This is a genomic window from Kitasatospora sp. NPDC093102, from assembly GCF_040683915.1.
Classification (GTDB): domain Bacteria; phylum Actinomycetota; class Actinomycetes; order Streptomycetales; family Streptomycetaceae; genus Kitasatospora.
On record NZ_JBFBFA010000049.1, the window covers coordinates 1 to 46,904 of the forward strand.

At 74.6% G+C, this 46,904-nt stretch carries 30 protein-coding genes; 20 read left to right on the forward strand and 10 right to left on the reverse strand.

All coding sequences use genetic code 11. From position 1 onward, the window contains the following. Positions 1–134: 134 nt before the first annotated feature. Both htpG and AB0O11_RS34205 read right to left on the reverse strand, forming a co-directional pair. Entirely contained in the window at positions 135–2,051 is a 1,917-nt protein-coding gene (gene htpG / locus AB0O11_RS34200) for a molecular chaperone HtpG (RefSeq protein WP_363394821.1), read from the reverse strand. Next, positions 2,044–4,266, reverse strand: coding sequence for a BTAD domain-containing putative transcriptional regulator (locus tag AB0O11_RS34205; RefSeq protein WP_363394823.1), 2,223 nt, complete (start codon positions 4,264–4,266; stop codon positions 2,044–2,046). The genes htpG and AB0O11_RS34205 overlap by 8 nt, the downstream gene beginning before the upstream one ends. Before the next feature lie 180 nt (positions 4,267–4,446). Between AB0O11_RS34205 and AB0O11_RS34210 the strand changes: the two genes are divergently transcribed. Both AB0O11_RS34210 and AB0O11_RS34215 read left to right on the forward strand, forming a co-directional pair. Beyond that, complete coding sequence (locus AB0O11_RS34210; RefSeq protein WP_363394825.1) at positions 4,447–4,989, forward strand: hypothetical protein; 543 nt, start codon at positions 4,447–4,449, stop codon at positions 4,987–4,989. A 144-nt stretch (positions 4,990–5,133) separates the two neighbouring features. Next, positions 5,134–5,853: a hypothetical protein gene (locus AB0O11_RS34215; protein WP_363394827.1), complete on the forward strand. Its 720-nt coding sequence runs from the start codon at positions 5,134–5,136 to the stop codon at positions 5,851–5,853. A 31-nt stretch (positions 5,854–5,884) separates the two neighbouring features. Here AB0O11_RS34215 and pflA read toward each other — a convergent pair whose 3' ends face one another. The 4 genes from pflA to AB0O11_RS34235 form a co-directional block, all read right to left on the reverse strand. Beyond that, positions 5,885–6,634, reverse strand: coding sequence for a pyruvate formate-lyase-activating protein (gene pflA, locus AB0O11_RS34220; RefSeq protein WP_363394829.1), 750 nt, complete (start codon positions 6,632–6,634; stop codon positions 5,885–5,887). Between the two features lie 76 nt (positions 6,635–6,710). Then, positions 6,711–8,975: a formate C-acetyltransferase gene (gene pflB, locus AB0O11_RS34225; RefSeq protein WP_363394831.1), complete on the reverse strand. Its 2,265-nt coding sequence runs from the start codon at positions 8,973–8,975 to the stop codon at positions 6,711–6,713. Between the two features lie 15 nt (positions 8,976–8,990). Further along, positions 8,991–11,645 (reverse strand): bifunctional acetaldehyde-CoA/alcohol dehydrogenase, encoded by a 2,655-nt coding sequence (gene adhE, locus AB0O11_RS34230; protein ID WP_363394833.1) that lies wholly within the window; start codon positions 11,643–11,645, stop codon positions 8,991–8,993. A 184-nt stretch (positions 11,646–11,829) separates the two neighbouring features. Beyond that, positions 11,830–12,699, reverse strand: coding sequence for a universal stress protein (locus tag AB0O11_RS34235; protein WP_363394835.1), 870 nt, complete (start codon positions 12,697–12,699; stop codon positions 11,830–11,832). Between the two features lie 261 nt (positions 12,700–12,960). Here AB0O11_RS34235 and AB0O11_RS34240 point away from each other — a divergent pair, with 261 nt between their 5' ends. Next, entirely contained in the window at positions 12,961–14,646 is a 1,686-nt protein-coding gene (locus AB0O11_RS34240; RefSeq protein ID WP_363394882.1) for a GAF domain-containing protein, read from the forward strand. 11 nt (positions 14,647–14,657) lie between these two features. On the opposite strand, the gene AB0O11_RS34245 is transcribed toward AB0O11_RS34240, so the two are convergent. The 4 genes from AB0O11_RS34245 to AB0O11_RS34260 all read right to left on the reverse strand — a co-directional run bounded on the left by AB0O11_RS34245 (position 14,658) and on the right by AB0O11_RS34260 (position 18,089). Continuing rightward, positions 14,658–15,134, reverse strand: a complete 477-nt coding sequence (locus tag AB0O11_RS34245) for a pyridoxamine 5'-phosphate oxidase family protein (protein WP_363394837.1) — start codon at positions 15,132–15,134, stop codon at positions 14,658–14,660. A gap of 265 nt (positions 15,135–15,399) precedes the next feature. Beyond that, entirely contained in the window at positions 15,400–16,404 is a 1,005-nt protein-coding gene (locus tag AB0O11_RS34250) for a MerR family transcriptional regulator (protein ID WP_363394839.1), read from the reverse strand. Between the two features lie 3 nt (positions 16,405–16,407). After that, on the reverse strand, positions 16,408–17,079 hold the full coding sequence (locus tag AB0O11_RS34255) for a HEAT repeat domain-containing protein (RefSeq protein WP_363394841.1): 672 nt from the start codon (positions 17,077–17,079) through the stop codon (positions 16,408–16,410). A 119-nt stretch (positions 17,080–17,198) separates the two neighbouring features. Next, on the reverse strand, positions 17,199–18,089 hold the full coding sequence (locus AB0O11_RS34260) for a YhjD/YihY/BrkB family envelope integrity protein (protein WP_363394843.1): 891 nt from the start codon (positions 18,087–18,089) through the stop codon (positions 17,199–17,201). A gap of 365 nt (positions 18,090–18,454) precedes the next feature. On the opposite strand from AB0O11_RS34260, the gene AB0O11_RS34265 reads away from it, so the two are divergent. From AB0O11_RS34265 to AB0O11_RS34345, 17 genes are all read left to right on the forward strand, one after another. Continuing rightward, positions 18,455–18,970 carry a hypothetical protein gene (locus tag AB0O11_RS34265; protein WP_363394845.1) on the forward strand — a complete coding sequence of 172 codons (516 nt, stop codon included), beginning with the start codon at positions 18,455–18,457 and terminating at the stop codon, positions 18,968–18,970. Positions 18,971–19,242: 272 nt separating this feature from the next. Beyond that, positions 19,243–19,686 carry an STAS domain-containing protein gene (locus tag AB0O11_RS34270; protein WP_363394847.1) on the forward strand — a complete coding sequence of 148 codons (444 nt, stop codon included), beginning with the start codon at positions 19,243–19,245 and terminating at the stop codon, positions 19,684–19,686. Beyond that, entirely contained in the window at positions 19,683–20,117 is a 435-nt protein-coding gene (locus AB0O11_RS34275; RefSeq protein ID WP_363394849.1) for a hypothetical protein, read from the forward strand. Before AB0O11_RS34270 ends, AB0O11_RS34275 begins: the two co-directional genes overlap by 4 nt. 73 nt (positions 20,118–20,190) lie before the next feature. Then, positions 20,191–20,337, forward strand: coding sequence for a hypothetical protein (locus tag AB0O11_RS34280; protein WP_363394851.1), 147 nt, complete (start codon positions 20,191–20,193; stop codon positions 20,335–20,337). A gap of 246 nt (positions 20,338–20,583) precedes the next feature. Next, complete coding sequence (locus AB0O11_RS34285; RefSeq protein WP_363394853.1) at positions 20,584–21,849, forward strand: helix-turn-helix domain-containing protein; 1,266 nt, start codon at positions 20,584–20,586, stop codon at positions 21,847–21,849. 239 nt (positions 21,850–22,088) lie between these two features. Continuing rightward, the gene (locus AB0O11_RS34290; protein ID WP_363394855.1) at positions 22,089–22,532 is read left to right on the forward strand and encodes a cobalamin-dependent protein; all 444 of its coding nucleotides are present in this window, start codon (positions 22,089–22,091) and stop codon (positions 22,530–22,532) included. Next, positions 22,529–23,860, forward strand: a complete 1,332-nt coding sequence (locus AB0O11_RS34295) for a methylaspartate mutase (RefSeq protein ID WP_363394857.1) — start codon at positions 22,529–22,531, stop codon at positions 23,858–23,860. The genes AB0O11_RS34290 and AB0O11_RS34295 overlap by 4 nt, the downstream gene beginning before the upstream one ends. Before the next feature lie 127 nt (positions 23,861–23,987). After that, positions 23,988–24,980 (forward strand): asparagine synthetase A, encoded by a 993-nt coding sequence (locus tag AB0O11_RS34300; RefSeq protein WP_363394859.1) that lies wholly within the window; start codon positions 23,988–23,990, stop codon positions 24,978–24,980. A 74-nt stretch (positions 24,981–25,054) separates the two neighbouring features. Beyond that, complete coding sequence (locus tag AB0O11_RS34305) at positions 25,055–26,317, forward strand: glutamate synthase-related protein (RefSeq protein ID WP_363394861.1); 1,263 nt, start codon at positions 25,055–25,057, stop codon at positions 26,315–26,317. A gap of 127 nt (positions 26,318–26,444) precedes the next feature. Further along, positions 26,445–31,169, forward strand: coding sequence for an amino acid adenylation domain-containing protein (locus tag AB0O11_RS34310; protein WP_363394863.1), 4,725 nt, complete (start codon positions 26,445–26,447; stop codon positions 31,167–31,169). Between the two features lie 32 nt (positions 31,170–31,201). Continuing rightward, positions 31,202–35,665, forward strand: a complete 4,464-nt coding sequence (locus AB0O11_RS34315) for an amino acid adenylation domain-containing protein (protein ID WP_363394865.1) — start codon at positions 31,202–31,204, stop codon at positions 35,663–35,665. A gap of 9 nt (positions 35,666–35,674) precedes the next feature. Beyond that, a complete protein-coding gene (locus tag AB0O11_RS34320; RefSeq protein ID WP_363394867.1) occupies positions 35,675–37,417 on the forward strand; it encodes a non-ribosomal peptide synthetase in 1,743 nt (580 codons plus the stop codon). After that, positions 37,414–38,193, forward strand: a complete 780-nt coding sequence (locus tag AB0O11_RS34325) for a thioesterase domain-containing protein (RefSeq protein WP_363394869.1) — start codon at positions 37,414–37,416, stop codon at positions 38,191–38,193. The genes AB0O11_RS34320 and AB0O11_RS34325 overlap by 4 nt, the downstream gene beginning before the upstream one ends. Further along, on the forward strand, positions 38,193–39,377 hold the full coding sequence (locus AB0O11_RS34330) for a cytochrome P450 (protein ID WP_363394871.1): 1,185 nt from the start codon (positions 38,193–38,195) through the stop codon (positions 39,375–39,377). The genes AB0O11_RS34325 and AB0O11_RS34330 overlap by 1 nt, the downstream gene beginning before the upstream one ends. A 105-nt stretch (positions 39,378–39,482) precedes the next feature. Then, entirely contained in the window at positions 39,483–39,695 is a 213-nt protein-coding gene (locus tag AB0O11_RS34335) for an MbtH family protein (RefSeq protein ID WP_363394876.1), read from the forward strand. Between the two features lie 8 nt (positions 39,696–39,703). Next, on the forward strand, positions 39,704–40,699 hold the full coding sequence (locus AB0O11_RS34340) for a TauD/TfdA family dioxygenase (protein WP_363394878.1): 996 nt from the start codon (positions 39,704–39,706) through the stop codon (positions 40,697–40,699). A 53-nt stretch (positions 40,700–40,752) separates the two neighbouring features. Next, a partial coding sequence (locus AB0O11_RS34345; protein WP_363394880.1) for an amino acid adenylation domain-containing protein occupies positions 40,753–46,904 on the forward strand: 6,152 nt, incomplete at its 3' end.

Consider the following 46,904-nt stretch of genomic DNA (forward strand, 5'->3'; position numbering starts at 1 on the left):
GGGGGACACCCCCCGGTGTAGACAACAACTTTGCGGACCTGGGGGGGGGGGTGGGGGGCGGGTTGGTCCGCGACCACGTAGTTGTCTCCCGCACCGGGGGGGCCCGGGGCGGGGGGCCCCCCCCACCCCACGCGTCACAGCGCCCGGGTCAGCCGCTCGGTGAGCAGCCGGGTGAAGCGGGCCGGATCGGTCAGCTCGCCGCCCTCGGCGAGCAGCGCGCCGCCGTGGACCAGCTCGGCGATCTCCGTCAGCGCGGGGTCGGCCGGGTCGGCCTCGTGCGCCGTCCGCAGCGCGGTGACCAGGGGGTGCGCCGGGTTGAGTTCGAGGATCCGCTTGACCGGGGGCACCTGCTGGCCCATCGCCCGGTACATCTTCTCCAGGGTCGGGGTCATGTCGTGGGCGTCGCCGACGAGGCACGCCGCGGAGGTCGTCAGCCGCGACGACAGGCGGACCTGCTTGACCTGCTCGGACAGGGCCGTGGTCAGCCAGGTCAGCAGCGCGGCGAAGTCCTGGTCGCGCTTGGCCTTCTCGGCATCGGCCGCCTCGTCCCCGTCGGCCGGCTCGTCGAGGTCGACCTGGCCCTTGGCGATGGACCGGAGACGGTGGCCGTCGAAGCCCGGGACCCGCTCCACCCAGACCTCGTCGACGGGGTCGGTGAGGATCAGCACCTCGTACCCCTTGGCGCGGAAGGCCTCCAGGTGCGGGGAGTTCTCCACCGTGGCCCGGGTCTCGCCGGTCAGGTAGTAGATCGCTTCCTGGCCGTCCTTCATGCGCTCGACGTACTCGCGCAGGGTGGTGGTCCGGTCCGGGTCGTGGGTGGAGGCGGCCGACACCAGTTCCAGCAGGGCCTCGGTGTTGTCGGTGTCCTCGATCAGGCCCTCCTTCAGCACGCGGCCGAACTGGGACCAGAAGGACGCGTAGGCCTCGGCGTCGCCGGCCTGCATCTCCTTGACCGCGCCGAGGACCTTCTTGACCAGGCGCCGGCGCACCGCGCGGATCTGCCGGTCGTGCTGGAGGATCTCGCGGGAGATGTTCAGCGACAGGTCGTGGGTGTCCACCACGCCCTTGACGAAGCGCAGGTAGTCGGGCATCAGCGCTTCGCAGTCGTCCATGATGAACACCCGCTTGACGTACAGCTGCACGCCGCGCCGGGGTTCGCGGGAGAACAGGTCGAACGGTGCCTGCGCGGGGAGGAAGAGCAGCGCCTCGTACTCGAAGGTGCCCTCGGCACGCATGTGGACGGTCTTGGCCGGGGCCTGCCAGTCGTGGCTGATCTGCTGGTAGAACTCGTGGTACTCGGCCTCGGTCACCTCGTTGCGCGGACGGGCCCAGAGGGCCTTCATCGAGTTGAGCGTGTCGACCTCGGTGGTGGTGGCGCCCTCGGCACCGGTCCGCTCGGTGGCCATCCGGATGGGCCAGCGGATGAAGTCCGAGTACTGCTTGACGATCTGACGGATCTTCCGCTCGGACAGGTAGTCGGCCAGGCCGTCCTCGCCGTCGGCGGGCTTGAGGTGCAGGGTGACGGAGGTTCCCACCGGCAGCCCGTCGACGTCACGGAGCTCGTAGGTGCCCTCGCCGGCGGATTCCCACTGGGTGCCGGCGTCGGTGCCGGCCCGGCGGGTGCGCAGGGTGACCTTGTCGGCGACCATGAACGCCGAGTAGAAACCGACGCCGAACTGCCCGATCAGGCTCTGTGCCGCCGCGGCGTCCTCGGCGCCCTTGAGCTTCTCCAGCAGACCCGCGGTGCCGGACTTGGCGATCGTGCCGATCAGCTCCACGATCTCGTCCCGGCTCATGCCGACCCCGTTGTCGCGGACGGTCAGCGTCCGGGCGTCGTGGTCGGCGTCCAGTGCGATGTGCAGGTCCGAGGTGTCGGCCGCGAGGTCGGGGTCGGTCAGCGATTCCAGCCGGATCTTGTCCAGTGCGTCGGAGGCGTTCGAGATCAGCTCGCGCAGGAAGATGTCCTTGTTCGAGTAGATCGAGTGGATCACCAACCGGAGCAACTGACGGGTCTCGGCTTGGAATTCCATCGTCTCGACAGTGCTACCCACTCTGGGGCTTCCTTTCTGCCCGAAGGGAACGGAGGGTACGGACGGGCCTGGGCCCGGGCGGCTCGCCGCCGGTACCGCATGGTAGATCGTCGACGGGCGGGGGAGCGCCGTGGGCCGGTCGGGTGGGCGTGGGCGCCCCGGTCGGCCGGTGCCGTCGGCCGGGGCCGGGCTCGGGGGCGTCCGGCGCTGCCACCGCGTCGGCGGCCGCGGCTGCCAGGCGGTCGACCTCGACCCATGCGTCGAGGTGGTGGCCCGGGTGCCGGGGGTGGCCGGCGGCGGGCGGGGCGGGCAGGAAGGCGGGGGAGCGGCCGCGGTGGAGGTACCAGGAGCCGAGGCGTTCCAGGGCGGCGCGGCGCTCGGCGGCGCTGGTCTCGACGGAGCAGCGCTCGGCGGCGTAGAGGCGCAGGAGGTCGTTGAGCCGGTAGCGGTCGCGCTCTTCGAGGGTGAGAAGGTGGGCGGCGGCCAGCCGGTCGAGGACGGGCCGGACGGCGGCGGCGGGGGCGCCGGCCAGGGCGGCGGCCGCGTCGGAGCCGATGCCGACGGCCGGGACCAGGGTGAGCAGCCGGAGCAGGGCTCGGGCCTCGGCGGGGAGCGAGCGGTAGGAGAGGCCGAAGGCGGCGCGGACCGCCGAGGTGTCGTCGCCCTCGATCTGGAGGGCACTCAACCGGGTTTCCGCGTCGAGGAGTTCGGCGGCGTGGTCAGTGAGGCTGCGGTCCGGGCAGGCGGCGAGGCGGCTCGCGGTCACGGCCAGGGCGAGGGGCAGCCGGCCGCAGGCGGCGGTGAGCTCGGCCGCAGCGCGCGGCTCGGCGCGGGTGCGGTGCTCGCCGATGATGCGGGCCAGCAGTTCGAGGGCCTGGTGGGCGGGCAGGACGTCGAGCACCAGGGGCCGGGCGCCGTTGCGCACGGCCAGTCCGTCGAGCCGGGTGCGGCTGGTGACCACCGTGCGGCAGTCCGGGGCGCCCGGCAGCAGCGGGCGGACCTGCTCGGCGTCGCGGGCGTTGTCGAGGACCACGAGCAGCCGGCGGTCGGCCAGCAGGGAGCGGTAGAGCGCGGCCGCCTCGTCCGGCGCCGTGGGGATCCGGTCGCCGGGCACGCCCAGGGCGCGCAGGAAGCGGGCCAGGACGGTGTGCGGGGCGAGCGGTGCGTCGACGGAGTAGCCGTGCAGGTCGGCGTAGAGCTGACCGTCCGGGAACCGGTCCCGGACGCGGTGGGCCCAGGCGACGGCGAGGGTGGTCTTGCCGACCCCGGCCGGTCCCGAGACCGCGCACACGGCGGCGGCCGGACCGGTCTCCCGGGGCGCCGGGGTGGTGAGCAGCGAGTCCAGGACGCGCAGTTCCGTGCTCCGTCCGACGAAGGTGGCCAGGGCGGGCGGGAGTTGAGCGGGTGGTGGTGGCGCCTGTGCCGGGGGAAGCGCCGCTGGGGCCGCTGGGGCCGGTGCTTCCCCGGCCCGGGGCGAGGCGGCGGTGACCGGCTCGGTGGCCAGCAGTTCCAGGTGCAGCGCCCGTAACTCGGGCCCGGGGTCGAGCCCGAGTTCGTCGGCGAGGTGCTCGGCGAACCGGCGGTAGGCGGCGAGCCCTTCGGGCGTGCGTCCGGAGCCGTGCAGGGCCCGCATCAGCTGTCCGGTGAAGCGTTCCCGCAGCGGCTGGTCGGCGACCAGCGCGGTCAGTTCGGGGACGGCCGCGCGGTGCCGGCCGAGGGCGAGCTCCAGGTCGAGGCACTCCTCCCAGGCGGTCAGTCGCAGTTCGTCCAGCGCGACGGCGCCCGGGGCGTCCGCGTCCACGGCGAGCCCGTCCAGCGCCGGTCCGCGCCACAGGGCGAGCGCCGCGCGGAGCCCGTCGACCGCGTCCGCGGTCCGTCCGGCGGCGGCTTCGCCGCGGGCGCGGGCCAGCCGGTCGGTGAAGTCGCGGGCGTCCAGGCGGTGGCCGGTGAGGGTGATGCGGTAGCCGCGGCCGTCGGTCAGCAGGACGGGCGGCGCCTCCGGGTCGGCCTCGGCGAAGCGGCGCCGCAGCAGCCCGGCGAGGTTGCGGACCTGGCGGGTGGCGGTGGCCGGCGGCCGCTCGTCCCAGACGGCGTCCACCAGGCGGGCGACCGGGACGGAGCTGTCCGCGTTGAGCAGCAGGGCGGCGAGCAGCCGTTCCTGTCGGGAGCCTTCGGAGGGGATGCGTCGGCCGTCGCCGGTCCACACCTCCAGCGAGCCGAGGATCCTGAACTCCACACGTCCCTCCCTGGGGCCCGCGCGGCCGGTCGGGACGGCCGCTGTGGTGGATGGGCGCGAGTCGTGACGAATCGATGATCAGATCATGCCAGTTGTGTGCGTTCGGTTGAGAACTTTGTCAGGCACCGGCCGAAACGAGCCGGTGGTCCGACGAGACACCCCGACCCACAGGAGCAGTTGATGAACCGTCTGAAGAAGGCCGTCGCCACCGCGACCGCCGTCGCCGCGGCCGCCCTGATCCCGCTCACCGCCGCCCCGGCCTCCGCCGCCACCGGGCCGGCCACCCACCTGGGGATGACCTGGTCCGTCGTCTCCTACGGCCCGGAGGGCACCGTCCAGGTCGGCGGCCCCGGCGGCAGCCCGAGCAACGCCTACAGCGGCGACACCGCGCCGTCCGTCTCGCTGCCCGTGCTCTGCCTCAACGTCGACGGCAGCCCGGCCCCGGACGGGCTCACGATCGCCTTCCACAACGGCTGGGCGCAGGGCACCGTCGCCCTCAGCCAGCCGGTCAAGGGCTCCCGCCTCAACAGCCGGGCCGCGGCGGACAGCGTCTGCCAGGCCGCCTTCGGCGCCGCCTGGCGCGAGGCCGAGTTCCACGACGGCCACTACGGGCCCGACCTGTCGCTGACCGGTGGCTGGACCTTCTGGGCCTACGGCAACATCCCGAACAACACCCGGTTCTGGACGGCCATCAACGACCAGCCGGCCAACCCCTGGAACTGACCGGACGGAAGCCGCCGACGCGCCCGCCCACCCGGCGGGCGCGCCGCGGCGGCCACTTCCGGGATTCGCCGACGGGTCGCCCGGGTGCGCCGTACGCTCGGGCGCAGACGGCCGGCCGCCGGCCGGGACCCGGAGGAGGACGGCGTGGACACGGCTTCCGCACGGCAGGACACGGCTGCGGGGCGCCGCCCCGGCGGGCCCCGGATCGACCCGCTGCTCGCCGACCGCGTCACCGAGGCGCTCCTCCTGGCCGGCCTGCCCGTCGGGTACGGCGGGCACGGGCCCGGCGTCCAGCTGCGCCCGGCCGAGCCGCACGACGGCTCCGACGACTGTGCCGGCCTGATCGCCCTGCACTGGGAGCCCGGCCCCCGGCTGGCGGCCGCCGCGGCGATGGAACAGCCCCACCAGCCCGCGTCCTGCGCCCGACGGGTCGTCAGCAGCAGCATGCGGAACGCGCTGGCGGAGTTCCTGCCGGCCTTCGGCATCGAGGTCGTGGCCGGCCGGCTCGACGGGGAGACCAGGATCGGCCGGGCCGTCGGCCCCGCTCCGGCCACCGGCCAGGACGCCTCCGCCCCGGCCCCGGCCGGGTCCCGCCCGCAGGACCTCGGCATCGGCGCGGACGTCGTCGACGCGGTGCGCCGTACCGCCGCGCTCGCCGGCCTGCCCGTCGCAGGCCACCTGCACGCGCCCGGCATCACCCTCGCGCCGTGCCGGACAGGCACCGCCGTCCAGGACGCGATGCGCCACGCCTTCGGCGCCGTCCTCGGCGCCTGCGGCCTCGACCTCCAGTGGCGGCGGCCGGCCGCGCTCCCGTACCAGCTGCGCGCCTACGGGCCCGTCGAGCAGCCGCCGGTACGGCGCTGACCCCCGCCCGGCGCGAGCTCTCCGGCCGGGCTCAGACGGCGTACAGCCCGTGCGCGGCGAACACCGACCTGGCCTCGGCGGTCTGTTCAGGAGTGGGCACGGGTGTGTCGGCGAGGGTGAAGTCCAGGCCGAGCGCGCGCCACTTGGGGGCGCCGAGCTTGTGGAAGGGCAGCACGTCGACGCGGGTGACGTTGCCGAGCGAGGCGGCGAACTCGGCGACGCCCTCGACGTTCGCGGCGGGGTCGGTCAGGTGCGGGACGAGGACGAAGCGGATCCAGACCTCGGTGCCGAGGTCGGCCAGGCGGCGGGCGAAGTCCAGGGTGGGGGCGAGCCGCTGCCCGGTCACCCGGCGGTAGAGGGCGCGGTCCCAGGACTTGACGTCCAGCAGCACGAGGTCGGTGTCGGCGAGCAGTGCGTCGGTGGCCCGGGCACCGAGGAAGCCGGAGGTGTCCAGTGCCGTGTGCAGGCCGAGGTCGTGCTTGAAGCGGTGCAGCAGCTCGCCGGTGAGGGCGGGCTGGAGCAGCGGCTCGCCGCCGCTGATGGTGGCGCCGCCGCCGGCGGCGTGGATGAATCCGGTGTACTTGGCGGCCTCCCGGACGATCTCCTCGGCCGTGCAGGGGCGTCCGTGGCGCATCGACCGGGTGTCCGGGTTGTGGCAGTACAGGCAGCGCAGCGGGCAGCCGGCCAGGAAGGCGACGAAGCGGGTGCCGGGGCCGTCGACACCGGTGGACAGGTCCCAGGAGTGCAGCGTGCCGGTGGCCGGGGGCGGATCGGCGGCCATGAGGGCTCCTTCGATGGGGGCGGTGCCGGCGCCCCCCTGGTCGGGGAGGCGCCGGCACCGCGAGCGGGCGGCAGGACTACAGCGCGTCGTGGAAGGTGCGGCCGATCACGTCGAGTTGCTGCTCCCGGGTGAGCCGTACGAAGTTGACCGCGTAGCCGCTGACCCGGATGGTGAGCTGCGGGTACTTCTCCGGGTGGTCCATGGCGTCCAGCAGGGTGTCCCGGTCGAGGACGTTGACGTTCATGTGGAAGCCGTGGCAGGTGACGTAGCCGTCCAGCACACCGACCAGGTTGCGCACCCGTTCCTCGGGGGTGCGTCCGAGCGCGTCCGGGGTGACGGTGTTGGTGAGCGAGATGCCGTCCTCGGCGTGCCGGTAGGGCAGTTTGGCGACGGACAGCGCGCTCGCCACGTAGCCGTGGGCGTCACGCCCGTTCATCGGGTTGGCGCCGGGGGAGAAGGGCTCGCCGGCCCGCCGCCCGTCCGGGGTGTTGCCGGTCTTCCTGCCGTAGACGACGTTGGACGTGATGGTCAGGACCGACTGGGTGTGCTCGGCGCCCCGGTAGGTGGGGTGCCGGCGGACCTTCGCCATGAACTGCTCGACCAGCCGGACCGCGATCTCGTCCGCCCGGTCGTCGTTGTTGCCGTACGCGGGGTAGTCGCCGTCGACCAGGTAGTCGGTGACCAGGCCGGTCTCGTCGCGGACCGGCCTGACCTTGGCGTACCTGATCGCGGACAGCGAGTCGGCGGCGACCGCCAGTCCGGCGATGCCGCAGGCCATGGTGCGCCGCACCGCCCGGTCGTGCAGCGCCATCTCGATGCGCTCGTAGGCGTACTTGTCGTGCATGTAGTGGATGACGTCGAGTGCGTGGACGTACGTCGCGGCGAGCCAGTCCATCTGCTCGTCGAAGCGGGCCAGTACCTCGTCGTAGTCGAGCACCACTCCGCCGACCGGCTCCGTGGCCGGGCCGACCTGGGCGCCGGTCAGCTCGTCCCGGCCGCCGTTGATCGCGTAGAGGAGGGTCTTCGCGAGATTGACCCGGGCGCCGAAGAACTGCATCTGCCGGCCGACCTCCATGGCGGAGACGCAGCAGGCGATCGCGGTGTCGTCACCGAAGCGCGGCCGCATCAGTTCGTCGGACTCGTACTGCACCGAGGAGGTGTCGACGGACACCTTCGCGCAGAACTCCTTGAACCCCGGCGGAAGGTGCGGCGACCAGAAGACCGTCATGTTGGGCTCGGGGGCCGGGCCCAGGTTGTAGAGGGTCTGCAGGTAGCGGAAGGAGGTCCGGGTGACCAGGGTCCGTCCGTCCGAGCCCATGCCGCCGATGGACTCGGTGACCCAGGTCGGGTCCCCGGAGAACAGCTCGTCGTACTCGGGGGTGCGCAGGAAGCGGACGATCCGCAGCTTGATGACGAAGTCGTCGACGAGTTCCTGTGCCTGACTTTCCGTCAGAACACCACCGTCGAGGTCGCGCTGGAGATAGACGTCGAGGAAGGTCGAGGTGCGGCCGAGCGACATCGCCGCGCCGTTCTGCTCCTTGACCGCCGCCAGATAGCCGAAGTAGAGCCACTGGATCGCCTCGCGGGCGGTCGTGGCCGGGCCGGAGACGTCGTACCCGTACGCCGACGCCATCTCCTTGAGCTCGCCCAACGCGCGGATCTGCTCGGCGAGTTCCTCGCGCTCGCGGATGGTCTCCTCCAGCCGCGCCGGGTCGGTGGGCGGCGCGTCCAGGCCGGCCTTCTCGGCGAGCTTGACCTCGACCAGCCGGTCCACGCCGTACAGCGCGACGCGGCGGTAGTCGCCGATGATCCGGCCGCGGCCGTAGGCGTCCGGCAGGCCGGTGATCACGCCGGCCTTGCGGGCGGCGAGGATCTCGGGGGTGTACGCGTCGAACACCCCGTCGTTGTGGGTCTTGCGGTACCGGGTGAAGACCTTCTCCAGCTCCGGGTCGACAGGGTAGCCGTAGGAGCGCAGCGCGCCGGCGACCATCCGCCAGCCGCCGTTCGGCATGATCGCGCGCCTGAGCGGGGCGTCGGTCTGCAGGCCGACGATCAACTCCCGTTCCCGGTCGATGTATCCGGGCGCGTGCGCGGTGATGCCGGACGGGATGTCGTACGCGATGTCGTACACGCCCCTGGCGCGCTCCGTCGGGAAGAGGTCGGTGATCCGCCGCCACACCGCGGTGGTCCGCTCGGTCGGACCGGCGAGGAAGGCCGCGTCGCCCTCGTACGGGGTGTAGTTGCGCTGGATGAAGTCGCGGACGTCGATCGCGTCCCGCCACAGGCCGCCCTGGAAGCCCTCCCAGGCGCTCGTGGTCCGCCTCCGCTGCGAGGTGATCATCTCGGTTTTCCTCTCTCAGGCCTGGTCGCCGTAGTAGGCCCGGCGCATCAGCTGCTGCATGTCGGCGACCATCGGCATCCGGGGGTTGGCCGGGGCGCACTGGTCCTCGTAGGCGTTCATCGCCTGCTGGGGCAGGGCCGCCAGGAAGGCCGCCTCGTCCACGCCGGCCGCCTTGAAGGAGCGCGGGATGCCGACCTTGTCGCGCAGGTCCTCGACCGCCGCGGCGAGGGACTCGACGCCCTGCTCGGGGGTGGCAGCGGGCAGGCCGAGCATCCGGGCGATGTCCCGGTAACGCTCGGGGGCGGTGTAGCTCCGGTACTTCGGCCAGCCGGTGACCTTGCCCGGGGCGGAGCCGTTCCAGCGGATCACGTGCGGCAGCAGCAGGGCGTTGGTGCGGCCGTGGGCGACGTGGAAGGTCCCGCCGAGGGTGTGGGCCATGGCGTGCACCACGCCGAGGAAGGCCGAGCCGAAGGCCATCCCGGCGATCGTCCCGGCGTTGTGCATCCTCTCGCGGGCCACCGGGTCGTGCGGGCCGTCCAGGACGGCGCGCTCCAGGTTCTCGAAGATCAGCTTGATGCCCTGCAGGGCCAGTCCGTCGGTGAAGTCGTTGGCGTAGACGGACACGTAGGTCTCGATGCAGTGGGTGAGCGCGTCGAAGCCGGTGTCCGCGGTGACGTGTTTCGGCAGCCCGGTGGTCAGGGCCGGGTCCACGATGGCCACGCTCGGGGTGAGCGCGTAGTCCGCGAGCGGGTACTTCTGGCCGGTGGCGGTGTCGGTGATGACCGCGAACGGGGTGACCTCGCTGCCGGTGCCCGAGGTGGTGGGAACGCACACCAGCTTCGCCTTCTCACCCAGGTCGGGGAAGGTGAAGGCGCGCTTGCGGATGTCGAAGAACTTCTCCTTCAGGTCCGCGAACTCCACCTCCGGGTGCTCGTACATCAGCCACATCACCTTGGCGGCGTCCATCGGGGAGCCGCCGCCCAGGGCGATGATCGTGTCCGGCTCGAACTCCCGCATCAGGGCGGCACCCTTGCGGACGGTGTCGATGCTCGGGTTCGGCTCGACGTCGTCCACCACCCGCACCTCGACCGGGTCGCGGCGGCGGCCGAGCACGTCCCGGATCCGCTCCAGGTGGCCGATCTCCACCATGGTGCGGTCCGTGACGACGACGATCCGGTGCGCGTTCGGCATGCTCGCCAGGTACTTGACGGAGTTGCGCTCGAAGTAGATCTTCGGCGGGACCTTGAACCACTGCATGTTGGTGTTGCGCCGCCCGATCCGCTTGATGTTGAGGAGGTTCGGCGCCGAGACGTTGCCGGACACCGAGTTGTGTCCGTAGCTGCCGCAGCCCAGGGTCAGCGAGGGCGTGAAGGCGTTGTAGACGTCGCCGATGCCGCCGTGCGAGCTGGGCGCATTCCAGATGATCCGGCAGGCCTTGACCGCGTGCCCGAACTCCTCGACGAACGCCGCGTCCTCGGTGTGCACCGCCGCCGAGTGCCCGAGCCCGTCGAACTCCACCATCGCGGCGGACAGTTCGACGCCCTCCCGGCGTGAGCGCGCGGTCAGGACGGCCAGCACCGGGCACAGCTTCTCCCGGGTCAGCGGCTCGGCCGGCCCCACCCGCTCGCAGTCGGCGAGGATCACCGAGGTGTCGGCCGGTACCTCGAAGCCCGCGGCCCGGGCGACCTGTGCCGCCGAGCGGCCCACCGCGGCCGCGTTCAGCCGGCCGCCCGCACAGGCCGTTCCGTCGCCGGTGCCGAACAGGTACCGCTCCAGCAGCAGCTTCTCCTCCGCGCTCGCGTGGTGCGCCTTGAGCCGGCGGAACTCGGCGAGCGCGGCGTCCCGGATCTCCGCGTCCAGGACGACGGCCTGCTCGGAGGCGCAGATCATGCCGTTGTCGAAGGACTTGGACAGCACGACGTCGTTCACCGCCCGCTTCAGGTCCGCGCTCCTGTCGATGTACGCGGGGACGTTGCCCGCGCCCACCCCCAGCGCCGGTTTGCCGCACGAGTACGCCGCCCGCACCATCGCGTTGCCGCCGGTGGCCAGGATCGTGGCGACGTCCGGGTGCTTCATCAGCGCGCCGGTCGCCTCCATCGAGGGCTGGTCGATCCACTGGACGCAGTGGGCCGGCGCGCCGGCCGCCACCGCGGCGTCCCGGACGATCCGGGCGGCCTCGGCGGAACAGCGCTGGGCCGAGGGGTGGAAGGCGAAGACGATCGGGTTGCGGGTCTTCAGCGCCAGCAGGCACTTGAAGATCACGGTCGACGTCGGGTTGGTCACCGGGGTGATGCCCGCGACCACACCGACCGGCTCGGCGATCTCCACGATGCCGTCGATCTCGTCCCGGTGCACCACCCCGACCGTCCTGGTCCGGGCCATCACGTGGGTGACGTTCTCGCAGGCGAAGACGTTCTTCACCGCCTTGTCCTCGAAGACCCCGCGGCCGGTCTCCTCGACGGCCAGCACCGCGAGGGCGGTGTGCCGTTCCAGCGCGGCCAGCGAGGCCTTCTTGACGATGTGGTCGACCTGTTCCTGGGTGAAGGGGGCGTACGCGGCCAGCGCTTCGAGCGCGTTGCGCACCAGGTGGTCGACGGCGGCCGGCTCGGGGGCGGGAAGGCTGTTGCTCGCGGGAGCCGCCTTCGACTCGTTGTGCGGGCGACGGGCCATGCTGGACTGCCTTTCCGGAACATCGTCCGATGTCGGGGCGCCGGGGCGGGTGCCGTTCGCGCCGTCCCCTCCAGGCTTCCTCGCGCGGGGCGCCGGGGGATCGGACCAATGGGACCCGCTCCCGGCCGAAGGTCCCGGGCCCGCCGCGCGGTTGGTCCCGCGTCCGGGGCCCGGGGCGGCCGGGTCAGGGGTGCGGTACGACGGCGACCGGGCCGTGGGCGTGGTGGAGCACCGACTGGGCGACCGCGCCCAGCCGGGGCCCGGCCAGCGGGTGGGCGGGCGCGCGCCGTCCGAGCACGACCAGCGAGGCGGTGCGGGAGGCCTCCACGAGCATCCGGCTCGGGCTCCAGGGGCACACCTCCACCTCGGTGCGGACCCCGGGGAACTTGTCCTGCCAGCGCGACAGCGCGTCCTGGAGCCGCACCTGCTCGGCGGCCGCCAGCGACTCCCCGATCTCCCGCTGGTCCACCGGCGCCTCGGTGGTGTACGGCCCGTGGAAGGTGTCGCGGCTCTCCAGCACCCGCAGGGGGACGCCGCCGGCCGCCGCGTGCTGGAAGGCGAAGGCGAGCACGGCCTCGCACGGCCGGTCGCCCTGCACGCCCACGACCACCTCGCCGGGCCCCGCGGCGGGCTCCACGGGGCCGGCCTGGCCGGCGGGAACCAGCACCACCGGGCACTCGGCCCGGGCGGCGGCCCGCAGCCCGACGGATCCGACCAGCAGTCCGGCGAAGCCGCCCAGGCCGCGCGACCCGAGGACCAGCAGAGCGGCCCGGCGGGAGGCGGCGGCCAGCGCGTGGGCAGGGTTCCCGGGGACGATGTCGCAGGAGACCGTCAGCTCCGGCAGCGCGGCCGTGATCCGGTCCCGGATCGAGGCCACCGGCTGGGGCAGCGGGCTCCCGCCGCCGAGGTCGCGCTCCAGGGCGTCCACCTCGCCTCCCGCGACGTGGACCATCCGCAGCGCGCGCCCGTTGCGGTGGGCCTCGTGGGCGGCCCACTCGGCCGCTGCCGCGCTCTGCACCGATCCGTCGATCCCCACCAGCACGTCGTGCGACATGTCAGCGACCTCCCTGGTCAGCGGACGGCCCCGGCGTCGGCAGCCGCGGTCCCGTCCGGTGACCAGACTCCCGCCGGACAGGTGGTCCGCCCCAGGGGCCGACCAGCCCCCGTCGCGCACCGAAGGTCCCGGCCCGCGGGGCCGCCAGGAGGGCCCTAAGCCGCACGGTTGCCGCCCGCGGTTCGCCCCCGTCTGCGACAATCGGCCGCGACCGCGGCGACGAGGAGGGTGCCCGTGAGCGGCGAGACGGTACGGTCACGGATGCCGCAACTGCGGCTGGACGAACTGCTGGAGGAACTCCAGGCACGGATCGACGTGGCCCGGGGCACCAGGGACCGGGTGCACAGCCTGCTGGAGGCGGTGCTGTCGGTCGGCCGGGAGCTGGACCTGACGCAGGTGCTGCGGAGGATCGTGGAGGCCGCGGCCGTCCTGGTGGACGCCCGCTACGCCGCGCTCGGGGTGATCGGGCCGGACGGGGAGACCCTCTCGCAGTTCCACACGGTCGGACTGCCGGACGAGGAGATGGCACGGATCGGGCCCTACCCGACCGGCAGGGGCCTGCTGGGCGAGCTGATCCACCACCCGGCGCCGCTGCGCCTGGGCGACCTCACCGAGCACTCCTCGTCGGTGGGCTGCCCGGCGCACCACCCCGTGATGCGGACCTTCCTCGGGGTTCCGGTGCGCGTGCGCGACGAGGTGTTCGGCAACCTCTACCTGACCGACAAGCAGGGCGGGGAGGAGTTCGACGCCGACGACGAGGCGGTGATCTCCACGCTGGCCGTGGCGGCCGGGGTGGCGGTCGACAACGCCCGGCTGTACGAGGAGGCCCAGCGCCAGCAGCGGTGGCTGAGCGCGAGTGCGGAGATCACCCGCGCGCTGCTGTCCGGCGGCTCCCGCTCCGAGGTGCTGGAGCTGATCGCCCAGCGGGCCCGGGAGATCACCGGTGCGGACCTGGCGGACGTCTCCGTACCGGTGGCCGGGACGGGGACGGTCCGGGTGGAGCTGGCACTGGGCGGCGACGCGGCCGGCCGGTCGGGCCTGGTGGTGCCTCTGGAGGGCTCCCTGTCGGGCGCGGCCTGCGCCTCGGGGGTGCCGGTGACCACGGTGGACCTGGCGGGCGACCCCCGGCTCTCGGCGGGGCCGAACCGCTTCGGCGGGCTCGGACCGGCGGTCGCGGTGCCGCTGGGCCGGGCCGAGGGGCAGATCGACGGCGTGCTGCTGCTGGCCAGGGAGGCGGGCCGGCCCGAGTTCTCCGACCGGGAGACCGGGCCGCTGCTGGGCTTCGCCGATCAGGCCGCGCTGGCCCTGGAACTGGCGGAGCGCCGCAGGGACGCCGAACAGCTGGCGATGCTGGAGGACCGCGACCGGATCGCCCGCGACCTGCACGACCTGGCCATCCAGCGGCTGTTCGCCACCGGGATGACGCTGCAGAGCGCCGCCCGGTTCATCGACCACGCCACCGCCTCGGACCGGGTGCTGCGTGCGGTGGGGGACCTGGACGAGACCATCAAGATCATCAGGTCGACCATCTTCGGTCTCCGGGCTCGGGAGGAGGCCGCCGGCCACGGCCTGCGCGCCAGGGCCGTCCGTACGGTGGAACAGGCACAGACGGTGCTCGGCTTCGCACCGCGGCTGAGCATGGAGGGCCTGCTGGACACCGATGTCCCGGCGGAGGTGGCCGAGCAGGTCCTCGCCGTCCTGGCCGAGGCGCTGAGCAACGCGGCCCGGCACGCGCGGGCGGGCCGGGTCGAGGTCGTGCTCCAGGCCTCCGGCGGGCGGGTGCTGGTGTCCGTGCAGGACGACGGCGTCGGCGTCCCCGAACAGGGGCGGCGCAGCGGGCTGTCGAACCTGGCGGAGCGGGCGCGGACGCTGGGCGGGTCGTTCGAGCTGGTCCGCCCGGCGGAGGGCGGAACCCGGGTGGTCTGGTCGGCCCCGCTGCCGGTCTGAGCGGGGCGGTCCTAGGACCGGGTGTCCGGCAGCAGGAGCCCGGTGACCAGTTCGGGCCGGATCCGGATGGAGACCTGGCGGGGCGGCCGGACCGCGGGGACGGACGGGTCCTGCCCGGCGGACCGGTCCTCCCGGGCTGGCGGGACCTCCTCGGCGGGGACCTCTTTGGCGGGGACCTCCTCGGTGGGGAGATCCGAGACGTCGGCGCGTCCCAGTACGGTCACGCTCCAGCCGGTTCCGTCCGCCTCGTCGATCTCGCCCGCCTCGAACGCCACCAGGGCGCCGGCGACCGCGCGGACCAGTTCCGAGTGTGCGGCGGCGCGCACCAGCACGCTGCCGTCGCCGCCGATCCGGTAGGGGACCGGTCGGACGGCCGGCAGCGCGCCGACCGTGTACACCACGCGGCCGACCGAGCTGCCGGCCAGCAGGCGGAAGCAGTGCTGCTCGTCCAGGGCCGGGAGCGCGGCGGGGATGCGGTCGGGTTCCATGCCTTCGATTGTTCGCATCGCGCGGGGAACGGGGGAGGGTCGTTCGGTCCCTGCCTACCGCCGAGTGGACCCGGATCGGGGCCGACGGCCGGCACTGCGCGGGGGGCGAGGACCCGGTCGGCGGTGAGGGCGGCCTGGACGCGCCGCTCCTCGCCGAGCTCGGCGAGCAGCCGGGAGATGGCCGCCCCTGCCGCCCCTGCCGACGTAACCGCCTGGCCCCTGTCACGCCGTCCCCACCTTCGAACCCGCCCCCGGAGCCGACCCGCTACCGCGTGTTGCGCAGCTTGAGAATGTACGTCGCGGTCAGCGCGACCGCACGGTCCTCGTCCTGGGACAGTTCCTCCAGGGCGCGGGACGTCGTGCCTCCCGGGACGTCCGCGAGCGCCTGGGTCAGCCGCCGGCGAGCGTCCGGCCCGACGGTGTCGGGGGCGAGGCGGTCGACGAGCCCGGTGGCGATCCGGTCCGTCAGCGCGGGGTCGCTCGCCAGCGCGCCCAGCGCGTCGGCCGCGTCGGCATCGTTCACCGCCTCGACGATCATGTCGATGAGCGTCGGGACCGCGTCGGCCACGCCGCGGGCTCCGAGCGCCAGGGCCGCGTACCTGCGGACCACGGCGTCGGCATTCCCGAGGGCGTCCCGCAGCAGGGCGGTCGCCGTGCCGTCCGGCAGCTCGGCGAGGGACCGGACGGCACGTTCGCGCACCTCGGCCGCGGGTGAGTGGAGGCCCTCCGCGAGCAGCGCCGTCCCTTCCCCGCCCGCCTGCGCCAGAGCCCAGCGGAGGGCTCCGGCGACGTTCGGGTCCGATTCGCCCAGTACGGCCTCGACCAGTGCCTCCACCGGCGCCGGAGTGTCCTCGCCCGCGGACAGGGCCGCGCGCTGGCGCGCCCCCGGGCTCTTCGACTCCAGGGCCTGGAGCAGCGCGACGACCCGGAGGACCTCCTCCCAGCCGGCGGGTTCCGCGGCGTCGATCCGCCGGAGCCGGGTGAGCAGCTCCGTCTCCGCCGCGATGCGCTCGCGGGTCCGGCGGATGAGGTCGTCCACGAGCTCCGCGGGCGCGAAGCCGGGGTCGTCGAGCGCCCGCCCGACGTCGCGCAGCGACAGGCCCAGCGACCGCAGGCTCTCGATGTGGAAGATCCGCCGGATGTCCTCGTCCGAGTACCGGCGGTAGCCGGAGCCGGTGCGCCCCGTCGGCCGCACCAGCCCGAGCGATTCGTAGTGCCTGAGCATGCGGGCGCTGACCCCGGACCGCCGCGCGACGTCGCCGATCAACACTGCCTACCGTCCCTCCCGGCCGCCCCCGCCGAGGGCCACCGTGCGTTTCGCCTCCTCGATCGCGGACTCGAATCCGGCATCCGGGTCGCGCCACAGCCGTTCGGTGGCGAGCGCGTGCGCGCGCACCCGGGGGTCGAGGTCCGTCGTCGCGGCGCCCAGCGCCGGCAGCATCACCTCACCGAGCGCGATCAGCGCCCGACTGAGGCTCAGCTGCGTCTCGTGCCCGCCGCGCCCGAGCTGAGCCGCCAACACTACGGCCAACGCGCGCCCGCCACCCTCGGGTACGAGCACGACCGCGGCCCGCCAGGCGCTGCGGGCCACCTCCTCGTCGGCGTCGGCCAGCAGCGCGGGCGTGATCGCCGGCCACGCCCGCCGGTCCCCGATCTTGGACAGTGTGTGCAGGGCCTGGCTCCGTGCCTGCGCACGCTCCGAGCGGACCTCGCCGAGCAGCAGCGGGACCGTCAGCGCCGCCGCGTGCCGGGTGCGTGCCCAGGTGAGCATCTCGCGCACGGAGAACTCGGGCTCGACCGCGCACCGTTCGACGAGCCCGCCGACGTACCCCGGGTCGGGGGCCGTGCCGACGGCCATCGCCGCCCTCAGACGGACCGACGAGTCGTCGTGCTCCAGTGCCCGCAGCGCCCGCATCGTGTCCGTGTCCTCTTCCGGTCTGGTCATCCGGACCACCTCCTCGGCAGCAGTGAAGGCCTTGTCACCGTGTCAAGGTCAAGCGGTCGGGCTGGGCCGGGCCGAGGGGCGTCGTCCCACCGGTCGGCGGCCGTACGCCCCTTCGGCCCTCAGTCCTCGTCGTCCGGGGCCGGCTCCGGAGTCGCCAGCAGCTGGGCCAGCCGCCCCTGGCCCGCCACCACGTACCCGACGCCGATCCCGAGCGTGATGACCGTGAACAGCACGATGAGCCAGCTGAGCAGGGTGAAGACCATGCCGAGCGGGCCGAACTGCGTCACGCTGCGGTTCAGCGAGCGGGGGATGTAGAGCTGCGACACCCAGGTGAACGCCGTCAACCCGGCACCGGCCAGCACGGCCCCCGGCAGCAGCGGTGGCCAGGGAACGCGGCCGCCGAGGAGCAGGTGCTGGGTCCACCACCAGAGCAGAGCGGCCGTGATGAGGTAGAGCACGGCCCCGAGGCCCTCGCCCGCCCCGAACCCGGTCCGCACCTGACCCTGGAGGACCAGGGCGGTGAGCCACACCAGGAGCCAGGCCAGCCACCGCCAAGCGGCCAACCGTCCCGCCAGATGGGGCAGGTGCCAGCTCCGCTCGCACAGGCGTTGCAGGATGCGGCTGCAACTCGTGGCCGAGAGCAGGGTCACCAGGATTCCGATGCCGCCGTAGGTGTCGGTGGTGGAGTCCGGCCCGCTGGGCTGGAGCACTCCCTTGACCTCGTCGAGTGAGGCGCCGTGGAGCCCCAGGACGGTGCGCAGGGACTCGGAGATGCCGCTGCGCACCTCCTGGGGCATGAAGGCGGCCAGGGCGAACAGCACCGGGATGGCGGTCAGGAACGTCTGGGCCGCGAGGCGGGTGGCCATGTCCAGGACGTGGATGTGGAACAGCTGGGCGGCGAGTCGCCGCAGGAACGGGACCTCGCTCAGGGTGGCCGTCCGCCCCCGCAGCCAGGCGGACCTGGTGCGGATCCAGTCGGCGCGGCTGGTGTGACCACGCCGTGCCGCCACTCCGCGCTCCCTCCGGCCGATGCCTGCACTCCGGTCCGCTGCGGCTCGCCGTCGGCCCGAGCGCTCCGGATTCCGTCCAAGACTGGGCGACGGGACGGGGTGCCGCACCTCGGACGGCCCGCCGTTCGGCGCAACGCACCGGCCCACGACGGGCGACCGGGCCCGGTTCCTCCTTCGACCGAGGTGCGGCCGGGGCACCGCGGCCCGCCGAACGGGGCACCGACCGCGAGCCATCGGTGCGGGGCGGCCGGCCGCGCCCGGATCCGCCTGCGGAGGCGAGGCCGGAACCCGGGGAAGCGGCGATGATGGCCGCGACGGACCCATCGGCCGTCTCCGACGCGGGGACGGGAGGAGGCGTCGCGACCATGTCCCGCAGTCGTACCCCCGCCCCGCCCGGACGGGCCCCGGGCGGACCCGGGAACCGGACGGACTACGCCGGCGCGGTGTACGGCTCGATGCTCGCCGCCTCCGTGATCGCGGCCTCCAGCGTCCACGAACCGCACCCGCGGCTGTCGCTGATCCTGCTGCTGGTGATCACCGGGATCGTCTTCTGGATCGCCCACGTCTACGCGCACGTGGCAGGACAGCGCGAGGCCGGCCGCCCTGTCACCTGGAGCCAGGTGCGCGAGGTCGGCCGGCACGAGTGGCCGCTCGTCGAGGCGTCGGCGCTGCCGGCCCTGGCGGTGCTGGTCAGTCCCTGGCTCGGGACGGGTGAGAACGCCTGGCTGGCGCTCGGTGTCGCCGTGGCACAGCAGGTGGCCTGGGCGACGCTGGGCGCCCGCCGGGCCGGTGCGTCGGTGGGGCAGGCCGTCGTCGAGGGCGCGGTCAACCTGCTCCTGGGCCTGGTCATCGTGGCGGCCAAGGTGGCCGTCGGGCACTGAACGGCCCCGAGCCCTCAGCTGCCACCCGACGGTGCTCACCGTGCTGCTCGGCCTGGTGCTCCTCGCCGTCCTCGACGTCCTGGCGCTGCTCGCCGCGTCCGGGCGGGTCAGCGCCGAGAACCCGCGGGAGGACAGCTGAACGGGCTCCGTGCGGTCGCACGGGCCACCGCCGCGGTCCGTCCGTGCCACGACAGGACGGGGATCCGGTTCTACCGTGAACGTAGGACGCCGTTCCGGGTCCTTCCGTCAGCCGAGCTTCCCAGGCGGTGGCCATGAGAGCCGACGACCTACTGCGCACCGAGACCGGGCCGTACCAGGACACCGTGCTGGTGTCGCTGGAGGGCGAACTCGACATCGCCACCGGGCCGCTCGTGACCGATGCCGTCTTCCGGGCCCTGGCGGCCGGTCCGTCCCGGCTGGACCTCGACGTCTCCGCCCTCACCTTCTGCGACGCCTCCGGGCTGCGCGCGCTCCTCCAGGCCCGGCGGGCGTCAGGCCTCCGACACGTCGAGTTCCGTCTCGTCGGCGTCCGGCCAGGGCTCCGCCGAGTCCTCGCACTCCTGCACGCCACTGATCTCCTCCTCCCCGAACCCGTACCCGCACCGGTCGGGAACCGGACGGGTGCCGCGTCCCCGGAGCACCTGCGACCAGTTGCTCCACCGTCCCGCCTCCCGCTGCCCGTGAGGCGGTTCCCACCGAAGGAGTCACTGTCATGACCAGCAGCGTTTCCGGAGTCGGCAGCAGCCAGATCCCCCAGCCCCAACGGCATCCCTATGCGACCGGGTGGACCATCTTCGCGGGAGTCATGCTGATCACCGGCGGCCTGATGGCGATCTTCGAGGGGATCTCCGCCGTCGCCAAGGACGACCTGGTTTTCGTCACCCGCAACTACGTGTACTCGCTGAACTCCGCGGGGTGGGGGTGGATCCACGTCATCCTCGGGGTCGTCATCGTCGTGACGGGCATCGCGATCTTCAGCGGCGCGGTCTGGGCCCGTGTCCTCGGTATCGTCGTCGCCGGGCTGGGGATGATCGCCAACTTCCTGTGGCTGCCCTACTACCCGGCCTGGGCCCTCGTCCTGATCGCGATCGACGTCCTCGTCATCTGGGCGCTGTGCGTCGGCCGCATCGAGAAGGGGACCGTGTGACCTCCGAGAACGCCTGTCCCTGACAGCGCGACCGGCCCGGATCCCGGCAACCGTCCAGGATCCGGGCCGGTCCGTGCCCACCGGGCGGGGCGCCGCCGGCCTGCCCGCGGAACAGGACCACCGCGACCGGCCGGGACGGGACGGCGCCGCCCGTACACCGGTGTCCGACCGCCTGGCCGGGCCGGGAGCGGGCTCCGACCGGGTGGCGGACGGGCTGTGAGGCCTGGGTGAAGTTCATGGGTAGGGCCGGTGATCGGCCGTTGATCGGGCATAGACGGCGAGCCTGGAGCATCGGGAACCGGAGGGACCGGGTTCGGCGGCCACAGCCTGACCACCGGGTCCCGCACGGCCGGACCACGGGCCGCGCGGGCGCCCAGCGCTGACGCCGCCGCCGGACCCGCCCCCAGGAGGAGTCCGGACCACGAAGGGCAGACGAGGCATGGACGGCGGGCAGTCGGTGCAAGCGGTGAGAACGGCGGCGGGCTTCGGCGAGCTGCTGCGGCTACGGCGCGAGCGGGTCGGACTGACCCAGCAGTGCCTGGCCGATCACGCGACCCTGAGCGTACGGGCGATCCGGGACATGGAGAGCGGCCGGGTGCGCCGGCCCCGCAACGAGACCGTCCGGCTGCTGGCGGACGCGCTGCGGCTGGAGGGCCGCAGCCGGACGGACTTCGAGGAGGCCGCCCGCCGGCATCCGCTCGCGGACGAGCAGGTGGCCGAGCCGGCCGCCCCGCCGGTGGCGCGCGGGGCGATCGTCGGCCGGGAGGCGGAGGCCGAGGTGCTGGCCGACGCCTTCGCCGTGCACGGGGACCGGCTGGTGTCGCTGGTGGGCCTCGGCGGGGTGGGCAAGTCCCGGCTCGCCCTGGAGGTGGCCCGCCGGCTGCACCTGGCCGTCCGCTGGTCGGTGCGCTGGGTGGACTGCGGCGGTGGCCCGCACCCCTGGCGCGGACGGCTGGACGACCTCGTTCGGGACATCGGCGACCGGCCCGCCCTGCTGGTGCTGGACGGCGCCGACGGCGGGGTGGACGCCGGGCAGCTGGACGGGCTGTTCCACCACTGCCCCGGGCTGCGGGTGCTGATCACCGCCCGGGAGGCCCGGCCGCTGCCCGGCGGCCAGGTCATCCCGCTCGCGCCGCTTCCCGTCCCGGCGCCCGAACTCGACGCCGAACCCGAGGCGTTGGCGCAGGTCGGGGCCGTCCGGCTGCTGCTGTCGCACCTGCGCCGGCTGCGTCCCGGCTACACCCTGGAGCGCTCCGAGGCGCCCGCCGTCGCGGAGCTCTGCCGCCGCCTGGACGGCCTGCCGGGCGCGTTGGAGCGGGCGGCGGGGTGGGCGCTGGTGCAGTCCACCGCCCAGCTGGTGGCCGGGCTGGCGGCCGTCCCGTTCACGCTGGCGGCGCCGCCGGTGGTGTTCGGCGCGCGCGGGGACCTGCGGGACGAGGTGGAGCCGGCCATCCGGCAACTGACGGACCGTCAACGCGCCCTGCTGGAAGTGCTCGTGGACGAGCCGGGGGACTGGTCGGGGGAGGACGCGGTGGTGCGCAGCGGCTGGGCGCTGCAGACCTGCCTGGCCACGGTGCACGAACTGCTGTCGCGCGGGCTGATCCGCAGCGTGCCCGCCCGGGACGGCGTGCGCTTCACGGTGCTCAACCTGTGCCGGCGCCTCGTCCGGGAGGAGCCCGCGGTCCGGCTCGGGCCGGGCGGGGACGTCCCGCTGCTGGCCGTCGCGGGCTGACCGTCGAGGGGGCGTGCGTCGCGGGCCGGTCGGTGCGGGCCGGCCGCGCCGCGGCGCGTCGGCGAGGTGCCGATTCCGCCGGTCCCGCCGGTCCCGCCGGTCCCGCCGATTCTGCCGCTTAATGCCGCAGGAGCTGCCGCTCGCCGGGCCCGATCGTTCCTAGCGTTCTCCGTGGGCGGGGCCGCCGCGACACGCGGGCCGGAATGCCATCGACGATCTCTACCGATGAGGGCTGAGTTGTGGAGCACGGAAATGCCGAACAGAACGGTCTGGACGTCGTCGTGACGACGATGGCCTCGGATTCGCACACCTGGAACCTGGTGTTCCTCCAGTTCCTGTTGGAGGAGATGGGCCACCGGGTGACGAATCTGGGCGCGTGCGTCCCGGACGCGCTGCTGCTCTCCGAATGCCGCCGGACGGAACCGGACCTGATCGTGATCAGCAGCGTCAACGGGCACGGCCACCAGGAGGGCCTGCGGGTGATCCAGGCCCTGCGCGCCTGCCCGGAACTGCGGCGCACCCCGACCGTCATCGGCGGCAAGCTCGGCATCGCCGGAGCCGACGACCCCGACCGCAAGCGGACCCTGCTGGCGGCCGGCTTCGACGCGGTCTTCGAGGAGGGCGCCGCGGTGGCCGGGTTCCGCGAGTTCGTCGGCGGACTGCGCTCCAGGGTCCTGCTGTGACGGGTCCTGCCGGGTCGGTTCCTGCCGGGACGGGCTTCGGCGCGTTCGTGGCGCAGGCCGCCGAGGCCGGCGCCCTCGTGGTCCAGCCCCGGATGGGGATGGCGGACGCGGCCCGGATGCGGGAGGGCCTGCTCGCCACCCGGGAGGCGGCCGCCGTCACCGTCGGCACCATCACCCTGGACAGCTACACCCGTACCGGCGATCTCGCGGCCGCGCGGCGCGCCCTGGCCGTCGGGGCGGGCCTCAACGGCTACCCGATCGCCACCCACCCGGTCGAGGTCACCCGGGCGGTGCTGCGCGGAGTGGCGGACGCGGGCTTCCCGGTGCAGGTCCGGCACGGCTCGGCCGCACCGGAGCGGATCTTCGAGGCGCTGCTGGCGGCCGGTCTCGACGCCACCGAGGGCGGACCGGTCTCCTACTGCCTGCCGTACGGCCGCACCCCGCTCCACGAGGCGGTGGCCCGCTGGCGGCACAGCTGCGAACTCCTGGCAAGCATCCGGGAGTTCGGTGCCGAACCGCACCTGGAGACGTTCGGCGGCTGCCTGATGGGACAGCTCTGCCCGCCCTCGCTGCTGATCGCCGTCAGCGTGCTGGAGGCGCTGTTCTTCCGCCGGCACGGGCTGCGCAGCATCTCGCTCAGCTACGCCCAGCAGGCCAACGCCCACCAGGACGAGGAGGCGCTGGCCGCGCTCGGCCGGATCGCGGGCGAGCTGCTCGCGGACGTCGACTGGCACCTCGTGGTGTACGCGTACATGGGCGTGTTCCCGCGCTCGCCCGGCGGCGCGCGGCTGCTGCTGGAGGACGCGGCCCGGCTCGCGGTGCGCGGCGGCGCGGCCCGGCTGATCGTCAAGACCACGGCCGAGGCGCACCGCATCCCGACCGTCGCCGAGAACGTCCGGGCGCTGGAGACCGCCGCCGCGGCCGCCACGGCGGAGCGGGCCCGCCCGCGGCCCGTCGCGCCGCCGGACACCGGGATCGAGGCCGAGGCCAGGGCGTTGATCGGCGCGGTGCTCGACCTGGACGCCGACCTCGGGCGGGCCCTGGTGCGGGCGTTCGCGGCCGGCTACCTGGACGTGCCGTACTGCCTGCACCCCGACAACGCCGGGCGGACCCGCAGCTCGCTGGGCCCGGACGGGCGGCTGCACTGGTCCGCCGTCGGCTCGATGCCGATCGCGGGGCTCGTCGAGCGCGGCCGCGCGCCGATCCTGGGCTCGGCCGGGCTGCTGGCCGCCCTCTCCCACGTCCAGCGGAGCTACGACGGCCGGGCCGCGTACGCGTCCGCGTCCGTGGCCGCGGCCGCAGCCCGAGGCCTGCCCGCGGTCCGCTGACACGCCCAGCGCGCCGACGCACCCGCCGAGCCGCCGGGCGCTCCGCCCGGCCGGCGCTCCACGACAGACGACCGCCCGCGCTCACGACGGCGGACCACGGACACCCCGAGAGAAGAGGATCCCGACCATGCCCGACACCACGCCCCTGCCCCCGACCGACCCGGGGCGGCACCTGACCGCGCCGGCCACCCGCAGCGCGCTCCGGATCCAGCAGCACCTGCTGACCGCCGCCCGCGAGTTCCTGCGCGGACGGGGCTTCACCGAGCTGCTGCCGCCGATCATCGGCCCGGTCACCGACCCCGGTGCGCGCGGCTCCAAGCAGGTGGACATCGACTTCTACGGCCACCGCTACAAGCTGATGACCAGCGCGATCCTGTACAAGCAGGCCTCGCTGCTCGCCTTCGACAAGATCTTCTGCATCGCCCCGAACGTCCGCCTGGAGCCGCTGGAGACGGCCGGGACGAGTCGCCACCTGGCCGAGTTCCACCAGCTGGACGTGGAGGTCGCCGGCGCGAGCCGGGACGACGTCGTCCGGCTGGCCGAGGAGCTGGTGATGCACATGGTCGGCAGCACGGTGCGCGAACTGCCCAAGGAGTTCGCCGAACTCGGCCGGGACCCGCAGGCGTTCGCCGACCTCCTGAAGGGATCCTTCGGCCGCGTCCGGCACGCCGAGGCGGTCGCCGAACTGCGCGGCATCGGCCACCCGCAGAGTGCCGAGGCCGAACTCGACTGGGAGGGCGAGGCGTTGCTGTCGGCCCGGCGCGACCGGCCGTTCTTCGTCACCGACTACCCGAAGGGCTCACGCGGCTTCTACGACCGCGAGCACCCGGACGACCCGGGCCTGCTGCGGAACTTCGACCTGCTCGGGCCCGAGGGCTACGGCGAGCTGTGCAGCGGCAGCCAGCGCACCAACGACTACGCGGAGATCATCACCCGGATGAGGGAGACCGGCGAGAACCCGCAGAAGTACCGCTGGTACCTGGACCTGGTGCGCGAGGGCGTGCCGGCCAGCGCGGGCTTCGGGATCGGGGTCGAGCGGCTCACCCGGTACGTTGCCGGGCTGGAGGCCGTCTGGCAGGCCAGCGCGTTCCCCAAGGTCGCGGGGGTGGTCTCGCCGTGAGCGAGCGGAGCGAGCTCACCATTGGGAGGGGCGAGTGGGCGAACGCCCCTGCCGAGCGCAGTGAGGTGGGCGCCGTGGGCGATCTGACCGCGCCCGGTTTTCCGCAGGAGGAGGTCCGGCGGCGGGCCCGTGCCGGGGCGGCCGCCGCGTTCCCGCCGGCCGAGGAGTACGGGCACGTGCTCTTCGGCGCCGGCCGGCCCGAGCGGGCGGCGCCGTCCGACGCCCTCGACGCCCTGCGGATCGTCCCGCCACTGTTCCTGCCGCAACGGCTCGCCAAGCTGATCGACCTCGGCCGCGAGCCCGACTACCGGGACGTCGAACTCACCACCACCGTCGGCGGGTTCGCCTCGGCGCTGCCGGTGTACGTCTCCGCGACCGGCTCCACCCGGGCGGCCGGCGGCGACCTCGGGCTGGCCCTGAGCCGGCAGGCCGGGGCGCTCGGGATCCCGATGGTGATCGGCGAGAACGTGGTGCCGGTCAACGGTTACGGCCGGCTCGGCGAGGCGGCCGACCGGACCCTGCTCGGCCGGCTGCGCGCCTACACCGAGGAACTCCCGGACGGGCTCGGCGGTGTGGCCGTCCAGCAGAGCACCGAGGACGCCGACGCCGAGGTGTGGAACCTCGTCCACAGCGATCCTGCAGCCCTTCCGCTGCTCGAATCCGGGCGGCTGGCCTTCGAGTTGAAGGTCGGCCAGGGCGCCAAGCCGGGCCTGGGCGGGATGACCGTGCTGGACGCGGATGCCGCCGCCGCGCTCGGCGACCGCTTCGGACTGGATCCGCTGTTCGGCGACGGGCGCGTGCTGCGCGCCGCCACCCCGGGCACCTTCACCGCGGAGATCCTGCGCCAGCAGATCCGGCTGATGCGCAACAACTACCCGCGGGTGCGGATCTGGGTGAAGCTCTACCCCGGCCGGGACGTGGCCGAGGCCGCCCGGGTGGCGCACGAGGCCGGGGCGGACGCCGTCGTGGTGGACGGCGCGGAGGGCGGCACCGGCTGGGCGCCGGGGGTGTTCCTGCCGCACGTCGGCCTGCCGCTCGCGGAGTGCCTGCGCCGGCTGGCGGCCGCGCCGCCGCCCTCCCTGCTGGTCTCCGGGCGGATCTGGGAAGGCGCCCGGGCGGTCAAGAGCCTGGCGCTGGGGGCCCGTGCGGTGGGCCTGGGGCGGGCGGCGCTGCTCGCCGTCGCGGAGGATCCGGAATCCGGGCTCCGCCGTTTCACGGAATGTCTCTCGCTGGAACTCCGGCTGCTGATCAGTGCGCTCGGGAAATACGCTCCGCAGGCCCTGGACCGGGAGGACGTCTGGTCTCCCGAGGGGTTCGGAATTCCGGTCGGCCGATAGCCGACGGCCTGTGCGGAATTCGGCACCGAGAAACTGCCGATTTCCTTCCTGTTCTTCTGCCGATAGGGCCGTCGAATTCCTCCTATCGTCAATCTCGTCGCCGTTTTCTCTCACGATCTGGGGCTGGATGATGTCCTCACGCGGTTTTCCCGTCGAATTCGCGGCGCCCGCATTCGCGCCGTTCGCCTCCGCCGTCGCCCGCTTCCCGGAGCGGCCGGCCGTCCGGGCCGGTGGCCGGACCGTCAGCTACCGGGAGCTGGACGGCCTGACCGCCGCCCTTGCCGCCCGGCTCGCCCCCGGGCGGACGGTCGCCGTCACCGGCCGCGACCGGCTGGACCACGTGGTCGCGCTGCTGGCGGCCCTGCGGGCAGGGGCCACCTACCTCCCGCTGGACCGGGAGGCACCCGAGGAACGCAACCGCTGGATCGCCGAGGACGCGGGCGCGGCCCTCGCCTTCGACGGCGAGGAGATCACCGGGCTCGGTGACGGGACGGGCGTGAGCGCGGGCGCCGGCTACGTCATCTACACCTCCGGCACCACCGGCCGCCCCAAGGGCGTGCACGTGCCGCTCGCCGCGCTCACCGGCCACCTGGCCGCGGTGGTCGGGACCTTCGGCCTGACCGAGCACGACGTGGTGCTCCAGTTCGCCCGCCCGACCGTGGACGTGGCCGTGGAGCAGGTGCTCGGCGCGCTGTCCGCCGGGGCCTGCCTGATCCTGCCGGAGCAGCAACTCCTCGCCCCGGCCGCGCTGCTGGACCTGCTGGACGCCGAGGGCGTCACCGTCGCCAACCTGGCCGCGGGCTACTTCCAGGACGTGGTGGCGGCCCTGGGCGGCCGGGTGCCGCGCACCCTGCGGCTGATGATCTCCGGCAGCGACAAGCTGGAGCCCGCCACCGCCGCCGCCTGGTGGTCGGCGACCGGGGTGCCGTTGCTGAACGCGTACGGGCCGACCGAGACCGTGGTCACCGCCACCATCCACCGGTCGGCCGGTGAGCAGTCGCAGACCCGCGTGCCGATCGGCACCGCGGTCGGCGGGCGGCGACTCCACGTGCTCGACGAGAAGCTGCGCCCGGTGCCGCCCGGCGAGGCCGGCGAACTGTACGTCGGCGGGCCGCTGCTGGCCTCCGGCTACCTCGGCCGCCCCGGCCTCACCGCCGGCCGCTTCGTCGCGGACCCGTTCGCGGCACCCGGTGCGGGAACGGACCCGCACGGAACCCGGGGCGCCCGGATGTACCGCACCGGCGACCTGGTGCGCCGCACCGCCGAGGACGGCCCGCTGGAGTTCCTCGGCCGCAGCGACCACCAGGTGAAGGTCCGCGGCTTCCGGGTGGAGCCCGGCGAGATCGAGCAGGTGCTGGCCGGCCACCCGGGCGTCACCGGCTGCGTGGTGGTCGCGCACGAGGGCCGGCTGGCCGCGTACGTCACCGGCGCCGCGCCGCGGTACGCCGAGGCCCGGGCCTGGCTGGCCGAGCGGCTGCCCGAGCACATGGTCCCGGCGACGCTGACCGCACTGGAGGCCTTCCCGCTGACGGCCGGCGGCAAGGTGGACCGCGGGGCGCTGCCCGCGCCGCAGGCCGCGTCGGAGGGCAAGCCGGCCGGCCGTCCCCCGCGCACCCCCGCCGAGCAGCTGATCGCGGCGGTCTGGGCGGACGTGCTCGGGGTGCCGGAGGTCGGCGCCGACGACAACTTCTTCCACCTGGGCGGCGATTCGCTCACCGCCGTACGGGTGGTGGGCCGGGTCTTCGACGTCTTCGGCATGGTGTCGCCGTACACCATCTTCGACGCGCCGACGCTGGCCGAGTTCGCCGCTGCGGTGACCTCCGCGTCCGGCGGCGAGCGCCCGGCCCTGACCAGGAGCGGTGCCGCCGAGGCCCCGCTGTCCAAGTTCCAGCGCGGCCTGTGGTTCCTCGACCAGTGGAACCCGGACGCGCCGACCTACGTGGTGCCCTGGGTGTTCCGCTTCTCCGGGCCGGTCGACCCCGAGCTGCTGCGGCGGGCGCTGGCGGGGGTGGTGGCGCGGCACGAGAGCCTGCGGACGACCTTCGAGCTCGCCGAGGACGGCCCGCGCCAGGTCGTCCACCTCGCCGTGGAGCTGCCGTTCACGCTCACCGAGACCACCGCCGACCGGGTGGACGCCCTGGTCGCCGAGGCCGCGCTGGAGCCCTTCGACCTGGAGCGCGGGCCGCTGGTCCGGGCACGGGTCTTCCGGGCCGGCGGGGCGACCACGCTGCTGCTGCTCCTGCACCACATCGTCTGGGACGAGGGCTCGCTGCCGGTGCTGGAGGCCGAACTCCGGGAGCTGTACGCGGCGTCGGCCGAGGGGCGCCCCGCCGATCTGCCCGAACTCGCCGTCCAGTACGGCGACTACGCCTCCTGGCAGTACCAGGACGACACCGCCGGGCGGCAACTCGATTACTGGCGCGAGCAGTTGCGCGATGCGCCGACCGTGCCGGCACTGGAGCCGGACCGCCCCCGCCCCGAGGAGCAGGCCTTCCGCGGAGCCTTCCACCGCTTCACCATGCCGGGCCCGGTGGCCGAGGCCGTCCGGGCGCTCGCCCGCAGCGAGGACGCCACCCCCTTCATGGTGCTGCTCGCCGGGCTGGCGCTCACCCTGCACCGCCGCTCCGGGCAGCGCGACCTGGTGCTCGGCTCGCCGGTGAACGTCCGAGGCCGGGCCGAACTCGACGGCCTGATCGGCTACTTCGTCAACCTGCTGCCGCTGCGGCTGAAGCTGGAGGAGGGTGCTTCCTTCCGTGAGCTGGTCCGGCACGTGCGCGAGGTGTCGATCAGCGGCTACCGGCACCAGGAGGTCCCCTTCGACGACATCGCGAACGCCGTGCTCGACGAGCGACCCGAGGACCGCAACCCGCTCTGCCAGGTGCTGCTGGAGCTGCACCCGCTGGACTCCCGGCCGTTCACGGTCGGCGGGCACGAGGTCACCCGGGCCCTGCACTCCAACCCGGTCTCCCGCTTCGACCTGTCCGTCTCGGTGGACGACCTCGGTACCGGCTTCACCGGCCGCTTCGAGTACGACAGCGACCTCTTCGCCGCTGCCACCATGGCCGGTCTGTGCGAGGAGTGGCTCGGCACCCTGGCCGCCGCCGTCGAGGTCCCGGTGCACGCCCTGTTCGAGGCACAGGCCGCCCGCGACCCGCAGGCCGTCGCCCTGGTCTCCGGCGAACGGGCCGTCGGGTACGGCGAGTTGAACGCCGCCGCGAACCGGCTCGCCCGCCACCTGGCGGGCCTGGGCATCGGCCGCGGCGACACGGTCGCCGTGCTGGCCGAGCGCGGCCCCGAGCTGGTCGTCGCGCTGCTGGCGGCCCTCAAGGCCGGCGCCGCCTACACCCTGCTCGACCCGGACTTCCCGGCCGAGCGGCTGGCCGGCGCGGTCGCCGACACCGGCGCCGCCACGGTGGTCACCCACCGGCACACCACCGTGCCGTTCGCCGTCCGCAGCCGGGTGGACCTGGACGCCTCGGCCGCCGAACTCGCCCGGTACGCGGCACACGACCTCGGCCTGCCGGTCGACGGCGCCGACCTCGCCTGCGTGATGTTCACCTCCGGCTCCACCGGCCGCCCCAAGGGCGTCGGCGTCCCGCACCGCGCGCTCACCACCACCTACCTCGGCCAGGACTACGCCCGCTTCGGCCCGGACGAGGTCTGGCTGCAGTGCTCGCCGGTCTCCTGGGACGCCTTCGCGCTGGAGCTGTACGGCGCGCTCTGCTTCGGCGGCCGCTGCGTCCTCCAGCCCGGCCAGCGCCCGGACCCGCAGACCATCGCCGAGCTGACCCGCCGGCACGGCGTCACCCAGCTCCAACTCTCCGCCAGCCTGTTCAACTTCCTGCTGGAGGAGTTCCCGGAGACCTACGACGGCCTGAAGCTCGCCTTCACCGCCGGCGAGCGGGCCTCCGTCACCCACGTGGCCAAGGCCCTGGAGAACCACCCGGGCCTGGTGGTCGCCAACGGCTACGGTCCGGTGGAGAGCCTCGGCCTGACCACCTGCCACCAGGTCACCCCCGCCGACCTGACCGGCGCCTCCGTGCCGATCGGCGCCGCGCTCAACGGCAAGGGCATCCTCGTCCTGGACGAGCGACTGCGCCCCGTCGAGCCCGGCGCGACCGGCGAGCTGTACGCCACCGGCGGCGGCCTCGCCCACGGCTACCTCGGCCGGCCCGCACTGACCGCCGAACGCTTCGTCGCCTCCCCGTACGGCGCCCCCGGCGAGCGCCTCTACCGCACCGGGGACCTCGGCTTCGTCAACGCCGAAGGGCTGCTGGAGGTCACCGGCCGGATCGACGACCAGATCAAGGTCCGCGGCTTCCGGGTCGAGCCCGGCGAGATCGAGGACGCGCTCACCCGCCACCCGGCCGTCCGGGAGGCCGCCGTCGCCGTCCACGAGCCGGCCCCGGGCGACCGCCGGCTCGCCGCCTACGTCACCGTCGGCGCCGGCGCCCCCGACCCGGACGCGCTGCTCGACCACCTGGCCGCCCTGCTGCCCGAGCACCTGGTGCCCGCGACGCTGGACGTCCTGGACGCACTGCCGCTCAACCACAACGGCAAGGTGGACCGCAAGGCGCTGCCCGCCCCCGCCGGACGCCGGGCCGCAGGCACCGTCGACGCCGTCGACCCGCTGACCGCGGCCGAACGGCTGGTTGCCGACGCGATGCGCGAGGTCCTGGACCTCGCCGAGGTCGGCCGCGAGGACAACTTCTTCCGGATCGGCGGCAACTCGCTGGCCGCCGTCCGGGTCGCGATGCGGCTGTCCCGGGAGACCGGCAGCCGCGTCCCCCCGCAACTGGTGTTCCGGGCCCGGACCGTGAGCGCCATCGCCGAACGGCTGGCCGCCCGGTGACGGGCCGTACCGCACACGAAGGGAACGAGGCCGTGAGCCCGTCCGACCACCCGGCGCGCACCGCGCCCGTCTCCGGCCTGCAACGCGGCCTCTGGTTCCTCGACCGCCTCGATCCGCGGGCCGTCACCTACTGCACCCCCTGGACCCTCGACGTCACCGGCCCGCTCGACCTTGCCCTGCTCCAGCGTGCACTGGACACCGTGGTGGCCCGGCACGAGACGCTGCGCACCACCTTCGCGCTGCACCCCGACGGCCCCCGCCAGCAGGTGCACCCCACCCTCGCCGTGCCGCTCGCGGTGACCGACCTGCGCCCGCTGAGCGGCCCCGGGCGGCAGGAGCGCCTGGAGGAGCTGCTCGCAGCCCGCTGCGCCGAGCCCTTCGACCTGGCCACGGGCCCGCTGCTGCGCGCCGAGGCCTTCCGGCTCGCGGACGAGCGCACCACGGTGCTGTTCACCGTCCACCACATCGTCTGGGACGGCTGGTCCGCCGAGGTCTTCGAGCGCGAACTCGCCGCGGTGTACGGCGCCGCGGTGGCGGGCCGGGAGGCCGAACTGCCGGAGCTGACCGTCCAGTACGCCGACTACGCGCAGGAGGAGCTCGGCACCTCCTTCGAGGAGCACCTGACCTACTGGAAGGAGCAGCTGGACGGCGCACCCGCCCTGCTGGAGCTGCCCACCGACCGGCCCCGGCCCGCCGAGCGCGGCGCGGCCGGCCGGACCGAGGAGTTCGGCCTCGCCCCCGGTACGGCGGCGCGGGTCCGCACCTTGGCCGAGACGGAGGGCGTCACCCCGTTCACCGTCCAACTGGCCGCCTTCGCCCTCCTGCTGAACCGCTGGACCGGCGCCGACGACCTGGTGGTCGGCACCCCCGTCACCACCCGCGACCGACCCGAACTGGAGCACCTGCTCGGTTACTTCGTCAACCTGCTGCCGCTGCGCCTGCGGCTCGCGCCCGCGCTGAGCTTCCGGGACCTGCTGGAGCACGTCCAGGACGTCGCCTTCGAGGCCTACGGCTACCTCGACCTGCCCTTCGACCAGATCGTCGACCGGCTCGGCGCCGCCCGCAGCGCCCAGCACCCGCCGCTGGTCCAGGTGGTGTTCGGCGCCCACGGCGAGGACCGCACCCCGCTCGCGCTCGGCCCGGCGGCCACCGCCCGGAGCCGGGTGCGCTCCAACGGCACCAGCAAGTTCGACCTCACCTGGTCCGTCTTCGACGGCGGCGAGAGCGGCGGCGCCGACGGCGAGCTGCGCGGCGAGGCCGAGTACCGCAGCGAGCTGTTCGACCCGGAGACCGTCCGCCGGCTGGCCGCCGAGTTCGACACCCTGCTCACCGCGGCCCTGGACGACCCCGACGCCACCGTGCTGCGGCTGACCACCCGCGCCGCCGGGGCCGCCGCCTGCGCCGGGGCCACCGAGACCCCCGGCCACTGCCTGCACCACCTGTTCGAGCGGGCCGCCGACGCCCACCCCGACCGGCCCGCCGTCAGCGACCCCGACCGCACCCTCGGCTACGCCGAACTGGACCGCCGGGCCAACCGCCTCGCGCACGCCCTGCGCGCCCGCGGCGCCGGCCCCGGCGACCGGATCGGCATGCTGCTGGAACGGACCGCCGACATCCTGGTCACCGTCCTCGGCGTGCTCAAGACCGGCGCCGCCTACGTGCCCGTCGACCTGGCCGCGCCCGCCGACCGCGCCGCGCTGGTCTTCGGCGACACGGGCGTCACCCTGGTCGTCACGGACCGCCCGGACCGGGTGCCCGACGGCCCCTGGCAGGCCTACGACCTGACCGCCGAGTCCGCCGACCTGGCCGCCCGGCCGGACACCCGCCCGCCGGCCGCCGGCCGCCCCGGCGACGTCGCCTACGTCATCTTCACCTCCGGCTCCACCGGCCGCCCCAAGGGCGTCGCCGTCGCCCACGAGCACGTCAGCCGGCTGATGGCGGACGGCGAGCGGCATTTCGGCTTCGGCCCGCAGGAGACCTGGACGCTCTTCCACAGCTACGCCTTCGACTGGACGGTCTGGGAGATGTGGGGCGCCCTGCTGCACGGCGCCCGACTGGTCGTCGTCCCGTACGTGACCAGCCGCTCGCCGGAGGAGTTCGCCCAGCTGCTGGAGGAGGAGAACGTCTCCTGCCTCTGCCTCACCCCCTCGGCGCTGCGCCAGCTGGAGCCGGTGCTGCGCCGCAGCCCGCGCGCCCTGCCCGCGCTGAAGTGGATCATGCTCGGCGGGGAGGCGCTGGACCCGGCCGTCGTCCAGCGCTGGTTCGAGCTCGACCCGCCGCCCCCGGCCCGGCTGTGCAACCTGTACGGCATCACCGAGACCACCGTCCACGTCACCACCCACGACCTGGCCGGCAGCACCGGCTTCGAGCGCAGCCTGATCGGCACACCGATGCCGCACCTGAGCGCCCAGGTCCTGGACGACTGGCTGCGGCCCTGCCCGCCCGGCGCGGCCGGCGAGCTGTACATCGGCGGTGGCAGCCTCGCCCACGGCTACTGGGGCCGCCCCGGCCTCACCGCCGGCCGCTTCGTCGCCGACCCGTACGGCCCGCCCGGGGCCCGGCTCTACCGCACCGGCGACGTGGCCCGGCGCCTGCCCGACGGCGGGCTGGAGTACATCGGGCGCGCCGACTTCCAGGTCAAGCTGCGCGGCTTCCGGATCGAGCTCGGCGAGATCGAGAACGCGCTCGCCGCCCACCCGGACGTCGACGCCTGCGTCGTCACCGTGCACGAGGACCGCCTCGCCGCGTACGTCACCGGGCGCGAGCCCGCCGACGTCCGCGCCTTCCTCGGCCGCTCGCTGCCCCCCTACATGGTCCCGGCGAGCTACACCGTGCTGGAGGCGCTGCCGCTCACCGTCAACGGCAAGGTGGACCGCGCCGCCCTGCCCGCCCCCGGCCAGCGCAGCGCCGCCACCACAGGCCGCCACGTCGAGCCGCGCACCCCGGAGGAGGAGGCCTTCGCCGCCGTCTGGGCGGAGGTCCTCGGGGTGGACGGCATCGGCGTCCACGACGACTTCTTCCACCTCGGCGGCGACTCCATCCGGGCCGTCCAGCTGGCCGGCGCGCTGCACGAGCGCGGCTGGGGGCTGAGCCTGCGGGACGTCTTCAACGCCCCCACCGTCGCCGCCCTGCTGCCGCTGGCGAAGCCCGTCACCGATGACCCGGACGCCCACGAGCCGTTCGCCCTGATCACCCCGGAGGACCGCGCCGACCTGCCGCCCGGCCTCGTGGACGCCTACCCGATGGTGTCCATGCAGCTCTCCATGGTCTTCCACATGGAGATCGCCGGCGGCACCGACAGCTACCACAACGTCAACTCCTACCGGATCTCCGGCGACCTCGACGAACAGGCCTTCCGGCGCTCCGTCGCGCAGGCCATGGACCGCCACGCCGTGCTGCGCACCGGCCTGGACCTGTCCGGCTACGGCGAACCGCTGCAACTCGTCCACGGCCGGCTGTCGGCCCCCGTCGAGTTCGCCGACCTGCGCGGTGCAGCGGACCAGGACGCGGCGATCCGCGAGGTGTTCGACACCCACCGGTGGACGCCCTTCGACCTCACCGCCCCGCCGCTGTTCCGGATCACGGTGCAGCGTCTCGCCGAGGACGCCTTCCAGCTCACCGTCTCCGAGCACCACGCGATCCTCGACGGCTGGAGCTTCACCTCGCTGCTCACCGAGATCCTGGAGCGGCACACCGCCCTCGCCGCCGACCCGCTCGGCGCGCCCACGCCGCCGCCGCGCACCGCCTTCCGCGACTACGTGGCCGTCGAACGGCAGGCCGCCGGGGACGAGCGCTCGCTCGCCTACTGGCGCGAGCGGCTGTCCGGCGTCAGCGGCCAGCTGTTCCCCGGCAGCGAGTCCGTGCACGAGGCGCCGCGCACCGTCGAACGGGTGCTGCCCGAGGCGCCGGACCAGCTGCGGACGGTCGCCGACGCGCTCGGCGTGCCGGTCAAGTCGGTGGCCCTCGCCGCCCACCTGCGCGCCCTCGCCGCCGTCACCGGGAAGCCCCGGGTCACCACCGGACTGGCCGTCAACGGCCGGCTGGAGCGGCTCGGCGGCACCGAGGTGTACGGGCTGTTCCTCAACACCGTCCCGCTGAGCTGCGAGCCCGGCGACGACCTGCTCGCCCTGGTCCGCGAGGTCCACCGGGAGGAGCTGGACATGATGCCGCACCGCCGGGTGCCCTTCGCCCGCCTCGCCCGGCTGATGACCGACACCGCGCTGGACAGCCAGTTCGGCTACCTGCGCTTCCACGCCCTCGGCCGGCTCAGCTCGGCCCGCATCGTGGACGGCCGGATCGGCACCGAGCCGACCCTGCGCCACGAGCCCAACAGCTTCGCCTTCGGCGCCTCGGTGATCCAGGACCCGGTCACGCAGCGGGTGCTGCTCGCCGTGGACCACCAGCGCTCGCTGGTCGCCGACAGCACCGCCGAGCAGTTCATCGACACCTACGACGCCGCCCTGCACACCATGGCCGCTGCCGCCCGAGACCTCTGAGGACCCGTCATGACCGACCTGCTGGACCGCCTGCGCGACGCCGTCGCCGCCCACCCCGAGCGCACCGCCGTCCTGGCCGGCGCCGACCGCCTGGACTTCGCCGGACTCGACCGCCGCACCGCCGCCCTGGCCCGCGCCCTGCGCGCCCTCGGCGTCGGCCGCGGCGACCGGGTCGGCGTCCACCTCGGCCGCACCGCCGACCTGCCGGTCGCCCTGCTCGCCGTCTGGCGGGCCGGCGCCGCCTACGTCCCGCTCGACCCGGCCTACCCGGCCGAGCGGCTCGCCTTCATGGCCTCCGACGCCCGGCTCGCCGCCCTGATCAGCGCCGACGGCCTGCCGGCCGCCGAGGGCGTGCCGGTGCTGCGCCCGGACGCCGCCGCCGACGGGCCCGAGCTGCCGGCCGGAGCCCACCCGCTCGACCCGGCCTACGTCATCTACACCTCCGGCTCCACCGGCCGGCCCAAGGGCGTCGAGGTGCCGCGCGGCGCCGTCGCCGGACTGATCGAGGGCCTGGAGGCCACCGGCGCCCTGCGCGCCGAGCCCGGCGTGGTCGGCTGGAACGCCAGCATCTCCTTCGACGCCTCCGTCCCGCAGTGGAGCCGGATCTGCCGCGGCGACACCGTCCTGGTCATCGGCGAGGAGCACCGCGCCGACCCGGCCCGGCTGGCCGCCCTGCTCGCCGAGCACGCCGTCACCGACTTCGACCTGACCCCCTCGCACTGGGAGCTGCTGCGCGAGCCGTTCGCCGGCGCCCGGGTGCCGCGGCTGTTCATGGGCGGCGAGGCCGTCCCCGAGCGCACCTGGCGGGAACTGGCCGACGGCGGCATCGACGCGCTCAACCTGTACGGGCCCACCGAGTGCACCGTCGAGGCCGTCACCGCGCCGATCAGCGGCCCCGGCCCGCACCTGGGCGAGCCGATGCCCGGCGTGCGCCTCCACCTGCTCGACGAGAAGCTCGCCCCGGTCCCCGACGGCGCGGTCGGCGAGCTGTACCTGGCCGGGCCCGGACTCGCCCACGGCTACGTCGGGCGGCCCGGCCTGACCGCCGAGCGCTTCGTCGCCGACCCGTCCGGAGCGCCCGGCGCCCGGATGTACCGCACCGGCGACCAGGCCCGGCGCGGCGAGGGCGGCCGGCTGGAGTACGTCGGCCGGGTGGACCGGCAGGTCAAGCTGCGCGGCTACCGGATCGAACTCGGCGAGGTCGAGCACGCCCTGGCCGGGCTGGCGGGCGTCCGGGCCGCCGCCGTCACCATCCACGAGCCCGCCCCCGGCGACCGCAGGCTCGCCGGCTACGTCACCGGCTCCGTCACCGCCGCCGAGCTGACCGAACGGCTGCGGGCCACCGTGCCCGCGCACCTGGTGCCCTCGGTGATCACCGTGCTGGACGCCCTGCCGCTCACCCCGAACGGCAAGGTCGACCTGGCGGCGCTGCCCGTCCCCGCCGCCGAGGAGCAGGCCCCGGCCGGCACCGGGGGACTGGCGGAGCAGGTCGCCGAGGTCTGGAGCACCGTGCTCGGCGTCACCGGCGTCCGGCCCGGCGACGACTTCTTCTCGCTCGGCGGCCACTCGATCGCCGCGCTGCGGGTCGTCCACCTGCTGCGCCGCCGCCTCGGCATCGAACTCCAGCTGCGCAACCTTCTCGACTCGGCCGACCTGGCCGCCTTCACCGCCACCGTCGAACGGGCCGTCGCGGCCGGCACCGCCGCCCCCCGGCCCGCCCTGACCGCCCGCGCCCGGGCGGCCGGCGCATGACCACCGCACTGCGGGTCCGGCCCCGCGTCGAGGGGGACTGGCTGTTCGTCCCCGTGCCCCAACCGCACCGCCCGTACCGGCTGTTCTGCTTCCCCCACGCCGGCGGCGACGCCACCGCCTACACCCCGCTCGCCCGCGCGCTCGCCCCGGCCGCCGAGGTCTGGGCGCTGCGCCCGCCCGCCCGCGGCGGCCGGCTCGGCCACCCGATGCCCGCGAGCTTCGACCTGCTGGTCGACGCCGTCCTGGAAGCCCTCGCCCCGCACCTGACCGGCCGGTTCGGCTTCTACGGGCAGAGCTTCGGCGCCCTGCTCGGCTACGAGGTCGCCCGGGCGCTGCCCGCCGAGCGGCGGCCCGAACTGGTCGTCGCCGCCTCCGCCTCGCCGCCCGCCGCCTGGGCCGGGGCGGACCGCCCGCAGTACACCGCCGACGACCTGCTGCGCCTCGCCGGAATGGGCGAACTCGTGGCGGGCGACGTCGATCTGAAGGAGCACGCGCTGCGCGGCATCCGCACCGACCTGGAGGTGGTCGACACCTACCGGCCCCGCCCGCACCCGCCGATCGGCTCCGCCCTGCACACCGTCGTCGGCGTCGAGGACCCCCTCCTCGCCGTCGGCGGCCTCGAAGGCTGGGCCGCCCACACCCGCGGCGCCCACGGCCACCACGTCGTCCCCGGCGGCCACCTGCTCGCCACCGTCGACGGGCCCGGCCCGGCCGACCTGCTGACCTCCCTCATCGCGCGGCCCGGCGCCGCAAACCAGCCCACGACGGAGCACTGATGACAACCACCACCGCGGTCGACCTCACCGACCCCGACCTGTGGGCCCGCCCCGACACCCCCGCGCTGGTCGCGGAGCTGCGCCGGGAGTCCGCCGTCCACCTCACCGACACCGTCGACGACGGGCCGGTCTGGTCGGTGCTCTCCTACCGGCACTCCGCCGAGGTGCTGCGCAACGCCGCCGTCTACAGCTCCGAACAGGGCTCGCTGCTCGGCGCCGGCGAGGGCAACGTCCCGGTCGGCTCCGGCCGGATGATGGCCCTCACCGACCCGCCCCGGCACCGCGAACTCCGCGCCCCCGCCAACCCGTTCTTCTCGCCCGGCGCCGTGCGCGGAGCCTCCCGGGGCATCGCCGAACTCGCCGCCTCGATCGTCGAGCGGGCCGTCGAGCAGGGCGAGGTGGACCTCGTCGACGCCGTCTCCGCGCTGCCGCTGTCCGTGATGTGCGACCTGCTGGACGTCCCGGAGGCGGACCGCGACATGGTCGTCCGGGTCTGCGACGTCGCCTTCCTCGGCCGCACCCCCGAGGAGCGCCGGGCCGGCCACCAGCAGCTCATCCCGTACCTGCTGCACCAGGTGATGCTGAGGCGCAGCGACCCGCGCGACGACCTGATCAGCATGATGGCCACCTACCGGGTCGGCGGGAGGCTGCTGCCGATCGAGGACGTCGTCCTCAACCTGGACAACATCGTGGTCGGCGGCGTCCAGACCGTCCGCCACACGGCCGCCATGGGCCTCCACACCCTGGTCCGGCACCCGGACCTGTGGCGGCGGTTGCAGCGCGGCGAGGTCGGCATGGACTCGGCCCTGGACGAACTCCTGCGCTGGACCTCGGTCGGGCTGCACACCCTGCGCACCGCGAGCCGGGACACCGAACTCGACGGCCGCACCATCCGGCGCGGCGACCGGGTCGCGGTCTGGGTCTGGTCCGCCAACCGGGACCCGGAGGCCTTCGAGCGGCCCGAGGAGATCCTGCTCGACCGCGCCCCCAACAAGCACCTCGCGCTCGGCCTCGGCGCCCACTACTGCGTCGGCGCGCCGCTGGCCAAGGCCGAACTCGGCGGCCTGTTCACGGCGATGCTGGAGCGCGTCGCCACCATCGAGCCGACCGGGCCGGTCACCCACAACCGCTCGATCATCAACTTCGGCCTGGACCGCTTCCCGGTCCGCCTCACCCCCCGCTGAACCACCCGGCAGCCCCCACCGCCCAACTGCCGCGTTCCTGCCGCGACTCCTGCCCTTCGGCCGCACGGCCCGCCTCTACCTTCGAAGCAACCCAAGGAGGACACCATGAGCAACCCGTTCGAGGACGACAACGCCGGCTACCTGGTGCTGGCCAACGACGAGAACCAGCACTCGCTGTGGCCGGTCTGGATCGACGTGCCGGCCGGCTGGACCACCGTCCACGACGAGGACACCCGCCAGGGCTGCCTCGACTACATCGAGGCCAACTGGACCGACATCAGGCCCGCCAGCCTGGTCGCCGCCCTCGCCGACCGGTGACCGCCACCATGCCGACCTGGGAACTGAACCCCGGCCGCCCGGCCCTCGCCCACGCGCCGCGCACCGCCGGCCTCGGCGAGGCCTGCGAGTGGCTGCGCGAGAACGAGACCGCGCTCACCGAAGCCCTGCACCGGCACGGCACGATCTTCCTGCGCGGCCTGCCGGTCACGAGCACCGAGGACGTCGCGGCCGTACGGGACGTCCTCATCCCCGAGCGCACCCCCTACCGGGAGAAGGCCACCCCGCGCAGCGACTACGGCAACGGCGTCTTCTCCTCCACCGACCTGCCGCCGGCCCAGCCGATCCGGATGCACAACGAGAACAGCTACACCCTCACCTTCCCCGGCCGGCTGCTCTTCGCCTGCCTGACCGCCCCCGAGGAGGGCGGGGCCACCCCCACCGCCGACTGCCGCCAGGTGCTCGCCCGGCTGCCCGCGCACCTGGTCGAGCGGATGCGGACCTCCGGCTGGACCCTCACCCGCAACTACTCGGACTACGTCTCCCTCGGCTGGCGCACCGCCTTCGCCACCGAGGACCGCTCCGAGGTCGAGGCCTACTGCCGGGAGAACGGCATCACCTGGGAGTGGCTGCCGGACGGCAACCTGCGCACCGGCCAGCTGCGCCCCGGCACCATCCACCACCCGGCGACCGGCGAGGAGGTCTGGTTCAACCACCTCGCCTTCTGGAACGAGTGGTCGCTCGACCCGGACATCCGCGAGGCGATGACCGACGAGTTCGGCCCGGACGGCCTCCCGTTCAACACCGGCTTCGGCGACGGCGAACCGCTGGAGCGGGCCGACGTCGACGCCCTCAACGAGGCGTACCACGCTGCGACCGTGCGCGAACGCTGGCAGGTCGGCGACGTGATGCTGGTCGACAACGTGCTCTGCGCCCACGGACGGGACCCGTACCGCGGCGACCGCAGGATCGCCGTCTCGATGGGGCGGCCGCTCGACGTCCTGGACTGCCGGCCCAGTGTCCGGCCCACCCTGGCCGCCGCCTGAGCCCCCGAACAGCCCGTGCCGTGACGTGAGCAGACCCGAGTAGAGGAAGCACCGTGATCCCGGTTTCGTACGCCCAACAGCGGCTCTGGCTGATCGACCAGATCGAGGGGCCGACCGCGCTGTACAACCTGCCGTTCGCCCTGCGCCTGCGCGGCGGGCTCGACACCGCCGCCCTGCGCGCCGCGACGGCGGACGTGGTCGCCCGGCACGAGGCCCTGCGCACGGTGTTCCCGGTGGCCGGGGGAGTCCCGGTGCAGCGGATCCTGCCGGCCGAGGAGGCGCAGCCGCGCTTCCTGGCCGTGGACTGCGCACCGGACGACTACCCGGCCCGCCGGGACGCCGCGGCCGCCGAGACCTTCGACCTGAGCCGCGAGCTGCCCATCCGGGTCACGGTGTTCACCCTCTCCCCGACCGAGCACGTGCTGCTCGTCGTGCTCCACCACATCGCCGGCGACGGCTGGTCGCTCGGCCCCCTGCTGCGCGACCTCGCCGACGCCTACCGGGCCCGGCTGACCGGCCGCGCCCCCGACTGGGAACCGCTGCCGATCCAGTACGCCGACTACGCGCTCTGGCAGCGCGACCTGCTCGGCGACGAGGACGACCCCGAGAGCCTGCTCGCCCGCCAACTCGCCTACTGGCGCGCCGCGTCGGCCGGGCTCCCGGAGGAACTGGAGCTGCCGACGGACCGCCCCCGACCGCCCGCCCCCACCGGCGCCGCCGACTCCGTCGACCTCGCCTGGGACGCCGGCCTGCACACCGCCCTGCTCGACCTCGCCCGCACCCACCGCACCACCCTGTTCACCGTCCTCCAGGCCGGCCTGGCCGCCCTGTTCACCCGGCTCGGCGCCGGCACCGACATCCCGCTCGGCACCGGTGTCGCCGGACGCGCCGACGAGGCGCTGGACGACCTGGTCGGCTTCTTCGTGAATTCGCTGGTGCTGCGCGCCGACACTTCCGGTGACCCGAGCTTCGCCGAGCTGCTCGGCCGGGTCCGGGAGACCCAGCTCGACGCCTTCGCCCACCAGGACCTCCCCTTCGAGCGCCTCGTCGAGGAACTCAACCCGCCCCGGGCGCTCGGCCGCCACCCGCTGTTCCAGACCCTGCTGGTGCTCCAGAACCACGGCCAGGACGCCGAACTCGCCCTGCCCGGGCTGGAGTCCGCCCCCGAACCGATCGGCCTGCGGGTCGCCAAGTTCGACCTCAACATCGGCATCGCCGAACAGCACGGCCCGGACGGCGCCCCCGCCGGGCTCACCGGCTCGATCGAGTACGCCGCCGACCTCTACGACCGCACCACCGTCGCCGCCCTGGCCGACCGGCTCGCCCGGCTGCTGGCCGGTGCCGCCGCCGACCCGCACACACCCATCGGCACCCTGGAGGTGCTCGCCCCCGAGGAGTGCACCCGCATCCTCACCGAGTGGAACGCCACCGAAGCGCCCCGCCGGTCCGGCACCCTCGCCGAGTCCTTCGAGCGGCAGGCCGACCGCACCCCGCACGCCACCGCCCTCGCCCACGACGGCGGCACCCTCAGCTACGCCGAACTCGACACCCGCGCCAACCGCCTCGCCCACCACCTGACCGCGCTCGGCGTCGGCCCCGAGACCCCCGTCGCGATGCTGATGGAACGCTCCGCCGACGTCGTCGTCGCCACCCTCGCCGTCCTCAAGGCCGGCGGCTGCTACGTCCCCATGCACCCCGGTCTGCCGGCCGAGCGGATGACCGGCGTGCTCGCCGACACCGGCGCCCCCGTGCTGCTCACCGACCGCGCCGACCCCGGCTTCCCGCACGGCGCCGCCGTGGTGCGCCCCGGCGACGAGGCCGGCGCCCCCGCCCACCGCCCCGGCGTGCCCGTCCACCCGGACCAGCTCGCCTACGCGATGTACACCTCCGGCTCCACCGGCCGCCCCAAGGGCGTCGCCGTGCGCCACCGCGACGTGCTCGACCTCGCCGCCGACCGGCGCTGGCAGGACGGCCGCCACCAGCGCGTCCTGCTGCACTCCCCGCACGCCTTCGACGCCGCCACCTACGAGATCTGGACGCCGCTGCTGGCCGGCGGCACCGTCGTGGTCGCCCCGCCCGGCGCCCTCGACGCCACCGCCCTGCACGCCGTCACCACCCGCCACGACGTCACCGCCGTCTTCCTCACCAAGGCCCTGTTCGACCTCGTCGCCGAGCAGGCCCCGGAGACCTTCGCCGCCCTGCGCGTCGTCTGCACCGGCGGCGAGGCCGCCTCGGGCGTCCTGATGCGCCGGGTCCTGGAGGCCTGCCCCGACCTGCTGCTCGCCCACGTCTACGGGCCCACCGAGACCACCACCTTCGCCACCCACCATCCGCTCGCCCCCGCCGACCTCGACGGCCCCCGGGTGCCGATCGGCGGCCCGCTGGACAACATGCGCAACTACGTCCTCGACGCCCGGCTGCGGCCCGTTCCGCCCGGCGTCCCCGGCGAGCTGTACCTGGCCGGCGCCGGCCTGGCCCGCGGCTACCTGGGCCGGCCCGGCCTGACCGCCGAGCGCTTCGTCGCCTGCCCGTACGCGCCGAAGGAGAGGATGTACCGCACCGGGGACCTCGTGCGGCTGCGCGGCGACGGCGCCGTGGAGTTCCTCGGCCGGATCGACGGCCAGGTCAAGCTGCGCGGCTTCCGGATCGAACTCGGCGAGATCGAGGCGGCGCTCTCCCGCCACCCCGCCGTCCGCCAGGTCATCGTGATCGCCCGTGAGGACCGCCCCGGCGACACCCGGCTGGTCGCCTACTGCACCGCCGACCCCACGCTCACCCCGGCCGAGCTGCGCACCTTCGCCGGCACCGTACTGCCCGGCTACATGGTCCCCGCCGTGGTCGTCCTGCTGGACGCGCTGCCGCTCAACGCCAACGGCAAGGTCGACCGCCGCGCCCTGCCCGCCCCCGACCTCGCCGCCGACGACAGCGGGCGCGCCCCCCGCGACGAGCGCGAACGGGTGCTCTGCGAGCTCTTCGGCGAACTCCTCGGCATCGACGACATCACCATCGACGACGACTTCTTCGCCCTCGGCGGCCACTCCCTGCTCGCCACCCGCCTGGTCGGCCGGGCCCGCTCCGAACTCGGCGTCGAACTCGCCATCGGCGACCTCTTCCAGACGCCCACCGTCGCCGGGCTCGCCGACCGGCTCGCCGACCGTGCGGCCGACACCCCCGCCCAGGCCCGCCCGGCGCTGCGCCCCGGCCCCCGGCCCGAGCGGGTACCGCTCTCCTTCGCCCAGCGCCGCCTCTGGTTCCTCGCCCAGGCGGAGGGTCCCTCGGCCACCTACAACGTCACCCTCGCCCTGCGGCTGAGCGGTCCGCTCGACCCCGGCGCCCTGGCGGCCGCCCTCGGCGACGTCGTCCACCGGCACGAGGCCCTGCGCACCGTCTTCGGCGAGCAGGACGGCACCCCGTACCAGCGCGTCCTCGACACCCCCGGCACCGGCCTGCTCACCGTCACCGACCGCCCGACCGGCGAGCTCGCCGGCCACACCTTCGACCTCGCCACCGACCTCCCGGTCCACGCCTACCTGCGGCCCGAGGGGCCCGAGGAGCACGTGCTGGTCCTGGTCGTCCACCACATCGCCGGGGACGGCGCCTCGCTGGGCCCGCTCTACCGCGACCTCACCGACGCCTACCGGGCCCGCCTCGCCGGCGACGCCCCGCAGTGGGCGCCGCTGCCCGTCCAGTACGCCGACTACGCGTTCTGGCAGCGCGAGCTGCTCGGCGAGGAGACCGATCCCGAGAGCCTGGCGGCCCGCCAACTCGCCCACTGGCGCGAGGCGCTGGCCGGCGCGCCCGAGGAACTCCCGCTGCCGCTGGACCGCCCCCGCCCGCCGGTCGCCACCCACCGCGGAGCGGTCGTCCCGCTGGAGTTCGACGCCGGCCTGCACGCCCGGCTCACCGCACTCGCCGCCGAGCACGGCGTGACCCTCTTCATGGTCCTGCGGGCCGCGTACGCCACCCTGCTGCACCGCTTCGGCGCGGGCACCGACCTGCCGATCGGCACCCCGCTGGCCGGCCGCCTCGACGAGGCCGTGCAGGAGCTGGTCGGCTTCTTCGCCAATACCCTGGTGCTGCGCACCGACCTGTCCGGCCGCCCGAGCTTCGCCGACCTGCTGGCCAGGGTCCGGGAGACCGACCTGGCCGCGCACGCCCACCAGGACGTGCCCTTCGAGCGCCTGGTGGAGGAGCTGAACCCGACCCGCTCGACCGCCTGCCACCCGCTGTTCCAGGTGATGCTGGCCTTCGCGGGCGCCGCCGAGGACGGCCCGGACCTGCCCGGCGTGACGGTGACGGAGGAACCGGTCGACTTCGGGACGGCCACCTTCGACCTCACCCTGCGTCTGGTCGAGCGGCAGGGCGCGGAGGGCGCCACCGCGGGGCTGGCCGGCGTCCTGGAGTACGCCACCGACCTGTTCGACCGCGAGAGCGCCGAACAGCTGGCCGCCGCCCTGGAATCGATCCTGCGCCAGGTCGCCGACGACCCCCGGCGGTCCGTCGCCGAGCTGGACGTCCTGCCCGCCGAGCAGCGGGCCGCGGCCGCGGGCGACCACACGCCGCTGCCCGAGCAGCTGCCCCTGGTGCCGGCCGCCTTCGAGGCGCAGGCCGCGGACACACCGGAAGCGGTGGCCCTGGTCTGCGACGACCTCACCCTGACCTTCGCCGAGCTGAACGCCCGGGCCAACCGGCTCGCCCACGAGCTGATCGCCCGGGGCATCGGCCCCGAGCGCGTGGTGGCACTGGCCCTGCCGCGCTCGGCCGAGACGGTGGTGGCCGTCCTCGCGGTGCTCAAGGCCGGCGGTGCCCACCTGCCGCTGGACGCCGAGTACCCGGCCGAGCGCACCGCCCACATGCTGGCCGAAGCCCGCCCCGCGCTGGTGCTCACCGACGACCGCTGGCCGCTGCCCGAGGTGCTCGACGGGCACCCCGTGCTCGACCTCGCCGCGCAGCCGGCCGGCCCGGCGACGAACCCGGCGCCGCGGGCCGGCGCGGCCGACGCCGCCTACGTCATCTTCACCTCCGGCTCCACCGGCCGCCCCAAGGGCGTCGTGGTCCCGCACGGCGGCATCGCCGCGCTGCTGGCCGCCCACCGCACGGGTGTGATGGCCGGGGTCGCCCGGCAGCGGGTCGCGCTCACCGCCTCGCTCTGCTTCGACGCCTCCTGGGACGGCCTGCTGTGGCTGGTCGCCGGCCACGAGCTGCACCTGATCGGCGGCGACGTGCGCCGCGACGCCCGGGCCCTGGTCGGCCACGTGCGCGAGCAGGGGATCGGCGTCCTGGAGGTGACACCCTCCTACGCCGAGCAGCTGGTCGAGGAGGGCCTGCTGGAGGAGCCCGCGCCGGCCCTGGTGCTGCTCGGCGGCGAGGCCGTCGGCCAGGCGCTCTGGACGCGGCTTCGCGAGGCGCCGGGCACCGCCGCCCACAACCTCTACGGGCCGACGGAGTGCACCGTCGACGCCCTGACCCACCCGCTGGGGGCCACCGGGCGGCCCGTCCTCGGCCGCACCGTCGCCGGCACCCGCTGCCACGTCCTCGACGAGTACCTCAACCCCGTCCCGGTGGGTGTGCCGGGGGAGTTGTACCTGGCCGGCGCCGGTCTGGCCCGCGGCTACCTGGGCCGTCCCGCTCTGACGGCGGAGCGCTTCGTCGCCTGCCCCTTCGAGCCGGGCGTGAGGATGTACCGCACCGGGGACCTGGTGCGCCGCACCCGCGACGGGGAGCTGGAGTACCTCGGCCGCACCGACCACCAGGTGAAGATCCGCGGCTTCCGCATCGAACTCGGCGAGATCGAGCGCGCCCTGACCGCCCACCCGCAGGTGCTCCAGGCCGCCGTCCTGCCCGACGAGGACGGGCTGCGCCTGGTCGCGTACGTGGTCACCGACGGCCCGCTCGACCCCGTCGAGCTGCGTGCCACCGCCGCCCGGACGCTGCCCGGCTACATGCTGCCGGCCGCGATCGTGCCGCTGGACGCGCTGCCGCTGAACGCCAACGGCAAGCTGGACCGGTCCGCCCTCCCGGCACCGGACTTCGGTGCGCTGTCCGCCGGCCGTGCGGCGCGCACGCCGCAGGAGGAGATCCTGTGCGGGCTGTTCGCGGAGGTGCTGGGCCTGGAGGCGGTCGGGATCGACGACGACTTCTTCGAGCTGGGCGGCCACTCGCTGCTGGCCACCAAGCTGCTCAGCCGGGTGCGGGCGGCGCTGGG

Bases quoted from the DNA above. Each gene is read 5' to 3' on its own strand.
- AB0O11_RS34210 (WP_363394825.1), top strand. From the start codon at position 4,447: ATGAACCGTCTGAAGAAGGCCGTCGCCACCGCGACCGCCGTCGCCGCG.
- pflA (WP_363394829.1), bottom strand. From the start codon at position 6,634: ATGGCCGCCGATCCGCCCCCGGCCACCGGCACGCTGCACTCCTGGGAC.
- pflB (WP_363394831.1), bottom strand. From the start codon at position 8,975: ATGATCACCTCGCAGCGGAGGCGGACCACGAGCGCCTGGGAGGGCTTC.
- adhE (WP_363394833.1), bottom strand. From the start codon at position 11,645: ATGGCCCGTCGCCCGCACAACGAGTCGAAGGCGGCTCCCGCGAGCAAC.
- AB0O11_RS34235 (WP_363394835.1), bottom strand. From the start codon at position 12,699: ATGTCGCACGACGTGCTGGTGGGGATCGACGGATCGGTGCAGAGCGCG.
- AB0O11_RS34240 (WP_363394882.1), top strand. From the start codon at position 12,961: ATGCCGCAACTGCGGCTGGACGAACTGCTGGAGGAACTCCAGGCACGG.
- AB0O11_RS34245 (WP_363394837.1), bottom strand. From the start codon at position 15,134: ATGGAACCCGACCGCATCCCCGCCGCGCTCCCGGCCCTGGACGAGCAG.
- AB0O11_RS34255 (WP_363394841.1), bottom strand. From the start codon at position 17,079: ATGACCAGACCGGAAGAGGACACGGACACGATGCGGGCGCTGCGGGCA.
- AB0O11_RS34265 (WP_363394845.1), top strand. From the start codon at position 18,455: ATGTCCCGCAGTCGTACCCCCGCCCCGCCCGGACGGGCCCCGGGCGGA.
- AB0O11_RS34270 (WP_363394847.1), top strand. From the start codon at position 19,243: ATGAGAGCCGACGACCTACTGCGCACCGAGACCGGGCCGTACCAGGAC.
- AB0O11_RS34275 (WP_363394849.1), top strand. From the start codon at position 19,683: ATGACCAGCAGCGTTTCCGGAGTCGGCAGCAGCCAGATCCCCCAGCCC.
- AB0O11_RS34300 (WP_363394859.1), top strand. From the start codon at position 23,988: ATGCCCGACACCACGCCCCTGCCCCCGACCGACCCGGGGCGGCACCTG.
- AB0O11_RS34310 (WP_363394863.1), top strand. From the start codon at position 26,445: ATGATGTCCTCACGCGGTTTTCCCGTCGAATTCGCGGCGCCCGCATTC.
- AB0O11_RS34320 (WP_363394867.1), top strand. From the start codon at position 35,675: ATGACCGACCTGCTGGACCGCCTGCGCGACGCCGTCGCCGCCCACCCC.
- AB0O11_RS34325 (WP_363394869.1), top strand. From the start codon at position 37,414: ATGACCACCGCACTGCGGGTCCGGCCCCGCGTCGAGGGGGACTGGCTG.
- AB0O11_RS34330 (WP_363394871.1), top strand. From the start codon at position 38,193: ATGACAACCACCACCGCGGTCGACCTCACCGACCCCGACCTGTGGGCC.
- AB0O11_RS34335 (WP_363394876.1), top strand. From the start codon at position 39,483: ATGAGCAACCCGTTCGAGGACGACAACGCCGGCTACCTGGTGCTGGCC.
- AB0O11_RS34340 (WP_363394878.1), top strand. From the start codon at position 39,704: ATGCCGACCTGGGAACTGAACCCCGGCCGCCCGGCCCTCGCCCACGCG.